This window comes from Burkholderia sp. MSMB1459WGS (genome assembly GCF_001534535.1).
Classification (GTDB): Bacteria; Pseudomonadota; Gammaproteobacteria; order Burkholderiales; family Burkholderiaceae; genus Burkholderia.
The window spans coordinates 280,906-338,576 of sequence record NZ_LPMU01000037.1 but is presented as its reverse complement, the minus strand read 5'-3'; the positions used below and the strand labels follow the sequence as shown (position 1 = coordinate 338,576).

The window sequence follows — 57,671 nt, the reverse complement described above, 5'->3', positions numbered from 1 at the left end:
GGACGCAACGAGTGCTCGCGACGAAGTGCCCGCAGGCATAAACCTCCGCTGAGTCAGACGCGCGACGATGTCATGGCAGGACAGCCTATCGATACGGCGATGGCCAGGTACGGTCTCGCATCGACATGCGCCCACACCCAACGTCGCACAGCACCTCGCTCGACGATCAGGAGCTTTATGCGCATAAACCAACCGCCTTGCTCGCCATCATGCATGCCCTTCCGAAAAGGCAGCGCTCACGAAGCATTGGCTGGACTAACCGCGATTCCTCGTCCGCGGAACATGCCGTCCCGACTTTATGCGCATAAACAGAACCACTCTTTGAGACGTCTTCCCGGACCTGACGCACGCCCCTCTCCCGATCACCGCGCATCGCCAAACCGACCCGTCTCAGCGACCTGTCGAAAGGAAAGCCACCCTGATCTCGGTCGAACCACCCCACCGAGCTCCCCGATACAGACTGGCTACAATACAGGGCTCCACCATCCAGGCTTGAATGATGATCACGATCTACCACAACCCCCGATGCTCGAAGTCCCGCGAGACGCTGACGTTGGTCGAGTCGCTGAATACCGCCGACGCGCCGCTGAACGTCGTCGAGTACCTGAAGACGCCGCCGACGGTGGAGGAACTGGAAACGCTGCATCGGCAGCTCGGCCGTCCGGTTCGCGACATGCTGCGCGACGGCGAGGAGCCGTACAAGACGTTGAACCTGGCCCGCGCGGATTTGACCGACGCCGAAGCCTACGCGGCGATCGTCGCTCATCCGATTCTGCTGCAACGCCCCATCGTCGTGCATCGAGGCAAGGCGGCCATCGGTCGCCCTCCCGAGTCGGTGAAGGCGCTGTTCGAATAATTCTTGCCCGCCGTATTTTTCTTATTGCATCGACGTGGCCCGGCCCAACCCGGCACACGTAACGGCAGTCCAGGCCGACGCGATCGCCGGCCAACCTGCTCGCCGCCAGCGGGACGATATGTCGACACCGCGGCGCCTAGCCTCCACCGGGCGACCCATCATCGTCGTCCGGGCCCCGTCCCGCCGCCGCTTTCGCAGCCGTGCGCAGCAGCGCGATCTGTCCGCGATAGGCGCGGCATCCGCTGCAGGTCGGCAAATGCACGCGCACCTGCAGGCGCTCGTGCAGCGTCAGATGCCGGTCGAGCGCATCCGAAAGCAGTCGTGTCACGTCAGTACATTTCCCCGGCAGCATCTTCGGTCGTCAGTCCTTTTTCGCTCAGGCAGGTTCGCAAGCGCGTACGCGCCCGGTACAGCAGCACGCTGCAGTGATTCGTCGTCAACGTCAACTCGCTGCAGATGTCCGCGATCTCGACGTCGAGGAATTCGCGCATCATGAACACGCGTCCGATCTGCTCCGGCAGATGGTCGAGGCAGACCTGGAACAGCGTCCAGAACTGCTGTTGCTGCAACAGCGTTTCGGGCTTCGGCCACGGTCGCGGTTTCGCATGCGCGGCCCAGTGTCCGTTGTCCTTGAACAGTTCGCGATCGAGTACGGATTCGCCGTCGAGCTCCGCATCGAGCGCGCTCAGGCTCACCATCCGCTGCCGTGCGCGCAGCACGTCGATCAGCTTGTTGCGCAGGATGCCGAATACCCAGGTCTTGTGCGCCGACAGCCCGGCGAAATCGCCGGCATGCGACCACGCGGCGGCCAGCGCTTCCTGCACGGCGTCTTCGGCCGCGTCGGCATCGCGGAGCTGGAGTCGCGCGAAACGCAGCAGGTCGCGCCGCAGTTGCGCGAGATAGGCGGGGTCGTCGTGTGCGGACGGCATGTCTGGTCGGCAGTGTCTCGAAGCGAATCGCGCGAGCGTCGCGCAGCGGGCGCGTCGCGGTGCGAGCAGCTTACTGGGCGCGGTGCCGGCCTGCAACGCAATGTTCCGTCACGAATTCACGAAACCGGCCGCCGCGCTGCGCTATGCTTGCCGAACCTTGTCGCGCGTTGTCGCGCGCGTCGACGTCGGCGCGCGGCGGCAATCTGTAACGTCGGAACATAACGGTCGAGTTATCCACAATTTCTGTGGAAAACCTTGTGGAAAGTCGGCCGGACGGCCCCGTGGGACGGCTCGCGGGCTGGCTTGCCTATAAACAGACCTTTGTCGCCCGTTCGGAAGCAATCGATCCGATTCCTCACTCACCGGAAGGAGAATGCCATGTCCTATCGTATTGCAGTCGTCGTCGGCAGCCTGCGCAGCGCTTCGACGAACCGCGCGCTCGCGCACGCCGTGATCTCGCTCGCCCCCGCCGATTTTTCGTTCGAGTTCGTCGAGATCGGCGAACTGCCGCTGTACAGCCAGGACTACGACGCGGATTTCCCCGAAGTCGCGAAACGCTTCAAGCAATCGATCGAAGCCGCCGACGCGCTGCTGTTCGTCACGCCTGAATACAACCGGTCGATTCCGGGCGTGCTGAAGAATGCGCTCGACTGGGGCTCGCGCCCGTGGGGTTCCAACTCGTGGTCGGGCAAGCCGGGCGCGGTGCTCGGCACGTCGCCGGGTGCAGTCGGTACCGCGCTCGCGCAGCAGCACCTGCGCAACGTGCTCGCGTACCTCGACGTGAAGACGCTCGGTCAGCCCGAGATGTTCATCAAGCACGATCCGGCGCGCATCGACGACCAGGGGCAGATCGTCAGCGAGGACACCCGCAAGTTCCTGCAGGGCTTCGTCGATCGCTATGCGGGCTGGGTGCGCCTGCTGAAATCGGCCTGACGTCGTCGGGCCGATCGATGCGCCCGTTCACGCCGTCGCGTCGGCGTCGGCGCCGGCGCCGGCCGCACACGGCCGGTCACGCGCCGGTGTGTCGTGCGTCGCGCGCTTCGCGGATGCCCAGCAGGATCTCGTCGAGCAGCGCGATGTCGAACGGCTTCGACAGCACGCGGACGTTGACGGTGCGCGTACGGTCGAGCTCCTCCGCATAACCCGTGACGAGAATCACGGGCAGCTTCCCCGGCCGTTTTTCGACCGCTTCGGCGAGGTCGATACCGTTCAGGCGGCCCGGCATGTGGATGTCCGAAATCACGAGATCGAACGTGTCGTTCGCCGCGGCGCCTTCGATCAGGCGCAACGCGTCGTCGGCGGTGGGCGCATAGGTCACGCGATGACCGAGCAGCGACAGCAGCGCTTCCGTGCCGGCCGCGACTTCGCCGTTGTCCTCGACGAGCAGCACGTGCAAGCCCGCGAGTGCCCCGCTGCCCGCGTCGTGCGCGCCGGCCGCCGGCCGCGCGACGACGTCCTCGGCGCGCGCGCGCGGCAGGTACAGACGCACCGACGTACCCGCGCCGACCGCGCTGTCGATCGTCGCGAGGCCGCCCGAGCGTTCGCAGAACGCGAATACCTGCGGCAGGCCGAGCCCCGTCCCCATCCCCTGCGGCTTCGTCGTGAACAGCGGTTCGAATGCGCGGGCGAGCACGTCGGGCGCCATGCCCGAACCCGTGTCGTCGAGCGAGATCTGCACGAAATCGCCGGTCAGCGGAAAGCCGTCCTCGCGGCGCAGCGTGACGTTGCGCGCGCCGACCGTGAAGCGGCCGCCCGTCGCCATCGCATCGCGCGCGTTGACCGCGAGGTTGATCACCGCGAGCTCGAGCTCAGCGACATCGACGCGGATCGGCCAGACGCCCGGCTCGATCGCGACGACCAGCGACGACTTCGATCCGAGCGACGTCTTCAGCAGTTCGCGGCACGTGCCGAGCCATTGCCCGACGTCGATCGTCTCGTTGTGCAGCGGCTGCTTGCGTGCGACGCCGAGCAACTGGCGCGTGAGCGACTGCCCGTTCTTCAGTGCGCGTTCGATCGCGTCGAGCTCCTTGTCGAGATGCTGCACGCCGCGCCGCCGCGCGATCTGCACGTTGCTCGAGATGATCATCAGCAGATTGTTGAAGTCGTGCGCGACGCTGCCGACGAGATTGCCGAGCGCCTGCATCTTGCGCGACTGCCGGTAGGCCGATTCGATCGAGCGCCGCATCGATGCTTCGGCCTGCCAGCGATCCCATGCTTGCTCTTCGGCCTTCAGCCGCTTGAGCGATAGCCAGATCACGGACCACAGCGCGACCGACGGCGCGAACATCGAGATGAACAGCACGCTCAGGTGTTCGTACCATTCATGCCAGATCGCCGACGTGCGGTACGCGCAGCTCACGTAGACGGGATAGCTGCCGACCTGGCGATACGCGACGATCTCGCTGCTCGTGCCGTCGTGGCGCACGCGCACGACACCCGCGCGCGGATCGTTGTGCGGATTGCCGAACGTGACCGAGCGATCGGTGTGCGCAAGCGACGGCGGCGGCGGATACGATGCGATCACAGCGCCGTCGGAGCGCGCGAGCGCCATCGTCATCGGCGTGCTCGCGCCGCCGAGCAGGTCGCGGTAGAACGCGTTGAAATACGACGACTTCAGCGCGATCGACACCATGCCGGCGAACGAGCCGTCGCTATGGCGTCGCGCGACGCCCGTGTTGAACACGGGAATGTTCTCGAGCTTGAGCGGCCCCATCATCAGCCGCGAGATGTGTTCGATGACCTTGCCGTCGCGGATGCCGGCGAAGTCGTCGCGATTCACGATCGACGCATACGGCGCCGGATAGTAGAGGCTGTTGGCGAGCAGCATTCCGCTCGCGCCGAAGATCGACACGGCCGCCACCTGCGGATAGCCGCCGCCGATCGTGTTCAGCGCTTCGTGGATGTCGGATTCCTTGCTGCGCACGGTCGCGTCGTCCATGTCCTGCACGAGGTCGACGATGCGCGCATCGAGCGTTTCGCTCAGGTCGAACACCTTGAGCGCATGCTCCTCGGCGACGCGCACCGTGCGCATCGTCACGTCGCTCGCGGCGGCCTCGCGCGCCTTCAGGTCGTTGTACGCCATCACCACCACGTAGATGCACGGCAGCACGATGGCCGCGACGAGCAGCACGATCAGCGTCACGCGGCGCACCGCGAAATCGTGCTCGGGGGCGCCGGACGCGTAGCTGCCGTCGTCCTGCCAGTCGTCGGCGGGCGGGGGGGCGGAAGCTTGGGAGGCGGCAGGCCGTTCGGACGTCATCGAGGAAAGGGGGTGAAGCAGAGGTGCCTGCCATCATAAACGAGTTGCGGTGGCCCGCCGTGCGGCGCCGTACGCACGCGATCCGTCGAATCCACCCGCCGGAAACCGTCAGATTGAAAACGCGACGAATCCGGCAGCGCAAACGTACACAAGGAAAAATTTTGCGTGCTTATCTCGAAAATGGTCGCAGCTGTTTTCGGAATGGCGCGCGATCGGATCGATTCTGTTCGAAATGGTGAAAATGGCGAGTTGCATCGCCTCCGGTTTACTCCGAGAATCGCGCCTTGCTTTCCCCTATGACAGATATATGCGCCCGCCGGCGATTGCCGCGCGGTGCGTCGCGCGCACCTGCGTCGCGGCGCCCGTGCGCGGCTGCGAGGCGGTTGCCCCGCGCCCGAAACGCATGGCACTCAAGAAATGCGCCGCGCGGTCGTTAACGCGAGAGAGACCATTCCGTATACCGCATCGCCCCATGCCTTTGCCGATTGTAATTGCCGACGATTCGCTGCTCGCTCGCAAACTTCTGACAAAGGCGCTGCCGGGAGATTGGGACGTTGACGTCGCGTATGCAGCGAATGGTCGCGAGGCCTTGGCGCTCTATCGTGACGGCAAAGCTTCCGTGATGTTTCTGGACCTGACGATGCCCGACATGAGCGGATATCAGGTCCTGGAAACACTGCGCCACGAAGATCTGAACACGTTCGTGATCGTGGTATCCGCCGATATCCAGCCGCAGGCGCAAGCACGCGTGCGTGAATTGGGCGCGATCGCATTCGTTGCCAAACCCGTGACGTCGGAGGCATTGCTGCCCATTCTCAAGGAGTATGGGTTGTATGCCTGAATCGGTGTTCACGGCGGAGCAACGCGACGCGTTGCAGGAAATCGCCAACCTTGCAATGGGCCGCGCCGCCGCGCGGCTTGCGTTGCTGCTCGGGCACTTCATCGAGCTGTCGGTGCCGCGCGTGCGCGTCGTGAAAGCGGCCGACGCGGGCGCCGCGCTGCGCGAGATGACGGGCATCCACGACAACGTGACCGCGGTGCGCCAGGGCTTCCGTTCCGACATCAAGGGCGAGGCGATCGTGCTGTGCCGCACGGCGGGCGTCGCGCGGCTCATGTCGGTCGTCGACCGCACGTTCGGCGACGGCGTGTACGGCGGGATGGCGACGCCGGACGAGCTCGTGTTCGACGTCGCCAACGTGCTGATGGGCGCCTGCGTCGCGTCGATCCTCGACGAACTCGGCCGCAAGCCGGTGTTCTTTCCGCCGGGGCTGCTCGGCGCGAACGTGTCGTTCGACGACGTCTTCCAGCCGAACGAGCTGGGGTGGAGCGTCGCGCTGCTGCTCGAGGTGAACTTCGGGCTCGAGGATCACACGTTCCGCGCGCATTTCGTGATGTTGATGGCCGAGGATTCGATCCGGCTGATGGGCGACGCGCTCGACGCGTTGCTGTCCGCGCTATGACGGCCGCCGCCCCGTCGCTGAGCGACCTCGTGATCGAGCGGGTCGGCTTCGGCCTGTTCGTGCTCGACCGTTCGATGACCGTCCTGATGTGGAATCGCTTCATGCAGGACCACAGCGGCATCCCGGCCGCCGACGTGATCGGCCGCAACCTGTTCGACTGCTTTCCCGACCTGCCGCGCGCGTGGCTGTCGCGCAAGCTCGAGAGCGTGTTTCAGCTCGGCAGCTTCGCCTTCAGCTCGTGGGAGCAGCGGCCCTACCTGTTCCGCTTCGAGCACGACCGGCCGATCACGGGCGGCGTCGACTACATGCAGCAGGACTGCACGTTCATGCCGCTCACGCGCGGCCGTGACGTCGAAGCCGTGTGCGTGACGATCTCGGACGTCACGCACGTGAGCGTGATGCAAAGAGAGCGCGAGGAAGCGGTCGCGAAGCTGCGCGAACACGCGAATCGCGACGGGCTGACCGGCATCGCGAACCGGCGCTTCTTCGAGGCGCGGCTCGGCGACGAATTCTTGCGCTGGCAGCGCTACGGCGGCGACCTGTCGGTGCTGCTGTTCGACCTCGACCACTTCAAGACGATCAACGACCGCTTCGGGCATGCGGCGGGCGACGCCGTGCTGCGCGAGACGGCGCGCCGGGTCGCGTCGATCGTACGCGCGCAGGATACGTTCGGCCGTTTCGGCGGCGAGGAATTCGCGCTGCTGCTGCCGTGCACGAATCTCGACGAGGCGATGCGGGTGGCCGACAAGGTGCGCGAGGCGATCGGCAGCATGCCGGTCGATGCCGAGGGCGTCGGCGTGCCGGTCACGGCGAGCGTCGGCGCCGCGTGCGCGAAAGCCGGCGCGCTGAGCTGCGACGTGCTCGTCAACGAGGCAGACGCCGCGCTCTATCGTGCGAAGCGGCTCGGGCGCGATCGGTCGGTCGCGTACGCCTGACCGACCGCGCCCGTTCCGCTCAGCTTTTCGCGATGTCGGCGAGCACGCCGGCCAGCACGGCCGGCTGCGACACGAACGGCGAATGACTGCTGTCGAGCTGGTGCACGTGGGTCGGGTTGCCGGGCGCGAACGCGTCGGCTTCGTCGATGAAGCGCTGCTGCAGCGCGGGCAGGATCACGCGATCCTGCAGGCACTTGATGTAGTGACGGTCGATCGCGCCCCAGCGTGCGGCGGTGGTCGGGATCGCGGTTGCGAACGGCGTGGCCGGCACGTCGCAGCTCATCAGGTTCGTGACCGCGTCGAAGTCGGCCTGCGGCGCGTCGTCGTACAGCGCGCGCTGCATCGATTCGCGATACGCGGCGTCGCCGCTGTGCGGATCGATGCGCAGTGCACCGGCCACGCGCGGGCTCGCGAGCATCAGCGGGCCGAGCAACTCGCCCTTGTTTTCCGGCGCGCGCACGTAGTCGAGGCCCGGCACGCCCGACGCGGGCATGAAGGCCGCGAGATAGACGAGCTTCGCGATCTTCTCCGGCGCGCGTTCGGCGGCCGCCGTGATCGCGAGGCCGCCCATGCTGTGCCCGACCAGCACGACCTTGCCGCGGCCGAGCGCGTACGCGTCGTCGACGGCCTGCATCACCTGCGTCGCGTAGTCGTCGAGCGTCGTGTTCGCGACCGGCGACGGCTCGGCGCCGAACGCGTCCTTGTCGAGCGGCCGTGGGAAATACGACGCGGGAAAGCGGGCATGGATGCCGTGCGCGGGCAGGTCACGCGCGATCGACAGGTAGCCGCGCGCGGCGAGCGCGGCCGCCACGTGGGCGTAGCACCACGCGCCATGCCACGCGCCGTGCACGAGCACGAAAACGGGGGGATCGGACTGCGGGGTGGCGGTGTCGTTCGTCTCCATGGTGTCCGTATTTTTTCGAGAAAGGTGTCATCTTAGACGAACCCGCCGGCATCGAGACGCGATCGCGCGCCGCGTTTCCTGACCGGCAACGAACCCTTCCTTTGTGTCGCGCAGGCCACATTTCGTCCGGATCCGATTTGAATTTGTGCCGAAGCGCGCTAATTTGTTGCTTTACCTGCGATTGCGCCCCATGAACGTCGACTATCTCTTCTACCGGAAGCCGAACAAACCCGGCCCCTATTCGCTCGACGATCTGGGCGACGTCGCGCCGCCGATCGGCCCGGGCGACCTGGTGCGCGCGGGCATCGCGCGCGTGTTCGAACAGATCGACTGGCAGGAATCGCCCGACGTGCCGGGCGCGTGGTTCGGTACGGGCGGCGCGGTTTTCCAGTTCACCGTCGAGCCCGACGGGCGCGTGACGAGCTTCATGGGCTCGCGCCTCGAGCGCCGCTCGATGCTCCAGCTCACGCGCGAAATGGGGCTCATCGCGCTCGATCTGCAGCGCGACATCGTTTACGGCTGACGCGCCGCGCGGCGTCGATTCGCCGAAGCGGGCCGCACGGGCGCCCAGACGGCGCCCGACACCCCGCCCCACATGGCGCGCGTCCGCCATCGAACTTCAAAGATTGCTATACTTTCGGCCAATTCCGGCTTCCGGCCGGTAATTTGTGCCTGTCTGCGTCGATCGTTCGCATATCTCGCACGCATTTGACGCCCTGACCATCCCAGCCGGGCATGGCTTCTTCAATCGCCCCGCGTGGGTGTCTCCGTGGAGCTCGTCTTGGCCGTTTCCCATTCCGTCGTGGACGAACAAGAAACCGACGCCGCTGCCGTCACATCGGGCAGCTCCTTCTATCTGGCGATGCGCATCCTGCCGGCCGTGCAGCGCGATGCGATGTTCCAGGTCTACGCGTTTTGCCGCGCGGTCGACGACATCGCCGACAGCGACCTGCCGCGCGCCGAGCGCAACGCGGGCCTCGATCGCTGGCGCGCGGACATCGACGCATGCTTCGCCGGCCGCCCGCCGCGCCACCTGGCCGCGCTCGATCGCGAGATCCGCGCGTTCAACCTGCAGCGCGCCGATTTCCACGCGATGATCGACGGAATGGCGATGGACGCGGAGCAAGACATCTGCGCGCCCGACGAGCCGACGCTCGACCTCTTCTGCGATCGCGTGGCGAGCGCGGCCGGCCGGCTGTCGGTGCGCATTTTCGGGATGCCGGAAGCCGAAGGGATCGCGCTGTCGCACCACCTCGGCCGCGCGCTGCAACTGACGAACATCCTGCGCGACATTGACGACGACGCGGCGATCAACCGGTGCTACCTGCCGCGCGAACTGCTCGCGCGCGAAGGCATCGCGATCACGGATCCGGCGACGATCGTGCGCGATCCGGCGCTGCCGCGGGTGTGCGCGACGCTCGTCGAGCGTGCGCTCGAGCACTTCCGTCAGGCCGACGCGGTGATGGACACCTGCCCGCGTGCGCAGGTGAAGGCGCCGCGCATCATGTCGGGTGCCTATCGCTGCATTCTCGACGCCGCGATCGCACGCAGCTTTGCCGCGCCGCGCGCGCCGCTGCGCAAGCCGAAGGCGCGCATGCTGATGATCGCCGCGCGCTACGCGCTGTTCTGAGTCGACCGACGCGATGCCCAGAACCGTCCACGTGATCGGCGCAGGACTCGCGGGCCTGTCGGCCGCGGTCGAGCTGCAACGTCGCGGGCGGCGCATCGTGCTGCACGACGCGCACGCACACGCGGGCGGCCGCTGCCGCTCGTGGTTCGACGGGACGCTGAACACGACGCTCGACAGCGGGCTGCACACGGTTTTCGCGGGACAGCCCGCGACGCAGCGCTACCTGCGCGCGATCGGCGCGGCCGATCAGCTCGCGGGGCCCGCGCTGGCTGAATTCCCGGTCATGGACATCGCGTCGCAGCAGCGCTGGACGCTGCGTTTCGGCAACGGCCGCTGGCCGTCGTGGCTGTTCGATGCCGCGTCGCGCGCGCCGGGCACGACGCCGCTCGACTACCTCGCGCTCGCCCCGCTCGCGTTCGCGCGCACGGGCCGCTCGCTCGCGCAGACGATGCGATGCGACGGCGTGCTGTGGGATCGCTGGCTGCGGCCGTTTTTCGTCGGGGTGCTGAATATCGAGCCGCGCCACGCGAGCGCCGAGCTCGCGCGCGCCGCGCTGTGCGGCACGTTTGCGGCGGGCGGGCCCGGCTGCCGTCCGCTCGTCGCGCGTCGCGGGCTCGGCAGCGCGTTCGTCGAACCGGCGCTGCGGATGCTGCAGCACGGCGGTGCACAGATTCGCCTGAATTCGCGGCTCGACGCGTTCGAATTCGGCGCGTACGGCAATGCGGTGGATGCGGTGTCGGTCGGCGGCGAGCGCATCGATCTCGCGCCGGGCGACGCGGTCGTGCTGGCCGTGCCGCCCGAAGTCGCGCAGCCGCTCGTGCCCGAACTCACCGCGCCCGACACGTTCAGCGCGGTCGTGACCGCGTATTTCGCGGTCGAGAAGCCGGCCGGCGATCCGCTGCAGACGACCGTCGTCAACGGTGTCGTCGATGCGGTGCGGACCGGCGACGGCCTGCTCGCGGCGACGATCCGCGATGCGGGCCGCTGGCTCGACATGCCGCGCGACACACTCGCGCGGCGCATTTGGGAAGACGTCGCGCGCGTGAGCGGCGCGAACCCGGAAACCATCCCCGCGTGGCAGATTGTCGTCGAGCCGCGCGCGGGCTTTGCGGCGGTGCCGTCGCAGGAAATGAAACGTCCGGCCGTGCGTACGCGCTGGACCAATCTTGTACTCGCGGGCGACTGGATTGCCACCGGCTTGCCCGCCACGATCGAGGGCGCGATCCGCTCCGGCCAGCTGGCCGCGGACGTGCTCCAGACGCAATAAACAGAGGGACCGATGAACGATCTCACCGAAATGGCTACCTTGTCCGCCGGCGCCGTGCCGGCCGGCGTCGACGCGGCTGTCGCGCGTGCGACCGACGCGCTGCTGGCCGCGCAGCAACCGGACGGGCACTGGGTCTACGAACTCGAAGCCGATTCGACGATTCCCGCCGAATACGTGCTGCTCGTCCACTATCTTGGCGAGACGCCGAACCTCGAGCTCGAACGGAAGATCGGCAAATATCTGCGCCGCATCCAGCAGGCCGACGGCGGCTGGCCGCTGTTCACCGATGGCGCGCCGAACATCAGCGCGAGCGTGAAGGCGTATTTCGCGCTGAAGGTGATCGGCGACGACGAGAACGCCGAGCACATGCAGCGTGCGCGCAAGGCGATCCATGCGATGGGCGGCGCCGAGATGTCGAACGTGTTCACGCGCATCCAGCTCGCGCTGTACGGGGCGATTCCGTGGCGCGCGGTGCCGATGATGCCGGTCGAGATCATGCTACTGCCGCAGTGGTTCCCGTTCCACCTGTCGAAAGTGTCGTACTGGGCGCGCACCGTGATCGTGCCGCTGCTGGTGCTGAACGCGAAGCGTCCGCTCGCGAAGAACCCGCGCGGCGTGCGCATCGACGAGCTGTTCATCGATCCGCCCGTCAACGCCGGGCTGCTGCCGCGCCAGGGGCACCAGAGCGCCGGCTGGTTCGCGTTCTTCCGCGTGGTCGACCATGCGCTGCGCGCGGTCGACGGCCTGTTCCCGAGCTATACGCGCGAACGCGCGATCCGTCAGGCCGTGTCGTTCGTCGACGAGCGCCTGAACGGCGAGGATGGCCTCGGCGCGATCTATCCGGCGATGGCCAACGCGGTGATGATGTACGACGTGCTCGGCTATGCGGAAGACCATCCGAACCGCGCGCTCGCGCGCAAGTCGGTCGAGAAGCTGCTCGTCGTGCATGACGACGAAGCGTATTGCCAGCCGTGCCTGTCGCCGGTATGGGACACGTCGCTCGCCGCGCATGCGCTGCTCGAAACCGGCGATGCGCGTGCGCAGGAAGCCGTGCTGCGCGGCCTCGAATGGCTGCGCCCGCTGCAGATCCTCGACGTGCGCGGCGACTGGATCTCGCGCCGCCCGAACGTTCGGCCCGGCGGCTGGGCGTTCCAGTACGCGAACGCGTACTACCCGGACGTCGACGATACGGCCGTGGTGGTGATGGCGATGGATCGCGCGCAGAAGCTCACGCAGTCGGACACGTATCGCGAATCGATGGCGCGTGCGCGCGAATGGGTCGTCGGCATGCAGAGCAGCGACGGCGGCTGGGGCGCGTTCGAACCGGAAAACACGCAGTACTACCTGAACAACATCCCGTTTTCCGATCACGGCGCGCTGCTCGATCCGCCGACGGCCGACGTATCGGGCCGCTGCCTGTCGATGCTGTCGCAGCTCGGCGAGACGCCGCTGAACAGCGAGCCGGCCCGCCGCGCGCTCGATTACATGCTGAAGGAACAGGAGCCGGACGGCAGCTGGTACGGCCGCTGGGGGATGAACTACGTGTACGGCACGTGGACCGCGCTGTGCTCGCTGAACGCGGCCGGCCTGACGCCGGACGATCCGCGCATGAAGCGCGCTGCGCAGTGGCTGCTGTCGATCCAGAACAAGGACGGCGGCTGGGGCGAGGACGGCGACAGCTACAAGCTGAACTACCGCGGATTCGAACAGGCACCGAGCACGGCGTCGCAGACGGCGTGGGCGCTGCTCGGCCTGATGGCGGCCGGCGAAGTGAACAATCCGGCCGTCGCGCGCGGCATCGACTACCTGGTCGCCCGGCAGAACGAAGAAGGCTTGTGGGACGAGACGCGCTTCACCGCGACCGGCTTCCCGCGCGTGTTCTACCTGCGCTACCACGGCTATCGCAAGTTCTTCCCGCTGTGGGCGCTCGCGCGCTACCGCAACCTGAAGCGCGCGAACGAGACGCGCGTCACGGTCGGGATGTAACGCGTGGGCATGTCACGGCACAACGGCGCATTGCCCGTCATCGCGGTGACGGGGATGGCGTTCGAGGCGCGCATCGCGCGCGGCCACGGCGTCGAGGCCGTGTTCGCCGCGCGGGCCGACCGGCTCGAGCGCGCATTGACCGATGCGACCGCGCACGGTTGCGCGGGCATCGTCAGCTTCGGCACGGCGGGCGGCCTCGCGCCGGATTTGGCGCCGGGCGCGCTCGTGATCGCGAGCGCGATCGACGGGCCGTTCGGCCGCGTGGAGACCGATGCGGGCTGGAGCACGCGGCTCGTCGCCGCGCTGCACGACACGCCGTTGTGGGCGCGGGTCGCGCGCGGCACGGTCGCGGCCGTCGGGGCACCGGTCGTCGGCGAACAGGACAAGGCGTCGCTGCATCGCGCGAAGGGAGCGCTGGCCGTCGACATGGAGTCGCACATCGCCGCCGCGTTCGCGGCCGCGCGCGGCGTGCCGTTCGCGGTGTGTCGCGCGATCGTCGATCCGGCGTGGCGCACGCTGCCGCGTGCGGCAACGGCCGGCCTGCGCGACGACGGCAGCACGGCGATCCTGCCGATCCTGCGCGAATTGCTGAAGCAGCCGTCGCAGCTCGGCCCGCTGCTGCAGGTCGCCAGCGACGCGCGCGCGGCGCGCACGACCCTGATCCAGGCGCGGCACGCGTTCGAGCGGGCGGGCGCGATGCGGATCGTCTGAGCGGCACGCACCGCCGCCGTCTTCCCCCCGCTTTCCGGTCCGCCGTTTCGCGCGGACAAAAAAAGAGCGCTGCACACATGCAGCGCTCTTTGCTTTTGCGCGGCCGCCGTTGTGGCGTTACTGCGCGGCCGGGCTGCTCGCGGGCAGCGTCGGCATCGCCGGCGCGATCGGCGCGCCGTTGGCGGCCGGCGTTGTCGTCGCACCGGCCGAAGCGGCCGCCGGTGCAGCCGCCGACGCGGCGACCGGCGCGGTAGCCGGTGCGCTTGCGGGCATCGCATTGTCCGCGCCCGGATCGTCGTATTGCGGCAATCCCGGCGCGGCCGGTGCGTTGTTCGGCGCGGCGCCCGATGCGCCGCCCGCATCGCCCGGATCCTCGTAGTTCGGCAGCCCCGGCACGCCCGGCGCGGCCGCCGGCACGGCACCCGATTCGCCCGGTTCGTTGTAGCTCGGCGGCGCGGCCGACGCCGACTGGCCCCGGTACGTCAACGACTTGCGCTGCTGCAGGTACGCGTCGCGCACGAACGAATACGGGTCGAGCGCGGCCTGCTTCAGCAGGTCGGTCGCGCCGAGCAGGTCCGAGCGCGCGCTGATGAACTGCGCGATGTACATCGGATTGCGCGCGGCCGGCTCGATGTAGTTCAGCAGGTTGAAGCGCACGTCCACCGCGCGGCCGACGCCGTCGCGGATCGTGCTCGGCCCGAACACGGGCAGCACGAGGTACGGGCCGGACGGCATGCCCCAGCGCGCCATCGTCAGTCCGAAATCCTGATGATGCTTCGGCAGCCCGGCCGGCGTCGCGATGTCGATCAGGCCGGCGACGCCGAACAGCGAGTTCATCGCCACGCGCATCAGATCCTGCGTCGCATCGGTGATGCGCAACTGCAGCAGGTTGTTCGCCATGTTGCCGAGATCGCCGAGGTTCGAGAAGAAGTTGCTGATCGCGGTGCGCACCGGCGTCGGCGTGATCTTCTGGTAACCCTTCGCGATCGGCACCGCGATGTTCGAATCGACCGTGTCGTTGAACTTGTACATCGCCCGGTTCATCGGCTCGAGCGGGTCGTTGGGATTGCGGTTCGGTCCCGTCGCGCAGCCGGTCAGCATCGCGCTGGCGGCGACGGTCGCCGCAATGATTCGCACCTTATTCATTGATTCCTTGCGATTGGTTCTTGGCGCGTTTGACGCGCGGTTTGCCCATCAGGACGGGCTGGAACACCACGGCGCCGATCAGCGTACAGGTCAGGGCCAGCGCGAGCAGCTTGCCCATGCTCGACGTGCCCGGATGGTGCGACAGCCACAGGCTGCCGAATGCGGTCGCCGTCGTCGCGGCGCTGAACAGCACGGCGTGCGTGAGGCTCGAATGCAGCAGCCCCGTCTGCCCTGCGCGCCACGCCATCACGAAATACACCTTGAACGCGACGCCGACGCCGAGCATCAGCGGCAGCGCGATGATGTTCGCGAAGTTCAGCGACATGCCGAGCACGACGCACATCTCGAGCGTCACGATGCCCGACACGAGCAGCGGCACCAGCGTGCGCAGCACGTCGCCGAAGCGGCGCAGCGTGACCCACAGCAGGATCGTGATCGAGATGATCGACCACAGCGCCGCGTGCAGGAACGCGTTGATGATCGTGTCGGCCGAATGCAGGATCGAGATCGGCCCGCCGGTCGCGCCGGGTTCCGCGGCCTTCACGGCCTTGGCGAAACGGCGCAGCATCGTGTCGTCGTTCGGGTCGACGCCCTTTGGCACCTTCGGCGAGATCTGCACGAGCGCGTGGCCGTCCGGCGCGACCCAGTCGCGCACGACCTGCGGCGGCAGCGATTCGCGCGTGATGTCCTGCGGCTGCAGCAGCGACGCGAGCTGGTTGAGCGCGATGCGCAGCGTATCGGAGAACGCACGTTCGGCACGGTCGCGCGTCGCGCTGTCGGCGGCGGCGAGCTTCGCGAGCGACGCGGACAGGTGCTGCGCGGCCGCGGCGCCCGGGCCCGGGTGATCTTCGGCCGCATAGCTCAGCAGGTCGGACACGCGCTTGAGTGCGGCCACGCGTTGCGCGTCGGTCGCGGGCGGCGCGGCCGGCTGCGTCAGCGCGGGCAGCAGCTCGCTCGCGGCTCCGGCGATCGCCGCGCGCTTGGCCGGCTGGTCGGCGGGGATGAAGGTCGACAGCGTTGTCGTGCGGCCGACTTCGGGCAACGCGTCGAGGCGCTTCGCGGCCGCATCGGCTTGCGCGAGCGACGGCGCGAGCAGCGTGACGTCGTTGACGGCGGCTTGCGGCGAATCCTTCAGCGCGAGCAGCGTCGCCATCGATTCGCTGTTCGGATCCTTCAGATGCAGCGGGTTGAAGTCGAAATGCAGGAACGCGAGTAGCGGCAGCGCGCCGATCACGACCGCGAGCGTGCCGATCAGGATCGGCTTGCGATGGCGATCGAGGTAATCGTCGACCGGCGCGAGCCACGGAAAACCCGGCGTCTTCGATTCGCCCGGCGGCGCGAACAGACGCAGCAACGCGGGCAGCAGCGTGAGCGTGGTCAGCAGTGCGACGAACATCCCGACGCCCGCGATCAGGCCGAGCTCGGATACGCCGCGATAGGCGGTGGGAATGAACGAGAAGAAGCTCGCCGCGACGGCCGCGGTGGCCAGCGCGAGCGGCATGCCCATCGAGTGGGCGGCGCCGATCAGCGCGTGATCGATGCGCGCGTCGCGGAAGCGTTCCTCGCGGTACTTCACGCCGTACTGAATCGAGAAGTCGACGCCGAGGCCGACGAACAGCACCATGAACGCGACCGAGATCATGTTCAGCGAGCCGACCATCGCGAGGCCGAGCGCGGCCGTCACGACGAGGCCGACGAACAGCGTGACGAGCACCGAGCCGATCATCCGCTTCGAGCGCAGCGCCAGCCACAGGATGACGAGCACGGCGAGCAGCGTGAGCGCGCCGTTGAGCGCGGCGCCGTCTTCGACCGATGCGAATTCGTCGTCGGCGAGCGGCTGTTCGCCGGTCAGGCGCACGGCCGCGCCATAGCGTTTTTCGAGGTCGAGCGAGCGGGCCGCGTCGCGGATCACCTGGCTCGTTGCCGCGCCGGCCTTCAGCGCGCCGTAGTTGACCACCGGCTGCACGGTGACGAACGCGCGCGCGGGCTGCCGCGCAGCATCGTTGTCGACCAGCGCGCGCCACGAGAACGCGGCCGGCTTGCCGGCCAGCACGTCGTCGACCGTCGCCGCGCTGCGCGCGAGCAGCTTCGCCATCGCGGGCAGTTTCACCTGGCCGGTCAGGAGCGGCTGGCCGAGCGTGGTGGACAGCGTGGTGGCGAGCCCGGCGAGGCTCGGGTTCTTCGCGAGTTCGTTGACGAGCGGGCGCGCGCTCGCGAGTTGCGCGGTCGTATCGGAGACGTCCTGCGGCGACAGGAACAGCAGCCCGTTGTGCTCGAAGAACGGCCCGCCGCCCGGTTCGGCGACGGGGCCGATGCGGCCGGCGGCGGCGTCCTTCTGCAGTGCTTCGGTCAGCGCATGCGCAGCGGCCGTCGCGAATTCGGGCGCGGGCGCCTCGACGACCGCGAGGATCGTGCCGTTGCGTTGCGGGAACGCTTTATCGACGGCCTTGCCGAGCGCGGCCCATTGCGGTTCCGCATCGACGAGCTTGCTGATGTCGGTGTTGATCTTGAAATGCTGCGCGACGTAGACGCCGCTGAAGGCGGCGATGACGAGCGACAGGACGACGACCCAGACGGGGCGGCGCACCGACCACGCAACGAGTCGGACGATGAGAGATGTCACCATGTGGCGGTGGGGAGCGGCTGGCTAGGGCAAAGTAGCCAAGTATACCGGCGCGGCGTGGCGACGGTCGTGACGTCGTGGAGATTCGGGGCGGGAAGGATATTTGCTCCAGACGTGGCAAACGGATCGCGCGACCGGCTCATTTGTATGGGGATATTTACATAATCGGCGCGGCGGTGCGTCGACACCTCGCTCGCTCGCCTGTGACAAACGGCGCTGAAAGGTAACAGTCGGTCACCGGGCGGCACCGCGGCGTCAGGCCCGGTATACTTTGCTCCACCGGTCGATGCAAAGCGCCGGCCGTTTTTTCCCATCGAGTGCGAAATTCGTATGAAACGTCATTTGTTTGCTTTCGTCGCGGCGGCCGCCGTGTCGGTTTCCGCTTTCGCGCAGAGCGCGCCGGTCGATGTCGTCCGCACCGCGGTCGAGGGCACCGTCAATGCGATGAAGGCCGATCCGGCCGCGCGCGGCGGTGACATGGCGAAAATCACCCAAGTCGTCGAGCAGCGTTTCCTGCCCGTGACGAACTTCGAGCGCACGACCCGCATTGCGGTCGGCGACGCGTGGAAGCAGGCCACGCCGCAACAGCAGCAGGAGCTGTACAAGCAGTTCCGGTTGCTGATGACGCGCACCTACGCCGCGTCGCTCGCGCAGCTCGGCAACCAGGACGCGAAGTTCTCGTTCAAGGCCGGCGGCGCGTCGGGCGCCGACGCGCTCGTGCAGTCGACGGTCACGACGCCGGGCGACAGCCAGTCGGTCGGCTATCGTCTGGGCAAGGTCGGCAACGACTGGAAGATCTACGACATCGACATGTCGGGTGCGTGGCTGATCCAGGTCTACCAGGGCCAGTTCAAGAGCCAGATCGCGACGGGCGGGATCGACGGGCTGATCGCGTATCTGCAGAAGCACAATTCGCGGACGAACTGACGGCTGCTGCGCGTCGTTCGGATGTATGGAAGGCGCCTTCGGGCGCCTTTTCTGTTCGTAGGTCGGTCGAGCGGTAGAGAGGGGATGGGTTACTGCGCGCTGCTGACTCAGCGAATTACCTACGAAGCGAGAAAAAACAGCATCGTAGCGGTAATCAATGTGGCCAAGGAGCACGGTACCTTTTGCGGTGTTGCCCGTCGCCGCCCTACTCTCCAGCTCGCGAAGGCAAACTCAAGCGATGGCCCAATCAGAAACCCGACTAGCAGAGCGACAAGCGGCCACGGCGGTGAGCACAGGTCGATCTCATGGCAACCGGCCCAGCCCGAAGGCAGGCGCAAGCCGATATGAATTCGCTAGTTGATCCGGCTTCCGATCCAGCATGCGAGCCAAGTCGCGATCAGGCCGGCGATCCAGTACAGGGGCGAGTATCCGACGCGTCTCATTTTGCATTGCCCGTAGGCCGGATGGTTAACGGGATTTCCTGCGAGTCACGACAACTGCGGCGGCCATTGCGAAAATTAAAAACAATCCGCCCCATGCGGCGAAAAACAGATTCGCGATCTCCGGGTTCGTGTCGAAGAGGCTTCCCTTGCCGCGCAGGACGAATGCCCCGTACACGTAGAGCGCTCCCCAACAGATCATTGTCGCGAGTGCCCCACCGACAAGTGCGCCTACTACCACAGTCACGAGTTTCATTGAACGGGAAAAAACAAGATAGTTTTCGAATTTCGGAAATCCGACCAGATGCCCGGTAAGACTATATTCTATGAAATCCGCACGCCCGAGCCGAAGCCGGTGAGTTTGCTCCCGTTCCAGAGGTCGATGTGACCGCCACTCAAGTTGTCTGGTGAGTCGCCATCCTGCAGCCAATAGCCGTCGAAGAATATGCTTCCGGTCCGCCCGGATACCTTACGCGCCCAATTCGGTCCCGTGATGTTCTCGGGAGCCAGTACGCCCGCGACCGGCCGCAGCTTCAACCACTCCGCGAACTCGTATGCGCGAGTCGCGGTCGGCTTGCCGTCGATTAGAAGTCGGCCCAGCGTCGGTTTGCCCGGCATCGGCCGAACCTGTTTCTGCGAAAACGACTTCATTGCGATGCCGACCTTGTGCAGCGTCACACTTATCCGGATCGCACACTGGTTCTTGTACTGTCCGTTCGGATCATCGTACGGGTTTCCGTGCGGGTAGTTGTTCCAGAGTTCGGAAAACGTCACGGACTTCAACTCGACTACCTTGTGCGATTTCGGCACGGCGGTCGTCTTCACGGCTGTCCTCGGGTTCGGCATTATGCGTCCCCGCTCAGTCACGCACTCGAATGCGCGGCTCATGAAGATGTCGTCCGCTGCGGCAAGCGAAAGGATTCCATCGCCCCAGGGTGAGGTCGATTGGACAAGTATGAAATTGGAAGGTGAATTGCGCGTCGCGCGAGCAATCCGGGCGCGCTTGGCCTACCGCCGCCGATGCTCGACCGCGAACTTGATCAACTCGGCCTGCCCTTCGATCTCCAGCTTGCGTTTCAGGTTGAGCCGGTGCGTCTCGACCGTGCGCACCGACAGCCCCGTCTGTTGCGCGATCTGCTTGCTCGACAGCCCTTCGGCCAGCGCGTCGAGGATGTCGCGTTCGCGCGGTGTCAATCGATCCAGCGGCGACGCGGTCGCGCTGGCCTGGATCATCCGCGCGGCCAGCCCTTCGCTGAAGAACGTCTGCCCGGCCAGCACCGCGCCGATCGCGCGGACGATCTCGCTCGCGGGCGAATCCTTCAGCAGATAGCCGCTCGCGCCGGCGCGCACCGCCTGCGTCACGTACTCGATGTTGTCGTGCATCGACAGCATCAGCACGCGAATGCCCGGAAAACGCTCGTGGAACACGCCGGCGAGCGTGATGCCGTTCATGCCGTTCATGCCGACGTCCATCAGCGCGAGATCGGGTTCGAGCGACGCGGCCAGCGCGAGCGCCTCGTCCGCGTTGCCGGCCTCGCCGACCACCGACAGGTCGGCCGCTTCGAGCCGCATCCGCAAGCCGTCGCGCACGAGCGGGTGATCGTCGACGAGCAGCAGTCGGGCGGCGGGACGGGCGGTATCGGGGGCGCTCATGGGCAAAGGTCTCCGGTTGGGGGGCGCGTGCTCAGGCGGCGGCGCGCTGCAGCGGCACACGTGCGGCCACGACGGTATGGCCGACCTGCGACGTGATCGACAGCGTGCCGCCGAGCGCGTCGAGGCGCTCGCGCATGTTGCGCAGGCCGATACCGCGGCGCGCGTCGGCCTGCGAGCGTTCGGCGTCGAAGCCGCAGCCGTTGTCGGCGATCGTCAGCGTGACGGTTTGCGCGCCGACGTCGAGCGTGACGGCCGCGCGCGACGCCCGCGCATGATGCACGATGTTGCTCAGCGCTTCCTGCGCGATCCGGAACAGCGCGGTGTTGACGGCTTCGGGCAGCGGCCGCGTGCCGCTGTGCGCGACCTGCGTATAGCCGATGTCGATGCCGCTTTCGGCGCCCAGCTCGCGCACGAGTTGCTCGAGCGCGGCCGCGAGGCCGAGATCGTCGAGCATCGACGGCCGCAGCGCATGCGAGATGCGCCGGACTTCGCGCAGCGTGTCGCCGAGCCGCCCGACGCCCGACGCGAGCGCCTGCTCGGCTTCGGGCATGCGCGACGTGCCGCGCTCGAAGCGCGCGAGCGCGGATTCGAGCATCAGCTTCGCGGACACCATCATCTGGCTGATCCCATCGTGCAGTTCGCGCGACAGCCGCGCCCGCTCCTGCTCCTGCGATTCGACGACGCGCTGCGCGAGCAGCTTGAGCTTCGCATCGGCGCTGCGCGACTCGCTGACGTTCAGCACCAGCGCGCACACGGCGATCGCCGCCGCGCCGGTGAGCGCGATTGCGGTGAGCCAGCTCATCGTGCGCTCGATGTTCGCGGACGCGCGCGCGTCGATGCGCTGCAGTGCGGTGTCGACGTCGTCGAGATAGATGCCGGTGCCGACCATCCAGCCCCAGCGCTCGAGCGCGACGACGTAGCCGAGCTTCGGCGCGACGCGGCCCGTCGACGGCCGCTGCCATGCGTAGCGCACGTAGCCGCCGCCCTGCGAGGCCGCGCCGATCAGCTTCTGGATGGTCAGCGCGCCTTGCGGATCGCGCATCGACCAGAAGTTATGGCCGACACGCTCGGGCTCGCGCGGATGCATCAGCGAATTGCCGTGCAGGTCGTAGACGAAGAAATAGCCGTCGGGGCCGAAATCCATCTTCTGCAGCATCGCGAGCGCCTGCGTGCGCAGCAGCGCGTCGTCGCGCGCGTTGCGGCCGCTCGCGTCGTAGAGCGGCATGATCGCGCTGGTCGCGAGCTCGACGTAGTGTTTCAGTTCGACTTCCTTGCTCGACAGGTACGCGGCCTGGATCGTCGCATGCTGGGTGCGCGCGAGCGACGTCGCCTGCTGGCGCACGCCGAAGCCGATGCCGGCGATCGCGAGCAGGAACGGCACGATGGCCAGAAGGAAGATCTTTGCCTTGAGTCTCATGGTGGTGCGAAGCGGCGCGGCCGGCCAGGCGCGGCCGGCTAGGCGCCGCGGGCCGGGTGCATCGGCCGCGCGGCGGCGCGGTGGCACGGTGGCGTATCGAGCCGGTATTGTCGACGATTTTGCAGGCGGACGGCGGCCGCCCCCGCTGCCTGGACGCTCAGGCCCGCCGCGATTCGAGATCGTCGGCCAGCGTGGCCGCCTGCACGACGACGCGATTGCGCCCGCCTTCCTTCGCCCGATACAGCGCATCGTCGGCACGCTTGAGCGCGGCCTGGATGTTGTCGTCGCGTTCGGGATAGCTGGTCGTCACGCCGATGCTCACCGTCAGCCGGCCGACCGTGCCGGCGTCGTGCCGGATGCCGAGATCGATGATGCCCCTGCGGATCGTTTCGGCGATCGTTACCGCGCCGGCCGTGTCGATGTCCGGCAGCACCACGACGAATTCCTCGCCGCCGTAGCGCGCCGCATGGTCGGCCGGGCGGCGCAGGCAGCCGGCGACGCAGTGGCCGACCGCGGCGAGCGCGTCGTCGCCGGCCTGGTGGCCCTGCGTGTCGTTGTAGCGCTTGAAGTCGTCGACGTCGATGAACAGCAGCGACAGCGCATGTTGCGAGCGCGCCGCGCGGCGCCATTCGCGCGCGAGCGTGACGTCGAGCATCCGGCGGTTGTCGAGGCCCGTCAGGCCGTCGGTGCGCGCGAGCGCCTGCAGCTCGGTTTCCGCGCGATGACGCTTGCGCAATTGCACGTCGAGCAGCAGCGACAGGCCGACGAAGCCGATCGCGAGCGCGGCCATCGCGGAGCCGATCGGGATCGCACGGTCGTACCATGCGGCGTAGGTGTCCGCTTCCGAGCGCGCGACCATGACGATGAGCGGCAGGTGTTCGAGGTGCCGGAAAACGTACAGGCGCCGCACGCCGTCGATCGACGCGGTATCGGCGAAGCTGCCTTCGCTGGCGGTCATGAAGTGCCGGAACGTGCTCGCGCGGCTGATGTCGCGGCCGACGATTTTGGGGTCGTACGGCTCGCGCGCGACCATCTTGCCGTCCGTGTTGATCAGCGCGACCGAGCCGCGATCGCCGAGCGACAGGCGCGAGAACAGGTTCTGGAAATATTCGAGCCGGATCGACATCACGGCGACGCCGCCGAACGAGCCGTCGGGCCGCGTAATGCGTCGGCTGAGTGCGATGCTCGGCGAGCCGCCGCGCAGCCGCGAATGATACGGATCGCTGACATACAGGCCGACGTCGGGCCGGTCGCGGTGCACGGTGAAGTACGGCTCGTTGCCGAAGTTGGCCTGGCGCGGCACGTCGCTCTTGCCGTCGACCGCGATGTCGCCTTTCGCGTCGAGCACGTAGATGCCGCCGAGGTACTTGGCCGTCGTCGCCCGGTCGAACAGCACTTGGCGGCGCAGCGGCATCGGCAAGGCGACGACCGCGGGGTCGTTCATGCCTTCGACGACGGCCTGCAGCGACAGCGAATAGATCTCGATGTTGCGTTCGATGTCCCACGACGCCATCAGCGCGAGGTTCTGTTGCATGCTGCGCGAGCGGTCGCGCGCGTCGATCCGGCCTTCGTACAGCACGATTCCGCACAGGAGCAGCAGGATCAGCGCGATCAGCAGCCCCGTATAGAAAATCAGGTGTGGCAGCAGGAACCGGCGCAGATGAGCGGCGACACGACTCGTCAGGCCGGATTCGCTGGGCATTGCGTAGTCGGTTTCTGCCATGGTCCGTGGATCGGGGGCATCGTCGCCGCGCGGCGGGCCGATGCGATTGTTCGTATGACTACCGGTGGCGATCCGGTGCGCAGCCCTTCCCGTGGATGCGTTGCGTTCAGCGGAGAAAACGGGTACCGATTATCGGCAATCGCGGCCGGATAAACCGATGAATCCTGTATTCACAGGTAACGTCTGCTGCAATTCGACGGTCCGACGAATCGCGCGATGCGAATGCCACGGAGTATAACGCGCGTGTTTGCGTGCGCGGAAAATGTCGCAAGCTGTTGATCAGGGTCAAATTACGGCGTAATCCGGCGCTTGCCGATATCGGGCGGAGCGTTGCGGCGCAAGGCTTTGCGGGGCGGCGGGACAGGTCGCGCGGCAAACGGTTGCGGATACCGGCGGATTAACGGCCGGCGGCATCGTCCGCGAAAGCGCGCGACAGGCGCCCATTATCGGTTTCAACGGTCGGGTGAACGCGAATATGAAAACGGGCAGCCGCGAGGCTGCCCGTTTCGCAAGACCGGCGTGCAGCCGGCGCCCGGCATGCGGGAGCGCCCGCATGCGCAGGATCATGCGCCGTGCTGTTGCGCCTTGAACGCGAGCCGGAACCGGTGCAGCAGCGGCTCGGTATAGCCGCTCGGCTGCGACGTGCCTTGCAGCGCGAGCGCGCACGCGGCCTGGAACGCGGTCGACTGGTCGTAGCCGGGCGCCATCGGGCGATAGTTCGGGTCGCCGGCGTTCTGCTGGTCGACGACGCGGGCCATCCGCTTGAACACGTCGAGCACGAACGCCTCGGTGATCACGCCGTGGCGCAGCCAGTTCGCGATGTGCTGGCTCGAAATGCGCAGCGTCGCGCGATCTTCCATCAGGCCGACGTCGTGGATATCCGGCACCTTCGAGCAGCCGACGCCCTGTTCGACCCAGCGCACGACGTAGCCGAGGATGCCCTGCGCGTTGTTCTCGACCTCGCTCAGGATCTCGGCCTCGCTCCACGCGGCGCGCTCGACGACCGGCACCGTCAGCAGCCCTTCGAGCAGCGCGTCGCGCTCGCTCGCGTACGGCGTCTTCTCGAGTTCCTGCTGGACGGCCTGCACGTCGACGAGGTGGTAGTGCAGCGCGTGCAGCGTCGCGGCGGTCGGCGACGGCACCCACGCGGTGTTCGCGCCGGCGCGCGGATGCGCGATCTTCTGCTCGAGCATCGCGTGCATCAGGTCCGGCATCGCCCACATGCCCTTGCCGATCTGCGCGCGGCCGCGCAGGCCGGCCGACAGGCCCGCGAGCACGTTGTTGCGCTCGTACGACTGGATCCACGCCGACGATTTCATGTCGCCCTTGCGGATCATCGGGCCCGCTTCCATCGCGGTGTGCATCTCGTCGCCGGTGCGGTCGAGGAAGCCGGTGTTGATGAACGCGACGCGCGCGGCGGCCGCGGCGATACACGCGGCGAGGTTCACGCTGGTGCGGCGCTCCTCGTCCATGATGCCCATCTTCAGCGTGTTGCGCGGCAGGCCGTACAGATCCTCGATGCGCGCGAACAGCGTGTCGGCGAACGCGACTTCGGCCGGGCCGTGCATTTTCGGCTTCACGATGTAGATCGAGCCCGTGCGCGAATTGCGCTTGGCCTTCAGGTCGTGCAGCGCGCACAGCGTCGTGACGACGCCGTCGAGGATCCCTTCCGGAATCTCGTTGCCGTCGCGGTCGAGCACCGCGCCGTTGGTCATCAGGTGGCCGACGTTGCGCACGAACAGCAGCGAGCGGCCGTGCAGCGACAGCGTGCCGCCGGCCGGCGTCGTGTACTCGCGATCGGCGTTCAGGCGGCGCGTGAAGATCTTGCCGCCCTTCGCGACTTCCTCGGCGAGCGTGCCCTGCATCAGGCCGAGCCAGTTGCGGTAGAGCTGGACCTTGTCGTCGGCGTCGACCGCCGCGACCGAATCCTCGCAGTCGATGATCGTGCTGACCGCGGCTTCGAGCACGACGTCCTTCACGTTCGCGAGATCGGCGCGACCGATCGGCGTCGACGCATCGATCTGGATCTCGAGGTGCAGGCCGTTGTGCTTCAGCAGGATCGCGGACGGCGCGTCGGCCGCACCCTGGTAGCCGACGAACTGCGCGGGCTGCGCGAGATGCACGACGCCCTTGCCGGTTTCGACCGCAAGCTGGCCGTCCTGCACGCGGTAGCGCAGTGCGTCGCGGTGCGAGCCGCTCGCGAGCGGCGCGGCGTTGTCGAGCACGCCGCGCGCGTAGTCGATCACGCGCTGGCCGCGCGTCGGGTTGTAGGCCGACGTGCGTTCGGCGCCGCCGTCTTCCGGCAACGCGTCGGTACCGTACAGCGCGTCGTACAGGCTGCCCCAGCGCGCGTTCGCGGCGTTCAGCGCATAGCGCGCGTTCGACAGCGGCACGACGAGCTGCGGGCCGGCCTGCGTGGCGATCTCGCTGTCGACGTTCGCGGTGGCTGCCGCGACGTTCGACGGGACCGGCACGAGATAGCCGATTCGTTCGAGGAATGCGCGATACGCGGCATGGTCGCGTACCGGGCCGGGGTGCGCGCGATGCCACGCGTCGAGTTCCTGCTGCAGGCGGTCGCGCTCGGCGAGCAGCTCGCGGTTGCGCGGCGCGAGATCGTGCACCAGGGCCGAGAAACCGCTCCAGAACGCGGCCTTGTCGATGCCGGTGCCCGGCAGCGCTTCGTTTTCAATGAACTGGCTCAGCGCTGGCGCGACTTGCAGTCCTGCTTGGTCGATCATCGTGAATCCTCCCGGGGAATGAAAAACGCGTGCGCGGCTTGGCTGGTTATTCCGCGACGCTGCGTGTGCCGGCGCGGGCGATCTGCGCGTCCTGTTCGGACTTTACGCCAGACACGCCGATCGCGCCCGTTATCCGGCCGCCGACCGTAACCGGCACGCCGCCTTCGAGCAATCCCGTCAGCGGCGCACTCAGAAACGCGGTGCGGCCACCGTTGATCATATCCTCATACGCCTTCGTGTCGCGACGGCCGAGCGCCGCCGCACGCGCCTTGTCCTGCGCAAGGTAGCTGCTGGCCGGCGATGCGCCGTTCAGCCGCGCGAACGCGAGCAGGTGCCCGCCATCGTCGACGACGGCGATCGACACGGCCCAGCCGTGGCGTTCCGCTTCCTCGCGGGCAGCGGCGAGCATGCGCTCGGCATCGGCCAGTTCGAGTTCGGGTTTCGTTTGCATGGCTTTCCTCCGGAATCGGCGGTCAGTCGACCAGCCGGTTGTCGGCGAGCTCGATCCAGTGACGCGCGGGCGTGCGGCCCGCGCCGTTCAGACGAGTCTGGCAGCCGACGTTGGCGATGACAATCAGGTCGGGCTGCGCGGCTTCCAGCGCATCGAGCTTGTTGTCGCGGAGTGTCGTCGCGAGTTCGGGTTGCGTCAGCGAATGGGGGCCGGCCGAGCCGCCCATATCCGCCAGGACGAGGCGCGCTGGTGCAGTGTGCTCGTCGACGCGATCCGGTCGCTCGACACGGTCCCGACGCGGGGCGGTGGACATGCGGTTGCGCGGCGGCGCGGGTGGGGCGCAACCGGGACGGTAACCGCTAGAATTGCGGTTTTCGCCCGGAATACGTCCATGTCTTTTGCCTCGCTTGGCCTGATCGAGCCGTTGCTGCGCAATGTGCAGAGCCTCAATTACCAGACACCCACGCCGGTGCAGGCCAAGGCGATTCCCGCCGTGCTCGGCGGCAAGGACGTCATGGCCGCCGCGCAGACCGGCACCGGCAAGACGGCCGGCTTTGCGCTGCCGCTGTTGCAACGGCTGGTGCAACACGGCCCGGCGGTGTCCAGCAACCGTGCGCGCGTGCTGGTGCTGGTGCCCACGCGAGAACTGGCCGAACAGGTGCTGCAGAGCTTCGTTGCGTACGGCAAAGGGCTCGATCTGCGATTTCTGGCCGCGTACGGCGGCGTGAGCATCAATCCTCAGATGATGAAGCTGCGCAAGGGCGTGGACGTGCTCGTTGCCACGCCGGGCCGCTTGCTCGACCTCCATCGCCAGAACGCCGTGCAGTTCGATCAGGTGCAGACGCTGGTGCTGGACGAAGCCGACCGCATGCTGGATCTCGGCTTCGCGCGCGAACTCGACGCGGTCTTCGCCGCGTTGCCCGCCAAGCGCCAGACGCTGCTGTTCTCGGCCACGTTCTCCGACGAGATCCGCACGATGGCGGCGGGCATTCTGCGCAGCCCGGTCGACATCAGCGTCAGCCCGCCCAACGCCACGGCGAGCAAGATCAAGCAATGGGTGGTGCCGGTCGACAAGCGGAACAAGCCGGATCTCTTCATGCACCTGGTGGCCCAAAACAAGTGGGAGCATGCGCTGGTATTCGTCAAGACCCGCAATGGCGTCGATTATCTGGCGCTCATGCTGGAGAAAGCGGGCTACGCGGTCGATACGATCCACGGCGACAAGCCGCAACCCGCACGTTTGCGCGCGCTGGAGCGTTTCAAGACGGGTGAAGTGCAGATGCTGGTCGCCACCGACGTGGCGGCGCGCGGGCTGGATATCGACGATCTGCCGCTGGTGATCAACGTCGATCTGCCGATCGTCGCGCAAGACTACGTGCACCGTATCGGCCGTACCGGCCGTGCGGGCGCCAGCGGTGTCGCGGTGTCGCTCGTGTGCGCCGATGAAGCGCCGCAATTGGCCGCGATCGAAGCGCTGATCCGGCAGACGCTGCGTCGGGAAGAAGAGCCGGGTTTCGAAGCCGAACACCGCGTGCCGGAAACCAGCGCGACGGGTCAGATCGTCAAGAAGCCGAAAAAGCCGAAGAAGCCCAAGGTGCAGCAAGCCGTGCCGGTCGCCAAACCGGGGCCGGGCAAGAAGCCGCATACGCAGGGCGGCGAAGGCAAGCGCAAGTCCGGGGCGCAGCATGCGACGGCCACGGGTGCCGGCAAGGGTCCCGACTACACCATCGGCAGCCCGTTCAGCGTGCAGAAGCCGCGCAGCAAACCGGCGGCCAAGCCGCCGGCGGGGAAGGCTGCGGGCAAATCTGCCGGCGGGCGTGGCAAACCTGGCAAACCGTCCAGGTAGACTGAACCCTTCCCTTTCAACGTGCCCGATACGATCGAACCGTCCGATGCAGTGAACGCATACGGGCGGTTCGGAACCGCGCTGCCGGTTTTCTCGCTCGCGACCTGAAACCGCGTGCGATAGCGGCTTCCCCGCGTGACCCATGATGGGCGATGACTGAAGTGAGAGATGGAATGACGACGACATTCGACGAGGCGACAACGGCGGCGATTGCCGCATTTGCCCAACTGGATTTCTACACGGCTGTGCAAGCGATGCGCGCCGAGGCCGATTACGACCACGAACGAGACCAGTGGATCTCGCGCTATATCGACGAGCACGGCGGCGGCGTGGACGATGCGGAATACGACGCCCTGCACGCGCAGGCGCAGGCAACGCCGGAATACGCGGAGTTCATCGAGGGGGTCCGGCGGGAAATTCTGGAGTACTTCGGCGTAACCGACGATCAACTGGACTGCATGGTCGTGCTGCGCGAAGACGACAGCGATGCGCTGTGGGCGGAAGTCAACCGGCAGCGTAGCGCGCTGGGAACCGGTGAAGTGCGCGGCGATCTCTGACCGGGCCCGTCATTCGTCGGCAGGTTGGGGGCGCCATTTGAAGATCGGCTCCGAGCCACGTATCGAATGCTCGCCTGTCAATCAATCTTCTCGCGCCAGTCGTAGCAGGATATCGGCGAGGGCTCGAATTTTCGGTTGTGCCGCCCGTTGGGGCGGATAGACGAGGAAGTAGGAAAGGCCGTCTTCAGCCACATCCTCGAACGGTGTCACGAGCGATCCGGCACGGAGTCGGTCTCGCGCCATTCGCGGGTCGCCGATTGCAATGCCGTGTCCTTCCGTCGATGCCGCGAGCGTCAATTCGAGGGTATCGAATACGAGCCCGCGTCCCGCATCGATCTGGCGTGCCCCCACGTGATCGAGCCAGCATCGCCACTCTGCGCGGCTGGGCCCGGGATGGAGCAAATCGACATGCGCAAGGTCGGCAACGGATCGCAGCGATGTCGCCAATGCGGGCGCGCACATTGGCGTGAGCCGCTCGGGAAACAGCGGTACCGCGTCCATACCGGTCCACTGCCCCGTGCCCCGCACGATGATGGCGTCGACGTCGGACGTGGCGAAATCCGGCGTGTCGTCCGCGGATGTCGAGAGACGCAGCTCCGTCCCGCTCATCGCGCGATGAATGTCCGGCAGCCGTGGGAGCAACCAGCGAACGGCGAACGTGGACGGCAACTTCAACGTGAGCACCGAGGTCGCCCGTGCATAGGCATCCGCATGCCTGACCAATCGCGCGAGCACGTCGACCGCGACCGTCAGCAGTGCATTGCCTTCCGGCGTCAACGTCAGCCCCGATACATGGCGCACGAACAGTGCGCATCGGTAATGCGTTTCCAGCTGCTGTATCTGGCGGCTCACTGCGCCTTGCGTGCGGCATAGATGATCCGCGGCCTTGCTGACGCTGCCCAGCTGCGCCGCGGCGACGAACGACTGAATCGCCGCCAGCGGCGGGAGCGGGCGCGTCAGATCGGCCAGCGGATATGCATGCGCCGCATACCCGGGTTGCAAATTTTTCGATTGTTCGGTCATCGGTGCGTCGCTATCGTGCGTCTACCGGATGCCCTGTTCTCGCGAATGAACGGGGTCGTCGACGAATGATCGGAGGATAATTTTGGGCTCAACGTCGGAATCACTCTACACGGAACAGGTTCGCGCTTACCTTCGGGAACTGGAGCGAGGCGACGTCTGCGCCATTTGCGCGCTATTTACGCCGGACGCGCGGATTTTCTCGCCATTTCTCGGCTGGATGCATCCCGAGCCCTTCTTTTCGAAGGTCGCTGCCGCATCGGGAGAAAGCAGGATTACACCGATCGATATCTGCGTCAGCACGAGCGGGGCTCGACGTGCGACAGGTTACTTCATCTACGACTGGGGCCTGAAAGACGGTTCGGTGGCGCGCTTCGAGTGCGTCGACGTGTTCGAGTTCGACACGGCGGGGCTCATCGAACGGATGATCATCGTGTACGACACCTATCCGATTCGCAGTACGGTCGGCGACAAGTATGCCTAGTTGAATCGATGTCGGGCAAAGTCGCGCCCTGACGCCCACGCGCGTCGAAGCCGAGCGACGAGTGTAATCGGTCGATGGCGTTGAAGCCTGGACGGCGGGCCAGGTTCGCCAGGGGACCCTACCCGAATCCGCAACAGAATCCGCAAAAAAAAAGCCCGCCGAAGCGGGCAACCTCACGATGCGGAGGGGGAGATACGAAGACGCAGCCGGCGCGCGTTCAGCCTTTCGTCGCGCCGAACGTGAGCCCCGCGACGAAATGCCTCTGCATCGCGAAGAACATCGCGACCGACGGCAGCGCGGCGAGAATCGACCCGGCCGATACGAGATTCCACGACGTCGTCCATTGCCCCTTCAGCGCCGCGACACCCGCCGTGATCGGCGCCGCCTCGTCGCCTTGCGTGAGGCACAGCGCCCAGAAGTAATCGTTCCACACGAACGTGAACACGAGAATCGCGAGTGCGGCCAGCGCCGGCCGGATCAACGGCAGCACGATTCGCCAGAACACCGTCCATTCGCCCGCGCCTTCGATGCGCGCCGCCTCGATCAGCTCGAACGGCAACTGCTTGATGAAGTTGCGCAGGAACAGCGTGCAGAAGCCCGTCTGGAACGCGACGTGAAACAGGATCAGCGCTTCGACGGTATTGAACACGCCGAGCCGCAGCGACAGGTCGCGCACCGGAATCATCAACACCTGCACCGGCACGAAATTGCCGGCGACGAACGTGCCGAACAGCGCGGTATTGCCGCGAAACCGATAGGTGGCGAGCGCGAAGCCGGCCATCGCCGCGAGCGCGATCGAGCCGATGACCGACGGCACGGTGATCTGCACGCTGTTCCAGAAGTAATGCAGCATCGGCGACGTGGTCAGCGCGTCGCGATAGTTCTCGATCATCGCGAAGCGGCGCGGCCAGCCCCAGTAATGACCTTCGACGAGTTCCTCGGTCGAGCGCACCGACGTGACGAACACCGCGATCATCGGCAGCAGCCAGACGAGCAGCGCGACGGGCAGCGACAGCTTGTACAGCCGGCGCGATACCGGCTTCCAGTGGGCAACGGGTGTCGGAAACATGATGAGCGCACTCCCGAAAGGTCACTGCTCGTTGCGCAGCATGCGGCGCAACTGGAACACGATGTAGACGAGCATGATCGCGAACAGCACGACCGCGATCGACGCGGAATAGCCGAGCCGGTAGTACTTGATCGCCTGGTCGTACATGTAATACGCGAGCACGGTCGAGCTTTCGAACGGGCCGCCGCCCGTCATCACCGAGATCAGGTCGAAGCTGCGCAGCGCGCCGATCACCGTGACGACGATCGCCATGAAGGTGGTCGGCCGCAGTTGCGGCAGCACGACGTGCCATAGCAGCGCGAATCCGCGCGCGCCTTCCATCCGCGCGGCCTCGATCTGTTCCGGGTTGACCGACGTGAGCCCGGTCAGGTACAGGATCATGCAGTACGCCGTTTGCGGCCACAGCGCGGCGAACACGATCCCGAACGTCGCATAGCGCGCGTCGCCGAGTACCGGGATGCCATGCCCGGCGAGCAGCGCGAGCAGCCCGAAGGTCGGATCGTAGAACCACGAGAAGATCAGCCCGACGACCACGCCCGACAGCACGAACGGCGCGAAGAACAGCGATTTCACGAGCCGGATGCCACCGACCGCCTGGTTCAGGTACAGCGCGAGGGCGAGGCCGAGCGGCGGCGCGAGCATGAACAGCGCGAGCCAGATCACGTTGTTGCGCAGCGCCGTGTAGAACGTCGGCGCGTGCAGCAGCTCCGCATAGTTCGCGAGACCGACGAAGGTGCGTTCGGTCATCCCGTCCCAGTTGTACAGGCTCAGCCACAGCGTCGACAGGATCGGCCAGATCACATAGACGGCTACCATCGCGCAGGCCGGCGCGAGAAAGAGCCACGCGGCGCGCCGTTGCCGCCGCACGGCGGGCGACGGGCGGCGCGCGGGCAGCGTGGTGGCGGATGGGCCGCGCGGCGGCGCGGTGCCGGCGGGCGGGGGGGACGCGATCGGACTGGACACGGCAAGCCTCCTGAACGGACACGGCGGCGCGCGGCCGCCGGTTGGGTCACGCGGTCACTTCTTGTAGATCCGCTTGCGGGTCTGTTCGAGCTGTGCGAGCACCGTATCGAGCTGCGCGGGATTCGCGAGGAACTGCTGCATGCCCTTCATCCCTTCGTCGGCCATTTCCTTGGTCATGTCGCGATCGTAGAACTGCGCGACGCCGCCCTTCGTGTCGGCGAGGATCCGGAAGCCGATGCGCGAGATCGGATCGGCCGGCTCCGGCGACTTGCTGTTGGCCGACAGCGAGCCGAGCCCTTCGGCCAGCTTCGCGCCGATCTCCGGCGTTTCGACGAACGCGAGGAACGTGTGCGCGTCGGCCTTGTTCTTCGCCTTGGTCGGGATGTGCAGCGATTCGACCGGGCCGTCCTCCGCGGTCGGCACCTTCGGGTCGATGATCGGGAAGCGGTAGTAGCCCATTTCCTGCTTGACGTTCGGCGGGAAACCCGCCGCGATGAAGGTGCCCATCAGCATCATCGCGGCCTTGCCCTGGAACAGGAACGGCTGCGCGCCGTCGAGATCGTAGGACAGCGCGTTGTCGATGAAGTAACCGGCATCGATCAGCGATTTCCACGTCGTGTAGACCTTCTTCACGCGCGGGTCGGTGTACGGCACGTCGCCGGCCATCAGTTGCTGGTGGAACGCGTTGCCGTTCAGCCGCAGGTCGAGATAATCGAACCAGCCGGCGAGCGTCCACGCATCGCGGCCGCCGATCGCCACCGGCGTGATGCCCGCGGCCTTGAGCTTCTTGCACGCATCGAGAAACTGGTCCCACGTCTTCGGTTCGTCGGCGATGCCGACCTTGCGGAACAGATCCTTGCGGTAGAACAGCCCCCACGAGTAATAGACGGTCGGCGCCGCGTACTGCTTGCCGTTGTACGACGATGCGCTGCGCGTCGACGCGTACATCGCATCCCAGCCGTTCTTCGTCCAGTCGCCGCTCAGATCCTCGAACAGCCCGCGCTTCGCGTAGTACGCCATCCGTTCGCCCGCGTGCCAGTTCACGACGTCCGGCGCGACGGTCGTGAGCCACGCGGGGAGCTGTACCTTGTACGCTTCCTCGTCGACGAAGGTCGGCTTCACGTCGATGTCGGGATGCGCCTTGTGGAACGCTTCGATCGTCGACTGCCACACGGCGCGCTGGCTCGCGCCCTTGAACGCGATGTTGATCGTCAGCGTGCCGGCATCGGCGGGCGCCGTCGTGCCGAGCGACGCGAAGGCGACGGCGGCGGTCGTGGCGAGCCGGGCGGCGGCGCGAAGGGGGCGATGTGTCATGGTGTCTCCAGTCCTGTGTGTCGTTGTGCGTGACCGGCGCGTTGCGGCGCCGGGGGAGGTTACGAACGGCTTCGATACACGGCGACGCCTTGCGGCTCGACCTGTGCGGCGCCGACCACGAACGCGGACGGCGGCACCGCGTCGATCGTGTGCGGTGTGCTCGCGTAATTGAACACGTAAGTCAGCCCGCCGCGCCGGCTCACGCGTACGGCGTCGCCGAGCGGCGTCGGCGCGAGGCCGGCTTCTGCCGCGACATCGGCGAACAGTCGCGTGGTGGTTGCATCGTCGAACGGTGCGGCCCAGTAGTGCAGCGTACCGTGCGTGATGCACGCCGGATGGCCGTCGGCGAAGCGCGCGTGCACGACGCTGCGCGTGTCGTCGTGCAGCTCGACGAGGTCGCGCCAGTGACGCGCGTCGCCCGCGAACGGCGCGCCGTCGCGCAACGTGCCGTCGATCCGTTCGGTCACGTTCGGCCGCAGCGATTCGACGCGCCATACCCGCACGGGCAGGATCGACGCGAGTGGGCCGGGCGGCAGCGCCGGCGGAACCTGCAGGTCGGCGGTCTTCGAGCCGGTGCGCGGCCCGAACACCGCATGCGCGCCCGACGCGGCGAGCCGCGACGCGAAATCGTCCGGTACGATCGGCAGCGGCGGCACGACGACGAGGCGGTAGCCGTCGAGCGGCGCGTGCGCCGACACGATGTCGACGTCGAGGCCGAGCGAGCGCAGCGCCGAGTAGTACTCGAACGCGAAACGCGGATAGTGGAAATCGGCGCCCTGCGGCTGCACTTCGAACAGCCACTTCGCCTCGTAGTCGAAGACCAGCGCGACCGGTGCGCGCACCGGGCCGTCCGCGTCCGCGCCGGCGTCGTGCACGGCCACGATCTCGCGCGCGACGCGCTGCGCTTCGCGGCCGCCTTCGTCGAGCTGGTCGTCGGGGGTGTGCAGTCCCGCGTGCATCTGTTCCTGCGCGAACGGCGCCTGCCGCCAGCGGAAGTACGACACGCAGCCGGCGCCGTGCGCGAACGCTTCCCAGCTCCACAGCCGCACCATGCCCGGCAGCGGCGCGGGGTTCCAGTGCGCCCAGTTCACGGGGCCCGGCTGCTGTTCCATCACCCAGAACGGCAGTTTCGACATGCCGCGGTACAGGTCGTGATTGAACGACGCGAAATCGGGATGGCCGGTGCGCAGCCAGCGCGCCTTCACGTCGGGCGCGAACCACAGCTCCTCGAGCGCGCCGAGCGGGTAGCTGTCCCACGTCGCGACGTCGAGGTCGCGCGCGACTTCGTAGTGATCGAACTCGGTGAACAGCTGCATGAAGTTGTGCGCGACCGGGCGGCCCGGCGAGTGTGCGCGGATCACGTCGACCTGCATTCGGTGATAGCGCGCGAGTTCGTCGGACGCGAAGCGCCGGTAGTCGAGGCGATGCGACGGATGGGCTTCGGTCACGGTGCCCACGGGCGCATCCACTTCGTCGAAATGGCGATACTCCATGCTCCAGAACACGGTGCCCCACGCACGGTTGAGCGCGTCGATCGTGCCGTAGCGCGCCTGCAGCCATTCGCGGAAGCGCACGAGCGCGGCCGGCGAGTAGCTGACGACGGTCTGGTGGCAACCCAGCTCGTTGTCGGTCTGCCAGTAGCGCACGGCCGGGTGGCGGCCATAGCGTTCGGCGACCGCCGTGCAGATCTGGCGCGACGCTTCGAGATAGGTCGGCGACGAGAAATCGTAGTGGCGGCGCGAGCCGAACGCGCGCGGCCGGCCGTCGGCGCCGATCGCGAGGATGTCGGGATGGCGGTCGACCAGCCATTTCGGCGGCGTGGCGGTCGGCGTGCACATCACGATCTCGAGGCCGGCCGCCCCGAGCACGTCGACCGCACGGTCGAGCCAGCCCCAGTCGTATTCGCCCGGCGACGGCTCGATACGGCTCCACGCGAATTCGGCGATCCGCACCTGCGCGATGCCGAGCGTTTTCATCCGGCGGGCGTCGTCGGCCCACATCGATTCCGGCCAGTGTTCCGGGTAGTAGCAGACTCCGAGGCGCATGCCGATCCTTATGCGTAGTGGTGAACGTGGACGTCGGCGCACACGGGCACCGCGCGGCCGTCTTCGGTGAACAGATGGCAGGCCGCGGCCGGCGCGTGCACGTGCACGCGTTCGCCGGTGTGCACCTGCGCGTCGCCCGGCACCTTCGCGATCAGCGGCGTCGCACTGGGCTGGCCGCACGGATCGAGGTGCACGTAGGTCTGTTCGCCCAGGCGCTCGACGAGCGCGACGTCGCGCGCGAGCGTCGTCGCATCGGGCGCGGCGCCGAGCGTCAGGTGCTCGGGGCGGATGCCGAGCGTCACGGCGGCGCCGGCGCCGAGCGCCGAGCCGTCGCGCGGCAGCACGAAGATTTCGCCGGACGGCACGAGCGAGACGGTCGTGCGATGCGCGTCGCACGCGGTCACGACGGCCGGCAGGAAGTTCATGCGCGGCGAGCCGATGAAGCCCGCGACGAAGCGGCTGGCCGGGTGATGGTAGAGGTCGAGCGGCGCGCCGACCTGCGCGATGCTGCCGTGCCGCGCGGTATCCGCGCCGGCGTGCAGCAGCACGATCTTGTCGGCGAGCGTCATCGCCTCGGTCTGGTCGTGCGTCACGTAGACGACGCTCGCGCGTTCGAACTGCCGATGCAGCCGCGCGATCTCGATGCGGGTCTGGCCGCGCAACGCCGCGTCGAGATTCGACAGCGGTTCGTCGAACAGGAACACGCCGGGCTCGCGCACGATCGCGCGGCCGATCGCGACGCGCTGCCGCTGGCCGCCCGACAGCGCCTTCGGCTTGCGTTCGAGCAGCGTGTCGAGCTGCAGGATCCGTGCGGCGTCGCGCACCTTCCGGTCGATCTCGGCCTTCGGCACGCGCGCGAGCTTCAGCCCGAACGCCATGTTCTCGTACACCGTCATGTGCGGAAACAGCGCGTAGCTCTGGAACACCATCGCCACGCCGCGCTCGGCCGCCGGCACGTCGTCGACGCGGCGGCCGTCGATCGACAGCTCGCCCGCGCTCAGATCCTCCAGCCCGGCGATCATGCGCAGCAGCGTCGATTTCCCGCATCCGGACGGCCCGAGAAACACGCAGAACTCGTGCGCGCCGATCTCCAGATCGACGTCGCGAATGACCGGCGCATGCTCGCCATAGGCTTTCTGCACGCGCCGCATCGAGATGCTCGCCATTGTCTCCGCTCCATGTTCTAATGCGCCATACTGCGTGATTAAGCGCTTAATCATCGCGATCAAAAAAAGAGGCGATGTGATCGCGGCCGAGTCGCGCCCGTCGGTCGGGCGGCAAGGTGTGCGGCGATAGTGCGCCGCTTCGCTGAGCGAAGCAAATACTGGATCGACGTCTCATATAGTGGGCAAACGATGGCAACTCTGGATGAAGTGGCGCGCCGCGCCGGCGTGACGGCCGCGACGGTGTCGAACGTGCTGCGCGACCGCGGCCGGGTCGGCGACGCGACGCGGGCGCGGGTGCTCGAAGCAGTCGACGCGCTCGGGTATCGGCCGCACCTCGCCGCGCGGGCGCTGGCGGAAGGGCGTGCGCCGACGGTCGCGTTGATGGTATCGAGCATCGCGAACCCGTTCTACCCGGAGTTCGCGCTCGCGGTCGAGCGTGCGGTGCGGCGCAACGGGCAGTTCCTGATCGTCTGCAATACGAACGAAGATCCGTTGCAGGGGCGCGCGTATCTCGACCAGATCGCCGGCACGATCTCCGAAGGCATTCTCGTGACCAATGCGAACCTGCACCTGCCGGATCTGCTCGACGTCGCGCGGCGCGGCGTGCCGGTCGTGCTGTGCCTGTGGGAGCGGCCCGAGGCGCCGCCCGACGGGCTGCCGTGCGTGGCCATCGATTTCCGCGAGGCGGGACGGATCGCGACGCGGCATCTGCTCGAACTCGGTCACGAGAAAATCGGCGTGATCGTCGGCGGCGCGGCGAGCGGCGTGCAGGCGGCGCGCTATGACGGCTTCGTCGACGTGATGCGCGACGCGGGGCTCGACGCGTCGATCGTCGCGGCCGAGCACGATTCGATCGAAGGCGGCCTGCGTGCGGCGGGCTGGCTGCTCGATGCGCACCCGCGGTTGACCGCGCTGGTCGCGACCAACGACCTGCCGGCGATCGGCGCGCTGCACGCGGCGGCCGATCGCGGCCTGCGCGTGCCGGAGGATCTGTCGATCGTCGGCATCACCGACATCCATCTCGCCCGCGACACGCGGCCCACGCTGACGACCGTCGCGATCCCCACCGCCGAAGCGGCCGGCATCGCGGTCGAATTGCTCAATACGTTGCGCGAGGCGGGCGGGCAGGGCGACGACGCGTCGCGCGTGCGGGTCGCGTCGCTGCCGACGCTGACGGTGCGCGGCACGACCGGGCCGGTGCCGCACGCGGCATAGCGAAGCGCGGGCGGTCGTGAGCCGGCCTCAGTTGCCTTCGACGAGCCGCAGCACGATGCGTCGGGCCGACTCGAGATGCGCGACGGTCATCGCGCGGGCGCCGCGTGCGTTGCGTTCGCGGCACGCCTGAAGGATATCGTCGTGCTCGACCTGGAACGACGGCGTATCCACGAGCAGCGTCGCCTGCAGGCGTTCGTAACGCTCGACCTGGCCGCGCAGCTCGGCGATCGACTTCAACTGCCGCGCGTTGCCGCAGCATGAATACAGCAACGCGTGGAATTCGCGGTTCAGCTCGCCTTGCCGGCGCGGCACGGTTGCGTCGCCGAGCAGCCGATGCACGAGTTCGGCGCGCGCGAGCGTTTCGTCGTCGAGGTGCTTCACGCTGCGGTAGATCGCATCGCCTTCGAGCAGCACGCGCAAGTCGTAGATTTCCTGCACGTCCGACGCGCTCAGCATGCGCACGACGGCGCCGCGATTCCTGAAGATGTCGAGCAGACCTTCGCGTTCCAGCCGCTGGATCGCCTCGCGCATCGGAATCCGGCTGATGCCGAACCGTTCGGCCAGATCGCGCTCGACGAGCCGCTCGCCGGCCGCCAGCTCGCCGTTGACGATCATGTCGCGCAGCGACGCGGCGATCGCATCCGCCGTGGAGTCGAGTCTGGTTTCCATGCCTGCGTGTTTCGTTAATTTGGAATAATGGTATACCAACCGACGATCCGGTGCCAGAATAGCGACCACCGGCGGGCCTCACGCAACGGCGTCCGGGCCGGTCGAAACAGCGAATTCAATGGAGAGCGAGATGGCATCGAGCGAACACACGTATCGCGTCGCGGTGGAGTGGACGGGCAATCGGGGCACCGGCACGTCGGGGTATCGCGAGTACAGCCGCGATCACGTGATCCGGGCCGGTTCCAAGCCGGATATCCCCGGTTCGTCGGACCCGGCGTTCCGCGGCGACGCGGCGCGCTGGAACCCCGAAGACCTGTTGCTCGCGTCGGCGTCGGCATGCCACAAGCTCTGGTATCTGCACCTGTGTTCCGAAGCCGGCATTCGCGTGCTGGCCTACGTCGACCACGCGGAAGGCACGATGCTCGACGGCGCCGAAGCGGGGCGCTTCACCGAAATCGTGCTGCGTCCGCAGGTGACGATCCGGGCCGGCGACGATCGTGAACGGGCGGCGCATCTGCATCACGACGCGCATGCGAAGTGCTATATCGCGAATTCGGTGAACTTTCCGATTCGCTGCGAACCGGTGATCGTGTGTGCAGCGGAATAGGAAACCGCGGCGCCCGCGTCACAGCGCGACGTCGTACACCTCCCGCGCCGCCGCCCGGATCGCATCGACCATCACCGTCACCGCCGGCGAATGCAGCCGGTCGGTGCGCGTGATGATCCCGAAATCGTCCATCCGGCAATCCATTTCCAGCGGCAGCACCGTGACGATGCCGTGCCGCGCGTAGTACCGCGCGACGTCCTCGGCGAGCACCGCGATCATGTCGCTCTGCTCGATCAATTGCGTGATGAACAGCAGCGCGGCCGTTTCGACGACGTTCGCCGGCGGCGCGAGGCTCGCGCGCTGGAACACGAGATCGAAGCGGTGGCGCAGCACGCTGCCGGCCGGCGGCACGACCCAGGCGGCGCGCTGCACGTCCGCGAGCGACAGCGGCGCGTGCGCGAGCAGCGGATGGCCGGGGCGCACCACGGCCGCCACCGACTCGCCGGTCAGCGGCTCGTAGCGCAGGCGCAGCTTGTCGTGTTCGGCCGACAGCCGGCCGAGCACGATGTCGATCTTTTCCTGTGCGAGGTGTTCGAGCAGCACGTTGCTGGTGTCGATCTCGACCGACACGTGCAAGCCGGCATGCGTGCCTTTTACGGCGGCGACGGCCGGCGGCACGAGGCGCAGGCCCGGCGACGTGATCGCACCGACCGCCACGTGGCCGAGATGGCCGGCCTTCAGCGCGGCCAGCTCCTCGTGCGCCTGGTCGAGGCTGCCGAGCGCCGCGCGCGCGTGGCGGATCAGCGCGTCGCCGTACAGCGTCGGCCGCATCCCGCGCGGCAGGCGCTCGAACAGTACCGCGCCGATCGATTCCTCGAGTTCGCGCAGCAGCTTCGACGCAGCCGGCTGCGTCATGTTCAGCGCCGCCGCCGCGCGGTGAATGCTGCCTTCGTCGGCGAGCGCGACGAGCAGCAGCAACTGGCGCGTCTTCAGGCGGGCGCGGTTTCCCCATGGGCTGGCTTCGGGCATCGTACGGGTTTATATCGATATCGGAATCGATATCGTAATCGCCTAAATCGTCATTAGCCAGTTATCAAAATTCTGCCTAGACTGCGCCGGTATCCCGTCACCACAGGACTGACGATGTCGGCAACAAAACCCAGGCTGCGCTCCGCTCAATGGTTCGGCACGAACGACAAGAACGGCTTCATGTATCGGAGCTGGATGAAGAACCAGGGCATTCCCGATCACGAATTCGACGGCCGGCCGATCATCGGCATCTGCAACACATGGTCGGAACTGACGCCGTGCAACGCGCACTTTCGCAAGCTCGCCGAGCACGTGAAGCGCGGGATCTTCGAGGCGGGCGGCTTCCCGGTCGAGTTCCCGGTGTTCTCGAACGGCGAATCGAACCTGCGGCCGTCGGCGATGCTCACGCGCAACCTCGCGTCGATGGACGTCGAGGAAGCGATCCGCGGCAACCCGATCGACGCGGTCGTGCTGCTCGCCGGCTGCGACAAGACGACGCCCGCTCTGCTGATGGGCGCGGCCAGCTGCGACGTGCCGGCGATCGTCGTGTCGGGCGGCCCGATGCTGAACGGCAAGCTCGAAGGCAAGAACATCGGTTCGGGCACGGCCGTGTGGCAGTTGCACGAAGCGCTGAAGGCGGGCGAGATCGACGTGCATCACTTCCTGTCGGCCGAGGCCGGCATGTCGCGCTCGGCCGGCACCTGCAACACGATGGGCACAGCGTCGACGATGGCGTGCATGGCCGAGGCGCTCGGCGTCGCGCTGCCGCACAACGCGGCGATTCCGGCCGTCGATTCGCGCCGCTACGTGCTCGCGCACATGTCGGGCATCCGGATCGTCGAGATGGCGCTCGAAGGGCTCGTGCTGTCGAAGATCCTGACGCGCGCGGCGTTCGAGAACGCGATCCGCGCGAACGCGGCGATCGGCGGCTCGACGAATGCGGTGATTCACCTGAAGGCGATCGCCGGCCGCATCGGCGTGCCGCTCGAACTGGAAGACTGGATGCGCATCGGTCGCGACACGCCGACGATCGTCGACCTGATGCCGTCGGGGCGTTTCCTGATGGAGGAGTTCTATTACGCGGGCGGGCTGCCGGCCGTGCTGCGCCGGCTCGGCGAAGGCGGGCTGCTGCCGCATCCGGATGCGCTGACGGTCAACGGCAAGTCGCTGTGGGACAACGTGCGCGAAGCGCCGAACTACGACGAAGAGGTGATCCGTCCGCTCGACCGGCCGCTGATCGCGGACGGCGGGATCTGCATCCTGCGCGGCAATCTCGCGCCGCGCGGCGCGGTGCTGAAACCGTCGGCGGCGAGCCCCGAGCTGCTGAAGCATCGCGGTCGCGCGGTGGTGTTCGAGAACCTCGAGCACTACAAGGCGACGATCAACGACGAAGCGCTCGACGTCGATGCCAGCTCCGTGATGGTGCTGAAGAACTGCGGGCCGCGCGGCTATCCGGGCATGGCCGAGGTCGGCAACATGGGGCTGCCGCCGAAGCTGCTGCGCCAGGGCGTGAAGGACATGGTGCGGATTTCCGACGCGCGGATGAGCGGCACCGCGTACGGCACGGTCGTGCTGCACGTCGCGCCGGAAGCCGCGGCCGGCGGGCCGCTCGCGGCCGTGCGCAACGGCGACTGGATCGAGCTCGACTGCGAGGCCGGCACGCTGCATCTGGACATCACGGACGAAGAACTGCAGCGCCGCCTGTCGGACGTCGATCCGACCGCGGCGCCGGGCGTGGCCGGCCAGCTCGGCAAGGGCGGTTATGCACGGCTGTACATCGATCACGTGCTGCAGGCCGACGAGGGGTGCGACCTCGACTTCCTGGTCGGCACGCGCGGCGCGGACGTGCCGAGCCATTCGCATTGAGCGGCGGGAACGAGCATTCCGGGAACGGACCGAGATGGGGCACGAGGGAAACACGGTGACGCGCCGGATGCGGCCGAGCGCGAAGCAAGAGCTGCGTAAGCGTTCGCGCACAAACGACGGCCGACCGTGAAGTACGGGGTATCAGCGCAGACGCGCCAACGGGGATCAGCCGCGAAGCATGCGGTATGCGCAAGCACCCGAGCGCAAATGCATACCGGCCGCGAAGCATGGGACGCACGTAAGCGCGAAAGCACTCACGTGCGTCGACCGCGAAGCATGGGGTCTGCGTAAGCGCCAAAGCGCCAACGTGGATCGACCGCAAAGCATGGGGCCCACGTAAGCGCTGAAGCGCTAACGTACGTCGACCGCGAAGCATGCGGTCGCCGTAAGCGCTAAAGCGCTAACGGCGACCGACAGGAGACAAGATGACGACGCAGTACACGAGCGCGCAGGACGCGGCGGAACAGTCCGATTCGACGGCAGCCGTCGACGAACGGCACCTGACCCGCCTGCTCACGCGCAAGCTGGTGCCGTTCCTCGCGCTGATCTACGTGGTCGCCTACGTCGACCGTACCGTCGTCGGCTTCGCGAAGCTCCACATGAACGCGGCGATCGGTCTCGGCGACGCCGCGTATGGGCTCGGCGCAGGACTGTTCTTCATCGGCTACTTCCTGTGCGAGGTGCCGAGCAACCTCGCACTCGGCCGCTTCGGCGCACGCGTATGGTTCGCGCGCATCCTCGCGACCTGGGGCGCGATCACGATGGCCATGGCGCTCGTGCAGGGGCCGACCAGCTTCTACGTGCTGCGCTTCCTGCTCGGCGCGGCCGAAGCCGGCCTCTATCCCGGCATCCTGTACTTCCTCACGCAATGGTTCCCGATGCGCGATCGCGCGCGGGTGATCGGCCTGCTCGTGCTCGCGCAACCGCTCGCCGGTATCGTGACTGGGCCGCTCGCCGGCTGGCTGCTGTCGACGCACGGGTGGCTCGGCCTGTCGGACTGGCAGACGCTGTTCGTCGTCAGCGGCCTGCCGGCCGTGCTGCTCGCGTGGCCGACGCTGCGGCTGTTGCCCGAGTCGCCCGCGCATGCGCGCTGGCTGAACGACGGCCAACGCCGCTGGATCGCGCGGCAACTCGCCGCCGACCGCGACACCTATCGCCCCGATTCGCACGGCAATCCGCTCGCTGCGTTGCGCGACCGCCGCGTGCTGCTGCTTGCCGCGCTGTTCCTGCCGTTTCCGCTGTGCATCTACGGATTGTCGCTGTGGCTGCCGACGATCATTCACGCGTTCGGCACCGGCGATGCGACGACCGGCCTGCTGTCCGCCGTGCCGTACCTGTTCGCGGTGGTCGGCCTGCTCGTCGTGCCGCGCCATTCGGACCGCAAGCGCGAGCGCTACTGGCACATCGTCGTCGTGTCGGCCGCCGCCGCCGTGACGATGGCCGCGAGCGCGTGGGTGCGGCAACCGGCGCTGCAGTTCCTGTTCATCTGCCTGACCGCGTTTTCGCTCTATTCGATCCAGGCCGTCGTGTGGGCTCTGCCCGGCGAATTCCTGACCGGCACGAGCGCCGCGGTCGGCATCGCCGCGATCAACTCGCTCGCGAATCTCGGCGGCTACCTCGGGCCGTACGGGATCGGGCTGATCAAGGCATCGACCGGCAGCCTCGCGGCCGGCCTGTACTTCCTCGCGGCGACGCTGCTGTTCGCGGTGCTGATGACGTTCGTGGTCCGCGCCGCGCTGCGCACGCCCGAACCGGCCGCGGGCGCATTCGCCCGCGAATCGTGAACGCTTTGTTTTCCGGCTGAACGCCCATTCGACTGATGCAGGACCAACCATGACATCGAGCAGCACGCCGCGCTATCGCGGCATCTTCCCCGTCGTCCCGACGACGTTTACCGACACCGGCGAGCTCGACCTCGCGAGCCAGAAGCGTGCGGTCGATTTCATGATCGACGCCGGCTCGGACGGGCTGTGCATCCTCGCGAACTTCTCCGAGCAGTTCGCGGTCACCGACGACGAGCGCGACGTGCTCACGCGCACGATCCTCGAACACGTCGCCGGCCGCGTGCCGGTGATCGTCACGACGTCGCACTACAGCACGCAGGTGTGCGCGGCGCGCAGCCTGCGCGCGCAGCAGCTCGGCGCGGCGATGGTGATGGCGATGCCGCCGTATCACGGCGCGACGTTCCGCGTGCCGGAAGCGCAGATCTTCGATTTCTTCGCGTGCGTGTCGGATGCGATCGACATCCCGATCATGATCCAGGACGCGCCCGCGAGCGGCACCGCGCTGTCTGCGCCGTTCCTCGCACGGATGGCGCGCGAGATCGAGCAGGTCGCGTACTTCAAGATCGAGACGCCGGGCGCCGCGAACAAGCTGCGCGAGCTGATCCGGCTCGGCGGCGACGCGATCGAGGGGCCGTGGGACGGCGAGGAGGCGATCACGCTGCTCGCGGATCTTCATGCGGGCGCGACCGGCGCGATGACGGGCGGCGGGTTTCCGGACGGCATCCGGCCGATCCTCGAAGCGTTCCGCGAAGGGCGGCACGACGATGCGTTCGCGCATTACCAGACGTGGCTGCCGCTGATCAACCACGAGAACCGCCAGTCCGGGATCCTGACCGCGAAGGCGCTGATGCGCGAAGGCGGCGTGATCGCGTGCGAGCGGCCGCGGCATCCGATGCCGGAACTGCATCCGGACACGCGCGCGGAGCTGATCGCGATCGCGCGCCGGCTCGATCCGCTCGTGCTGCGCTGGGCGCACTGAGCGAGTGGCGAAGGAGGAAAGCACGATGAGCGATGTGATTTCGTTGGGCGTCGTCGGGATCGGCAAGATCGCGCGCGACCAGCATCTGCCGGCGATCGCCGCCGAACCGGGCTTCGCGTTGACGGCCTGCGCGAGCCGTCACGCGGAAGTCAACGGCGTGCGCAATTATCCGGATCTGCATGCGCTGCTGGCTGCCGAGCGCGAGCTCGACGCGGTGTCGCTGTGCGCGCCGCCGCAAGTGCGTTACGCTCAGGCCCGCGCGGCGCTCGAAGCCGGCAAGCACGTGATGCTCGAGAAGCCGCCGGGCGCGACGCTCGGCGAAGTGGCCGCGCTGGACGCGCTCGCGCGCGAGCGCGGCCTCACGCTGTTCGCGACCTGGCATTCGCGCTGCGCGAGCGCGGTCGAACCGGCGCGCGCGTGGCTCGCGCAGCGCACGATCCGCGCGGTGCAGGTGCGCTGGAAGGAAGACGTGCGGCGCTGGCATCCAGGGCAGCAGTGGATCTGGGAGCCGGGCGGCCTCGGCGTGTTCGATCCGGGCATCAACGCGCTGTCGATCGTCACGCGGATCCTGCCGCGCGAGCTCGTGCTGCGCGAAGCGACGCTCTACGTGCCGAGCGACGCGCAGATGCCGATCGCGGCCGAGCTCGATTGCGCGGATACGAACGGCGTGCCGGTGCACGCGGAATTCGACTGGCGCCACGGCCCCGTCGAACAGTGGGAGATCGCGGTCGACACGTCGGACGGCGTGCTCGCGATCAGCCGCGGCGGCGCGCAGTTGTCGATCGACGGCGCGCCGGTCGAGATCGGGCCGGAGCGCGAGTATCCGGCGCTGTATGCGCATTTCCGCACGCTGATCGCGCGCGGCGAAAGCGACGTCGACGTACGGCCGTTGCGGCTCGTCGCCGACGCGTTCCTGTTCGGGCGGCGCGTCGGGACCGACGCGTTCGGCCGCTAACACTGTGCCGGCGCGCGCCAACGCGAGCGATGAGCACGACGGATGTTGAAGACCCAAGCCATTACAAGGAGACACGCATGAACCGCACGAACCAAACGATTCGCCGACATACCCTGCGCGCGCTGCTGGCCGCGCTTTGCATCGCACCGCTCGGGATGCAGGGCGCCGCACACGCCGACGCGCCGCTGAAGATCGGCTTCCTCGTGAAGATGCCGGAGCAGGCGTGGTTCATCAACGAGCAGAACGCGGCGTCCGCGCTCGGCCAGAAGGAGAACTTCTCGGTCGTGAAGATTGGCACGCCGGACGGCGAGAAGGTGCTGGCCGCGATCGACAACCTCGGCTCGCAGGGCGCGCAGGGCTTCGTGATCTGCGCGCCGGACGTGCGCCTCGGGCCGGCGATCGCGTCGCGCGCGAAGCGCTACAACATGAAGTTCGTGACGGTCGACGACCAGCTCGTCGATTCGAGCGGCAAGCCGCTGCCGAACGTGCCGCACCTCGGGATGTCGGCGACCAAGATCGGCAACCAGGTCGGCCAGGCGATCGCCGACGAGATGAAACGCCGCGGCTGGAAGCCCGAGGAAGTCGGTGCGCTGCGCGTCACCAACTACGAGCTGCCGACCGCGAAGCTGCGCACCGACGGCGCGACGCAGGCGCTGCTCGCGAACGGCTTCCGCAAGGAGAACATCTTCGACGCGCCGCAGAAGACGACCGACGACGAAGGCGGCTTCAGTGCGGCAGCGCCCGTGCTCGCCCGCCATCCGAACGTGAAGAAATGGGTGATCTACGCGCTGAACGAGGAAACGGTGCTCGGCGCGGTACGCGCGACCGAGCAGCTGCACATTCCGGCGGCGGACGTGATCGGTGTCGGCATCAACGGCGCGGGCGAGGCGTTTGCCGAGTTCCAGAAGAAGGAGCCGACCGGCTTCTACGGGACGATCGCGGTCAGCTCGACGAACCACGGCAAGGACAGCACGCAGAATCTCGTCGACTGGATCCGCACCGGCAAGACGCCGCCGGCCGACACGCAGACGAGCGGCAAGCTGATGACGCGCGCGAACTGGCAGGCCGTGCGCGCCGAACTCGGTATCTGAGCGGGGCGAGGCGAGAACGCGATGACGATGCAGACGATGACGGCCGCGTCCGGCCACGACGCAGAAGCGGCCGCGCCGCCGGAAGGCCCGCTGCTCGCGCTCGACGGCATCACCGTGACGTTTCCGGGCGTGCGTGCGCTCGACGCGGTGTCGCTGTCGGTGCGCGCGGGCGAAGTGCACGGGCTGATGGGCGAGAACGGCGCCGGGAAATCGACGCTGCTGAAGGTGCTGTCCGGCGTGAACCAGCCGCAGGCCGGCACGCTGACGCTGAACGGCACGGTGCAGCGCTTCGCGTCGACGCGCGCGGCGCTCGAGGCCGGCATCGCGATCATCTACCAGGAGCTGCATCTGGTGCCCGAGTTGACGGTCGCGGAAAACCTGATGCTCGGGCAATTGCCGAGCCGGCTCGGCGTGGTCGACGAGCGTGCGCTCGCCGCGCGCGCGCTCGATGCGCTGGAGCGGCTCGGCGAGCACATCGATCCGGGCATCCCGGTGAAGTATCTGTCGATCGGCCAGCGCCAGATGATCGAGATCGGCAAGGCGCTGATGCGCGACGCGCGCGTGATCGCGTTCGACGAACCGACGAGTTCGCTGTCCGCGCGCGAAACCACGCAACTGTTCCGGATCATCCGCGCGCTGCGCGCGCAAGGCCGCGCGATCATCTACGTCACGCACCGGATGGAGGAAGTCTACGAACTGTGCGACCGCGTGACGGTGTTTCGCGACGGCCGCCGCATCGACACGTTCGAATCCGTCGCCGATCTCGACCGCGACCGGCTGATCGGCTGCATGGTCGGCCGTTCGATCGAGGACGTGTACGGCTATCGGCCGCGCCCCGCCGGCGACGTGCTGATCGAAGCGAAGGGACTGACGGGGCCGGGGTTGGCCGAGCCCGTGTCGTTCACCGCGCGGCGCGGCGAGATCGTCGGCTTCTTCGGGCTCGTCGGCGCGGGCCGCTCGGAGCTGATGAAGCTGCTGTACGGCGCGGTGCGGCCGAGCGCCGGGTACGTCGAGCTGAACGGCAAGCGGGTGGCGTTCGGCAGCCCGCGCGACGCGGTGCGCGCCGGCATCGCGCTGTGCCCGGAAGACCGCAAGCAGGAAGGCATCGTCGCGATCGCGTCGGTGGCCGACAACCTGAACATCAGCGCGCGCCGTCATTTCAGCCCGGCGCGCGTGCTGCTCGACGGGCGGCGCGAACGCGAGCTCGCGCAGCAATACATCGAGCGGCTCGCGATCAAGACCCGCGACGGCGAAACGCCGATCGGCGCGCTGTCGGGCGGCAACCAGCAGAAGGTCGTGCTCGCGCGCTGGCTGGCCGAGCGCATCGACGTGTTCCTGATGGACGAGCCGACGCGCGGCATCGACGTCGGCGCGCGCGCGGAAATCTACAACCTGTTCTACGAACTCGCGGAAGCGGGCCGCACGGTGATCCTCGTGTCGAGCGATCTGGCCGAGGTGATCGGCGTGTCGGACCGCATCGTCGTGATGAAGGAAGGGCGGATCGCGGGCGAGGTCGCGAAGGCGCACGCGACGCCCGACGCGCTGATCAAGCTCGCGCTGCCGCGCTAGCGGCCCGCAGTCAACCGGAAAGCAAACGTTATGAGCCAGGCAATGCAACCCCAACGTACCACCCCATCCCCGGATGCTCCCGCCGTGCCCGCGCGTGCGCGCGGCGGCGTGTGGCAGCTGATCAACCGCTCCGGCATCGTGATGGTGTTTCTCGTGCTGTTCGCGACGCTGTCGCTGACGGTGCCGGACTTCCTCACGCCGCGCAACATCCAGGGCCTGCTGCTGTCGGTCACGCTGATCGGCTCGATCGCGGTGACGATGATGTTCGTGCTCGCGCTCGGCGAGGTCGACCTGTCGGTCGCGTCGATCGTCGCGTTCGCGGGCGTCGTCGCGTCGACGCTGATCACCGCGACGCACAGCGTCGTGCTCGGCATCGCGGCCGGCGTGCTCGCGGGCGGTGCGGTCGGGCTCGTGAACGGCGTGCTGATCGCGCGCTACCGGATCAACTCGCTGATCGTCACGCTCGCGATGATGGAAGTCGTGCGCGGGCTCGCGTTCATCACGTCAAACGGCGACGCGGTGATGATCTCCGAGGAGCGCTTCTTCGATCTCGGCGGCGGGTCGTTCCTCGGCATCTCGTATCCGATCTGGAGCAACATCGTCGGCTTCGTCGTGTTCGGCTTCCTGCTGCGCAAGACGGTGTTCGGCAAGAACGTGCTGGCCGTCGGCGGCAACGGCGAGGCCGCGCTGCTCGCCGGGCTGCCGGTGATGCGCATCAAGATCGCCGTGTTCGTGCTGCAGGGGCTCGTGACGGGCTTTGCCGGCGTGATGCTCGCGTCGCGGATGAGCCTCGGCGATCCGAAGACGTCGGTCGGCCTCGAGCTCGGCGTGATTTCCGCGTGCGTGCTCGGCGGCGTGTCGCTGACGGGCGGCGTCGCGACGATCTCCGGCGTGCTGGTCGGCGTGCTGATCATGGGCTCCGTGCAGGACGCGATGAGCTTGCTGAACGTGCCGACCTTTTACCAATATCTGATACGCGGCGGAATTCTGTTGCTCGCGGTGCTGTTCGACCAGTATCGTCGCAACCAGCGGCGCGCAATGAAGATCTGACTTCGACTCACGCGCGGCCGCCTGCACTTACGACGAATATCGGGAGACGGCATGCAACAGACTCAACCGGGCACGGCGGCGGCGCTGCTGGTCGACAGCCGCAACACGCTCGGCGAAGGCGCGACGTGGTGCGACAGGACGCACGCGCTGTACTGGGTGGACATCGAGGGCGCGCAGCTGTGGCGCTGCCGCGCGGACGGTTCAGACCTCGCGCAATGGGCGATGCCCGAACGGCTCGCGTGCTTCGCGCTGACCGACGACCCGGACGTGCTGCTCGTCGGGCTCGCGACGCATCTCGCGTTCTTCGACCTGCGCCGCGGCGCGTTCACGCGGATCGTCGACGTCGAGCCCGATCTGCCCACGCGGCTGAACGACGGGCGCTGCGACCCGTTCGGCGCATTCGTGTTCGGGATGAAGGACGAGGGCGCCGAGCCGCCGCGCGCGGTCGGCGGGTTCTACCGGCTCAATCCCGATCTCACGCTCGAACGGCTTGCATTGCCGGCGGCAGCGATCGCGAACAGCATCGCGTTCTCGCCGGACGGCACGAAGCTGTATTTCTGCGATTCGCTGGTGCGCGAGATTCTCGTGTGCGATTACCGGGCAGGCGGCGACGTCGCGAACGTGCGGCCGTTCGCGCGGCTGACGGATGCGCACGGCGACCCGGACGGCTCGATCGTCGATCGCGACGGCGGGCTGTGGAACGCGCAGTGGGGCGGCCGGCGGGTGGTGCGTTACGGGCCGGACGGGATCGAGACGGACCGCGTCGAGGTGCCGACCGCGCAGCCGAGTTGTGTCGCGATCGACGGTGACGGCCGGTTGTACGTGACGAGTGCGCGTGTCGGGCTGAGCGACGACGCGCTGGCCGGCGACGCGCACGCGGGCGGCGTGTTCGTCGCGCAGGCGCGGCATGCGGGGCTGCCGACCGCGCGGTTCGCGGGCACGCCGCGCGGTTGATCGCGTCGTCGCATACGGGTTCCCGTCCATGGGATCGGGCCGACGCGACGGTCTTCGCGGTCTGGCCCGCGATCCGCTGCACATGCGCGCGCGCCCGGCGGCCGACCGCCATCCCCGAACATCCGTTCATCTCCCCACCTGCTGGTAAGATGGCCCGCAATTCCATCCTGCCCGCACCATGAGTTCCGCACCGACCAAGCCCGCGAATCCGAAGAACGCCGCGAAGAACGCCCGCGCGACGGGCGACAAGCCGAAAGCGCGCGTGCAACAACGCCTGACCTACGTGATCGGCGGCCTCGACCGGCTGCTGCGGCGTCACATGACCGACGCGCTCGCGCCGCTCGGCATCACGCTCGCGCAATACACGGCGCTGTCGGTGCTCGAGGCGCGCGGCGCATCGTCGAATGCGCAGTTGGCCGAGCGCTCGTGGATCACGCCGCAATCGGCGAACGAGGTGATGAGCGTGATGGCCGCGCGCGGTTTCGTCACGCGCGAAGCCGACCCGTCGCACGGCCGCATCATCCTGCTGACGCTGACCGACGCAGGCGCGGCGATGCTGCGCGAATGCGAAGCCGTGCTGCGCCCGCTCGAGGCACGCATGCTCGGCGACATCTCGGCCGACGACGCCGCGCACGTGCAGCGCGCGCTCGAACTGTTCTCGCGCAACCTGCGCGGCTGACCGCTTCCCCGATTTTTACGACGCGGGCCTGCCGGTCCGCTCGCTTCGTGCGCGCCAGCGGCACTCGCCCGACCGCTCCCCGATTTCCCGACGCTTTCTCCGCCTTCCGCTCCGGGTTTACACCGGCACTCGTGCCGCTTGCAATATCAGGTAGCCTGATATTAAATGAAATCGTCCGCAGCAGGGATGCTGCGCACCGAATCGCACAGGAACGAACGACAGGAACAGACATGAGCAAGTACGACAACCGCTGGCAGACCGTTGAAGTGAAAGTGGAGGCCGGCATCGCGTGGGTGACGCTGAATCGCCCCGAGAAGCGCAACGCAATGAGCCCGACGCTGAACCGGGAGATGCTGGAAGTCCTCGACGCGATCGAGTTCGACGACGAGGCGAAGGTGCTGGTGCTGACCGGCGCGGGCGCCGCGTGGACGGCCGGCATGGATCTGAAGGAATATTTCCGCGAGATCGACGGCGGCCCCGACGCGCTGCAGGAAAAGGTGCGCCGCGACGCATCGGAATGGCAGTGGCGCCGCCTGCGGATGTACAACAAGCCGACCATCGCGATGGTGAACGGCTGGTGCTTCGGCGGCGGGTTCTCGCCGCTCGTCGCGTGCGACCTCGCGATCGCGGCGGACGACGCGGTGTTCGGGCTGTCGGAAATCAACTGGGGCATCCCGCCGGGCAACCTCGTCAGCAAGGCGATGGCGGACACGGTCGGGCATCGCCGCGCGCTGCACTTCATCATGACCGGCGATACGTTCACCGGCGCGGAAGCGGCGGAAATGGGCCTCGTGAACAGCAGCGTGCCGCTCGCCGGGCTGCGCGATGCGACGATCGCGCTCGCCGCGCGGCTGATGGACAAGAACCCGGTCGTGCTGCGCGCGGCGAAGCACGGCTTCAAGCGTTCGCGCGAGCTCACGTGGGAACAGTGCGAGGATTACCTGTACGCGAAGCTCGACCAGGCGCAGCTGCGCGACCCGGAGCGCGGCCGCGAGCAGGGGCTGAAGCAGTTCCTCGACGACAAGACGATCAAGCCGGGCCTGCAGGCATACAAGCGCTGATACAAGCGCCGACGCAGCCGCCGGCGTCACCGCCGGCGTAATCGCAAGAGACAGGCAAGGCAGGAGACGACATGACCGACAGACGGATGCTGATCGGCGGCGAGTGGTGCGCCGCCCGCGACGGGCGGACCTTCGACCGCCTCAACCCCGCGACGGGCGCGCTCGCGTCGCGCGCGCCGGCGGCCGGCAACGCCGACGCCGACGCGGCGATCGACGCCGCGCACCGCGCGTTCCCCGCGTGGGCGGCGCTCGCGCCGACCGAGCGGCGGCGCCGGCTGCTGAAGGCGGCCGACCTGATGGATGCGCGCATCGACGCGTTCATCGAAACCGGCGTCGCCGAAACCGGCGCGACGCCCGGTTGGCTCGGCTTCAACGTGACGCTCGCGGCGAACATGCTGCGCGAGGCCGCGTCGATGACGACGCAGATCGCCGGCGACGTGATCCCGTCCGACGTGCCGGGCAATCTCGCGCTCGCGATGCGCGTGCCGTGCGGCGTGGTGCTCGGCATCGCGCCGTGGAACGCGCCGGTGATTCTCGGCACGCGTGCGCTGGCGATGCCGCTCGCGTGCGGCAACACGGTCGTGCTGAAGGCGTCCGAGGCGTGCCCGGGCGTGCATGCGCTGATCGGCGCGGTGCTGGACGAAGCGGGGCTCGGTGCGGGCGTGGTGAACGTGATCACGCACGCGGCGGCCGACGCACCCGAACTCGTCGAGCGGATGATCGCGCATCCGCACGTGAAGCGGATCAACTTCACCGGGTCGACGCACGTTGGCCGCATCGTCGCGCGCCACGCGGCCGCGCACCTGAAGCCCGTGCTGCTCGAACTCGGCGGCAAGGCGCCGGTGCTGGTGCTCGACGACGCCGATCTCGACGCGGCCGTCGATGCGATCGCGTTCGGCGCATTCTTCAACCAGGGGCAGATCTGCATGTCGACCGAGCGCGTGATCGCCGCGCGGCCGATCGCCGATGCGCTCGTCGAGCGGCTCGCCGCGAAGGCGCGCACGCTGGTCGCGGGCGATCCGCTGGCCGGCCATCCGCTCGGCACGATGGTCGATGCGCGGGCCGCCGCGCGCGCGGCGGCGCTGGTCGAGGATGCGCGTGCGCACGGCGCGCAACTGCCGCTCGGTTGCCGTGTGGATGGCGCGACGATGCAGCCCGCGATCGTCGACGGCGTCACCCGCGACATGCGGCTCTATCGCGAGGAGTCGTTCGCGCCGGTCGTCGCCGTCCTGCGTGCGGATAGCGACGACGAAGCGGTTGCGCTCGCGAACGACAGCGAGTTCGGGCTGTCGGCGAGCGTGTTCAGCCGCGACGTCGCACGTGCGATGGCGGTCGCCCGGCAGATCGAATCGGGGATTTGCCACATCAACGGGCCGACCGTGCACGACGAAGCGCAGATGCCGTTCGGCGGCACGAAGGCGAGCGGCTACGGCCGCTTCGGCAGCCGCGCGTCGATCGCCGAATTCACCGAGCTGCGCTGGATCACCGTGCAGACCACGCCGCGGCACTACCCGATATGAGCGAGGTCACGATGAACGTCTCGCACCCCGCCGGCGGGCCGGCGGCCGACACGGGCGGCGTGCGCTATCGCGCGGCGGCCGTCGCGGTCGGCGCGGCCGAGATTCGCCGCGACGACGACGGCACCTGGTACCTGCGCTCGCGCGAGCCGCTCGGCGCTTATCCGACGCGCATCACCGACTGCCTCGTGCGCGGCGCGCAAGTGCACCCCGATCGCGTGCTGGCCGCGCGGCGCGGTGCAGACGGGCGCTGGATCGAGATCACCTACGCGCGGATGCTCGAACGCGCGCGCGCGCTCGGCCAGGGGCTCGTCGATCTCGGGCTGTCGGCCGACCGTCCGCTCGCGGTGCTGTCCGGCAACGATCTCGAACATCTGCAGCTGATGTTCGCGGCGATGCTGGCCGGCGTGCCGTACTCGCCGATCTCGCCCGCGTATTCGCTGGTGTCGACCGACTACGGCAAGCTGCGTCACACGCTCGGCGTGCTGCGGCCGGGTGCGGTGTTCGTCGCGGAGCGCGCACCGTTCGCGCGCGCGCTCGACGCGACGCTGCCGGCCGATGCGGCGCTGATCGTCGCGCGCGATGCCGACGTCGATGCCGACGGCCGCGCGGTGCCGCTGTCGCGCCTCGTCGCCACCGTCCCGCGCACGATCGACGCGATCCACGATGCGGTCGGCCCCGACCATCTCGCGAAGATCCTGTTCACGTCCGGTTCGACGAAGCTGCCGAAGGCCGTGCCGACCACGCACCGGATGCTGTGCAGCAACCAGCAGATGCTGCGCCAGACCATGCCCGAACTCACGCGCGAGCCGCCGGTGCTGGTGGACTGGCTGCCGTGGAATCACACGTTCGGCGGCAGTCACAACCTCGGCATCGCGCTGTACAACGGCGGCACGCTGTATATCGACGACGGCCGCCCGATGCCCGGCCGTTTCGACGAAACCGTGCGCAACCTGCGCGAGATCGCGCCGACGATCTACTTCAACGTGCCGAAGGGCTGGGAGGAGCTGACCGCCGCGCTCGAACGCGATGCCGAGCTGCGCGACACGTTCTTCTCGCGCGTGAAGCTGTATTTCTTCGGCGGCGCGGGGCTGTCGCAAGCCGCGTGGGACCGGCTCGACCGCGTGACCGAAGCGCATTGCGGCGAGCGCATCCGGATCATGGCCGGCCTCGGGATGACGGAGGCGTCGCCGTCGTGCCTGTTCACCACGGGGCCGCTGATGCGCGCCGGCTATATCGGGCTGCCCGCGCCCGGCTGCGACGCGAAGCTCGTGCCGTGCGGCGGCAAGCACGAACTGCGCTTCAAGGGGCCGAACGTGATGCGCGGCTACTGGCATGCCGACGTCGATCCGCGCGACGTGTTCGACGAAGAAGGCTATTACCGCAGCGGCGACGCGGGCGTGTTTGCCGATCCGGCGCGGCCGGAACTCGGGCTGCTGTTCGACGGGCGGCTCACCGAGGACTTCAAGCTGAGCAGCGGCACGTTCGTCAGCGTCGGGCCGTTGCGCGCGAATGCCGTGTCGACGGGTGCCCCGTACGTGCAGGACGTGGTCGTGACCGGGATCGATCGCGACGACATCGGCTTGCTGGTGTTCCCGCGCGTCGATGCATGCCGTGCGCTCGCGGGGCTTGCCGCCGATGCGTCCGTGGCCGACGTGCTGCGCGCGCCGGCCGTGCGGGCGGCGTTCGCGGCGTGGCTCGCCGAGCTGAACCGGAACGCGAGCGGCGGCTCGACGTTCGTCGCGCGGATCCGGCTGATCGACACGCCGCCGTCGCTCGATCTCGGCGAAGTGACCGACAAGGGTTCGCTGAACCAGGCGGCCGTGCAGAAGCATCGCGCGGCGACGATCGACGCGCTGTACGACCCGGCGCGGCGCGATCCCGGCGTGATTTACGCGTAAGCAGTACGCAGAAGCAGTCAGCAGCAACGAGCACACACAACGACCGGCCGGCCACGACACCGGCGGGCATGCTTGCGGCCAGTGAATCAGGTTGCCTGATAAAGGCGGCCGTTCATGCGGCACCTCGCGCGCCGAACCGCCACTGGCCGGCGGCGGCGCGCGGCGGTCGTTGCACGGCCGACCGACTACAAGACATGGGACTGGAGACACAATGAATACCTACGTTGCCGAAAAACCCACGGTCGCGACCACGCTCGCGCTGTGTTTCGCGATCGCACTCCTCGAAGGGCTCGACCTGCAGTCGGTCGGCGTCGCCGCGCCGCGCATGGCGCGCGAATTCGGGCTGTCCGTGTCGCAGATGGGCATCGCGTTCAGCGCGGGCACCTTCGGGCTGCTGCCGGGCGCGATGCTCGGCGGGCGGCTCGCCGACCGGATCGGCCGCAAGCGCGTGCTGATCGCGTCGACCGTGCTGTTCGGGCTGCTGTCGATCGCGACCGCGCAGGTCTCGAGCTTCGCGATGCTCGTCGTCGTGCGCGTGCTGACCGGCATCGGCCTCGGCGGCGCGATGCCGAACCTGATCGCGCTGTCGTCCGAAGCGGTCGAGCCGCGTTCGCGCAGTAGCGCGGTCGCGACGATGTACTGCGGGATCCCGTTCGGCGGCGTGATCGCGTCGCTGATCGGCGTGCTGCTCGCCGGCGACACCGAATGGCGGCACATCTTCTACGTCGGCGGCGTGGGGCCGCTGCTGCTCGTGCCGCTGCTCGTGTGGTTCCTGCCGGAATCGCGCGCGTATCTCGACGTCGCGGGCACGCCGGCCGCGCGCGCCAGCGTCGCACGCACGCTGTTCGGCGACGGCCGCACGACGTCGACGGTCGCGCTGTGGGTCAGCTACTTCTGCACGCTGATCGTCCTCTACTTCCTGCTGAACTGGCTGCCGTCGCTGATGGCCGCGCGCGGGCTCGATCGCGCGCACGTCGGCCTCGTGCAGATCGCATTCAACGTCGGCGCGGGACTCGGCGCGCTCGGCATCGGTGCGGCGCTCGACCGGATGCGCGCGTCGCGCGTGGTCGGCGGCATGTATGTCGGGATCGTGCTGTCGCTCGCCGCGCTCGCGGCCGCGCCCGGTTTCGCGTCGCTCGCGGCGGCCGCGTTCGCGGCGGGGATGTTCGTGGTCGGCGGGCAGTCGGTGCTGTATGCGCTCGCGGCAATCTACTACCCGACCGCGATGCGCGGTACCGGCGTCGGCGCGGCGGTGGCGGTCGGCCGGCTCGGCTCCGTCGTCGGGC

Annotated in this window: 49 protein-coding genes and 1 pseudogene (1 of these 50 running past the window's edge); 29 read left to right on the top strand and 21 right to left on the bottom strand. The window is 67.9% G+C overall.

Annotation, left to right across the window (positions count from 1 at the left end):
• Window positions 1–499: 499 nt before the first annotated feature.
• Complete coding sequence (gene arsC / locus WT97_RS15855; RefSeq protein WP_060353777.1) at window positions 500–856, top strand: arsenate reductase (glutaredoxin); 357 nt, start codon at window positions 500–502, stop codon at window positions 854–856.
• A 136-nt stretch (window positions 857–992) separates the two neighbouring features.
• Here the strand turns inward: arsC and WT97_RS32840 are convergent, their stop codons facing one another.
• Window positions 993–1,208, bottom strand: a complete 216-nt coding sequence (locus WT97_RS32840; protein WP_082751392.1) for a zf-HC2 domain-containing protein — start codon at window positions 1,206–1,208, stop codon at window positions 993–995.
• Window positions 1,186–1,785, bottom strand: coding sequence for an RNA polymerase factor sigma-70 (locus WT97_RS15850; RefSeq protein WP_060353757.1), 600 nt, complete (start codon window positions 1,783–1,785; stop codon window positions 1,186–1,188). The genes WT97_RS32840 and WT97_RS15850 overlap by 23 nt, the downstream gene beginning before the upstream one ends.
• 378 nt (window positions 1,786–2,163) lie before the next feature.
• On the opposite strand from WT97_RS15850, the gene WT97_RS15845 reads away from it, so the two are divergent.
• Window positions 2,164–2,718, top strand: a complete 555-nt coding sequence (locus tag WT97_RS15845; RefSeq protein WP_059499604.1) for an NADPH-dependent FMN reductase — start codon at window positions 2,164–2,166, stop codon at window positions 2,716–2,718.
• A 76-nt stretch (window positions 2,719–2,794) separates the two neighbouring features.
• Here WT97_RS15845 and WT97_RS15840 read toward each other — a convergent pair whose 3' ends face one another.
• The gene (locus WT97_RS15840) at window positions 2,795–5,044 is read right to left on the bottom strand and encodes a hybrid sensor histidine kinase/response regulator (RefSeq protein ID WP_059499603.1); all 2,250 of its coding nucleotides are present in this window, start codon (window positions 5,042–5,044) and stop codon (window positions 2,795–2,797) included.
• A 472-nt stretch (window positions 5,045–5,516) separates the two neighbouring features.
• Between WT97_RS15840 and WT97_RS15835 the strand changes: the two genes are divergently transcribed.
• The 3 genes from WT97_RS15835 to WT97_RS15825 are packed head-to-tail and all read left to right on the top strand — an operon-like array spanning window position 5,517 to window position 7,439.
• Complete coding sequence (locus tag WT97_RS15835; RefSeq protein ID WP_011548759.1) at window positions 5,517–5,885, top strand: response regulator; 369 nt, start codon at window positions 5,517–5,519, stop codon at window positions 5,883–5,885.
• On the top strand, window positions 5,878–6,504 hold the full coding sequence (locus WT97_RS15830; RefSeq protein WP_034205817.1) for a chemotaxis protein CheC: 627 nt from the start codon (window positions 5,878–5,880) through the stop codon (window positions 6,502–6,504). The genes WT97_RS15835 and WT97_RS15830 overlap by 8 nt, the downstream gene beginning before the upstream one ends.
• Complete coding sequence (locus WT97_RS15825; RefSeq protein WP_059499602.1) at window positions 6,501–7,439, top strand: GGDEF domain-containing protein; 939 nt, start codon at window positions 6,501–6,503, stop codon at window positions 7,437–7,439. The genes WT97_RS15830 and WT97_RS15825 overlap by 4 nt, the downstream gene beginning before the upstream one ends.
• Before the next feature lie 19 nt (window positions 7,440–7,458).
• Here the strand turns inward: WT97_RS15825 and WT97_RS15820 are convergent, their stop codons facing one another.
• On the bottom strand, window positions 7,459–8,343 hold the full coding sequence (locus tag WT97_RS15820; protein ID WP_060032777.1) for an alpha/beta fold hydrolase: 885 nt from the start codon (window positions 8,341–8,343) through the stop codon (window positions 7,459–7,461).
• 190 nt (window positions 8,344–8,533) lie between these two features.
• Between WT97_RS15820 and WT97_RS15815 the strand changes: the two genes are divergently transcribed.
• The 5 genes from WT97_RS15815 to WT97_RS15795 all read left to right on the top strand — a co-directional run bounded on the left by WT97_RS15815 (window position 8,534) and on the right by WT97_RS15795 (window position 13,937).
• Window positions 8,534–8,866, top strand: coding sequence for a hypothetical protein (locus WT97_RS15815; protein ID WP_059499600.1), 333 nt, complete (start codon window positions 8,534–8,536; stop codon window positions 8,864–8,866).
• 258 nt (window positions 8,867–9,124) lie between these two features.
• A complete protein-coding gene (gene hpnD / locus WT97_RS15810) occupies window positions 9,125–9,973 on the top strand; it encodes a presqualene diphosphate synthase HpnD (protein ID WP_060353776.1) in 849 nt (282 codons plus the stop codon).
• Window positions 9,974–9,986: 13 nt separating this feature from the next.
• A complete protein-coding gene (gene hpnE, locus WT97_RS15805) occupies window positions 9,987–11,240 on the top strand; it encodes a hydroxysqualene dehydroxylase HpnE (RefSeq protein ID WP_060353756.1) in 1,254 nt (417 codons plus the stop codon).
• Between the two features lie 12 nt (window positions 11,241–11,252).
• Window positions 11,253–13,226 carry a squalene--hopene cyclase gene (gene shc, locus WT97_RS15800; RefSeq protein WP_059499598.1) on the top strand — a complete coding sequence of 658 codons (1,974 nt, stop codon included), beginning with the start codon at window positions 11,253–11,255 and terminating at the stop codon, window positions 13,224–13,226.
• Between the two features lie 9 nt (window positions 13,227–13,235).
• Window positions 13,236–13,937 carry a phosphorylase gene (locus WT97_RS15795; protein WP_059499597.1) on the top strand — a complete coding sequence of 234 codons (702 nt, stop codon included), beginning with the start codon at window positions 13,236–13,238 and terminating at the stop codon, window positions 13,935–13,937.
• Between the two features lie 117 nt (window positions 13,938–14,054).
• On the opposite strand, the gene WT97_RS15790 is transcribed toward WT97_RS15795, so the two are convergent.
• Together WT97_RS15790 and WT97_RS15785 are read right to left on the bottom strand one after the other, a co-directional pair.
• Complete coding sequence (locus WT97_RS15790) at window positions 14,055–15,083, bottom strand: VacJ family lipoprotein (protein ID WP_059499596.1); 1,029 nt, start codon at window positions 15,081–15,083, stop codon at window positions 14,055–14,057.
• Complete coding sequence (locus tag WT97_RS15785) at window positions 15,076–17,709, bottom strand: MMPL family transporter (protein ID WP_060353755.1); 2,634 nt, start codon at window positions 17,707–17,709, stop codon at window positions 15,076–15,078. The genes WT97_RS15790 and WT97_RS15785 overlap by 8 nt, the downstream gene beginning before the upstream one ends.
• 327 nt (window positions 17,710–18,036) lie before the next feature.
• On the opposite strand from WT97_RS15785, the gene WT97_RS15780 reads away from it, so the two are divergent.
• The gene (locus WT97_RS15780; RefSeq protein ID WP_034205827.1) at window positions 18,037–18,633 is read left to right on the top strand and encodes a phospholipid-binding protein MlaC; all 597 of its coding nucleotides are present in this window, start codon (window positions 18,037–18,039) and stop codon (window positions 18,631–18,633) included.
• A gap of 764 nt (window positions 18,634–19,397) precedes the next feature.
• On the opposite strand, the gene WT97_RS15770 is transcribed toward WT97_RS15780, so the two are convergent.
• From WT97_RS15770 to glcF, 7 genes and pseudogenes are all read right to left on the bottom strand, one after another.
• On the bottom strand, window positions 19,398–19,898 hold the full coding sequence (locus WT97_RS15770; RefSeq protein ID WP_306640665.1) for a type VI secretion system amidase effector protein Tae4: 501 nt from the start codon (window positions 19,896–19,898) through the stop codon (window positions 19,398–19,400).
• Between the two features lie 183 nt (window positions 19,899–20,081).
• Window positions 20,082–20,726, bottom strand: a complete 645-nt coding sequence (locus WT97_RS15765; protein WP_006485936.1) for a response regulator transcription factor — start codon at window positions 20,724–20,726, stop codon at window positions 20,082–20,084.
• 31 nt (window positions 20,727–20,757) lie between these two features.
• Window positions 20,758–22,143 (bottom strand): cache domain-containing protein, encoded by a 1,386-nt coding sequence (locus tag WT97_RS15760; RefSeq protein ID WP_059499594.1) that lies wholly within the window; start codon window positions 22,141–22,143, stop codon window positions 20,758–20,760.
• A gap of 157 nt (window positions 22,144–22,300) precedes the next feature.
• A complete protein-coding gene (locus WT97_RS15755; RefSeq protein WP_060353753.1) occupies window positions 22,301–23,866 on the bottom strand; it encodes a diguanylate cyclase in 1,566 nt (521 codons plus the stop codon).
• A 563-nt stretch (window positions 23,867–24,429) separates the two neighbouring features.
• Window positions 24,430–26,604, bottom strand: coding sequence for a malate synthase G (locus WT97_RS15750; protein ID WP_060032796.1), 2,175 nt, complete (start codon window positions 26,602–26,604; stop codon window positions 24,430–24,432).
• 46 nt (window positions 26,605–26,650) lie between these two features.
• Window positions 26,651–27,055, bottom strand: coding sequence for a heme-binding protein (locus WT97_RS15745; protein ID WP_059499591.1), 405 nt, complete (start codon window positions 27,053–27,055; stop codon window positions 26,651–26,653).
• Window positions 27,056–27,077: 22 nt separating this feature from the next.
• A pseudogene (gene glcF / locus WT97_RS15740) lies at window positions 27,078–27,275 on the bottom strand (glycolate oxidase subunit GlcF); the annotation flags it as partial.
• Window positions 27,276–27,446: 171 nt separating this feature from the next.
• Here glcF and WT97_RS15735 point away from each other — a divergent pair.
• Both WT97_RS15735 and WT97_RS15730 read left to right on the top strand, forming a co-directional pair.
• Window positions 27,447–28,901: a DEAD/DEAH box helicase gene (locus WT97_RS15735; RefSeq protein WP_059792658.1), complete on the top strand. Its 1,455-nt coding sequence runs from the start codon at window positions 27,447–27,449 to the stop codon at window positions 28,899–28,901.
• A gap of 173 nt (window positions 28,902–29,074) precedes the next feature.
• The gene (locus tag WT97_RS15730) at window positions 29,075–29,458 is read left to right on the top strand and encodes a hypothetical protein (RefSeq protein ID WP_060032799.1); all 384 of its coding nucleotides are present in this window, start codon (window positions 29,075–29,077) and stop codon (window positions 29,456–29,458) included.
• A gap of 81 nt (window positions 29,459–29,539) precedes the next feature.
• Here the strand turns inward: WT97_RS15730 and WT97_RS15725 are convergent, their stop codons facing one another.
• Complete coding sequence (locus tag WT97_RS15725) at window positions 29,540–30,481, bottom strand: LysR substrate-binding domain-containing protein (protein ID WP_060032802.1); 942 nt, start codon at window positions 30,479–30,481, stop codon at window positions 29,540–29,542.
• 82 nt (window positions 30,482–30,563) lie between these two features.
• On the opposite strand from WT97_RS15725, the gene WT97_RS15720 reads away from it, so the two are divergent.
• Window positions 30,564–30,962, top strand: coding sequence for a nuclear transport factor 2 family protein (locus tag WT97_RS15720; protein ID WP_179949778.1), 399 nt, complete (start codon window positions 30,564–30,566; stop codon window positions 30,960–30,962).
• A 217-nt stretch (window positions 30,963–31,179) separates the two neighbouring features.
• Here WT97_RS15720 and WT97_RS15715 read toward each other — a convergent pair whose 3' ends face one another.
• From WT97_RS15715 to WT97_RS15695, 5 genes are read right to left on the bottom strand one after another with little or no spacing between them, the layout of a single operon-like run.
• The gene (locus WT97_RS15715; RefSeq protein ID WP_060353751.1) at window positions 31,180–32,031 is read right to left on the bottom strand and encodes a carbohydrate ABC transporter permease; all 852 of its coding nucleotides are present in this window, start codon (window positions 32,029–32,031) and stop codon (window positions 31,180–31,182) included.
• A gap of 21 nt (window positions 32,032–32,052) precedes the next feature.
• A complete protein-coding gene (locus WT97_RS15710; protein WP_059499585.1) occupies window positions 32,053–32,994 on the bottom strand; it encodes a carbohydrate ABC transporter permease in 942 nt (313 codons plus the stop codon).
• Between the two features lie 54 nt (window positions 32,995–33,048).
• Entirely contained in the window at window positions 33,049–34,308 is a 1,260-nt protein-coding gene (locus tag WT97_RS15705) for an ABC transporter substrate-binding protein (RefSeq protein ID WP_060353750.1), read from the bottom strand.
• Between the two features lie 59 nt (window positions 34,309–34,367).
• Window positions 34,368–36,353, bottom strand: a complete 1,986-nt coding sequence (locus tag WT97_RS15700) for a beta-galactosidase (RefSeq protein WP_059499583.1) — start codon at window positions 36,351–36,353, stop codon at window positions 34,368–34,370.
• An 8-nt stretch (window positions 36,354–36,361) separates the two neighbouring features.
• Window positions 36,362–37,519 carry an ABC transporter ATP-binding protein gene (locus WT97_RS15695; protein ID WP_059499582.1) on the bottom strand — a complete coding sequence of 386 codons (1,158 nt, stop codon included), beginning with the start codon at window positions 37,517–37,519 and terminating at the stop codon, window positions 36,362–36,364.
• Between the two features lie 189 nt (window positions 37,520–37,708).
• Here WT97_RS15695 and WT97_RS15690 point away from each other — a divergent pair, with 189 nt between their 5' ends.
• A complete protein-coding gene (locus WT97_RS15690; RefSeq protein WP_060353749.1) occupies window positions 37,709–38,734 on the top strand; it encodes a LacI family DNA-binding transcriptional regulator in 1,026 nt (341 codons plus the stop codon).
• Between the two features lie 27 nt (window positions 38,735–38,761).
• Here WT97_RS15690 and WT97_RS15685 read toward each other — a convergent pair whose 3' ends face one another.
• The gene (locus tag WT97_RS15685; RefSeq protein ID WP_060353748.1) at window positions 38,762–39,403 is read right to left on the bottom strand and encodes a GntR family transcriptional regulator; all 642 of its coding nucleotides are present in this window, start codon (window positions 39,401–39,403) and stop codon (window positions 38,762–38,764) included.
• Window positions 39,404–39,533: 130 nt separating this feature from the next.
• On the opposite strand from WT97_RS15685, the gene WT97_RS15680 reads away from it, so the two are divergent.
• Window positions 39,534–40,010 (top strand): OsmC family protein, encoded by a 477-nt coding sequence (locus WT97_RS15680; RefSeq protein ID WP_060353747.1) that lies wholly within the window; start codon window positions 39,534–39,536, stop codon window positions 40,008–40,010.
• Window positions 40,011–40,028: 18 nt separating this feature from the next.
• On the opposite strand, the gene WT97_RS15675 is transcribed toward WT97_RS15680, so the two are convergent.
• Window positions 40,029–40,979, bottom strand: a complete 951-nt coding sequence (locus WT97_RS15675) for a LysR family transcriptional regulator (protein ID WP_059499577.1) — start codon at window positions 40,977–40,979, stop codon at window positions 40,029–40,031.
• A 114-nt stretch (window positions 40,980–41,093) separates the two neighbouring features.
• Here WT97_RS15675 and WT97_RS15670 point away from each other — a divergent pair, with 114 nt between their 5' ends.
• The 13 genes from WT97_RS15670 to mhpT form a co-directional block, all read left to right on the top strand.
• Window positions 41,094–42,845 (top strand): IlvD/Edd family dehydratase, encoded by a 1,752-nt coding sequence (locus WT97_RS15670; protein ID WP_060353746.1) that lies wholly within the window; start codon window positions 41,094–41,096, stop codon window positions 42,843–42,845.
• A 425-nt stretch (window positions 42,846–43,270) separates the two neighbouring features.
• Entirely contained in the window at window positions 43,271–44,629 is a 1,359-nt protein-coding gene (locus WT97_RS15665) for an MFS transporter (protein WP_060353745.1), read from the top strand.
• A gap of 49 nt (window positions 44,630–44,678) precedes the next feature.
• Entirely contained in the window at window positions 44,679–45,608 is a 930-nt protein-coding gene (locus WT97_RS15660; RefSeq protein WP_060353744.1) for a dihydrodipicolinate synthase family protein, read from the top strand.
• A 25-nt stretch (window positions 45,609–45,633) separates the two neighbouring features.
• On the top strand, window positions 45,634–46,563 hold the full coding sequence (locus WT97_RS15655) for a Gfo/Idh/MocA family protein (RefSeq protein ID WP_060353775.1): 930 nt from the start codon (window positions 45,634–45,636) through the stop codon (window positions 46,561–46,563).
• Window positions 46,564–46,640: 77 nt separating this feature from the next.
• Window positions 46,641–47,654 carry an arabinose ABC transporter substrate-binding protein gene (locus tag WT97_RS15650; RefSeq protein ID WP_060353743.1) on the top strand — a complete coding sequence of 338 codons (1,014 nt, stop codon included), beginning with the start codon at window positions 46,641–46,643 and terminating at the stop codon, window positions 47,652–47,654.
• Between the two features lie 21 nt (window positions 47,655–47,675).
• Window positions 47,676–49,223: an L-arabinose ABC transporter ATP-binding protein AraG gene (gene araG / locus WT97_RS15645; protein ID WP_059499572.1), complete on the top strand. Its 1,548-nt coding sequence runs from the start codon at window positions 47,676–47,678 to the stop codon at window positions 49,221–49,223.
• 30 nt (window positions 49,224–49,253) lie between these two features.
• Complete coding sequence (gene araH / locus WT97_RS15640; RefSeq protein ID WP_059792694.1) at window positions 49,254–50,273, top strand: L-arabinose ABC transporter permease AraH; 1,020 nt, start codon at window positions 49,254–49,256, stop codon at window positions 50,271–50,273.
• A gap of 51 nt (window positions 50,274–50,324) precedes the next feature.
• On the top strand, window positions 50,325–51,227 hold the full coding sequence (locus WT97_RS15635) for an SMP-30/gluconolactonase/LRE family protein (RefSeq protein ID WP_060353742.1): 903 nt from the start codon (window positions 50,325–50,327) through the stop codon (window positions 51,225–51,227).
• Window positions 51,228–51,405: 178 nt separating this feature from the next.
• Window positions 51,406–51,906, top strand: coding sequence for a MarR family winged helix-turn-helix transcriptional regulator (locus WT97_RS15630; protein WP_059792698.1), 501 nt, complete (start codon window positions 51,406–51,408; stop codon window positions 51,904–51,906).
• 230 nt (window positions 51,907–52,136) lie between these two features.
• On the top strand, window positions 52,137–52,967 hold the full coding sequence (locus tag WT97_RS15625; RefSeq protein ID WP_059499568.1) for a p-hydroxycinnamoyl CoA hydratase/lyase: 831 nt from the start codon (window positions 52,137–52,139) through the stop codon (window positions 52,965–52,967).
• 71 nt (window positions 52,968–53,038) lie between these two features.
• Window positions 53,039–54,487 carry an aldehyde dehydrogenase gene (locus WT97_RS15620; protein WP_060353741.1) on the top strand — a complete coding sequence of 483 codons (1,449 nt, stop codon included), beginning with the start codon at window positions 53,039–53,041 and terminating at the stop codon, window positions 54,485–54,487.
• Window positions 54,484–56,385, top strand: a complete 1,902-nt coding sequence (locus WT97_RS15615; protein ID WP_060353740.1) for a feruloyl-CoA synthase — start codon at window positions 54,484–54,486, stop codon at window positions 56,383–56,385. The genes WT97_RS15620 and WT97_RS15615 overlap by 4 nt, the downstream gene beginning before the upstream one ends.
• A gap of 211 nt (window positions 56,386–56,596) precedes the next feature.
• Window positions 56,597–57,671 carry the 5' portion of a 3-(3-hydroxy-phenyl)propionate transporter MhpT gene (gene mhpT, locus WT97_RS15610; protein WP_059499565.1) on the top strand. The gene runs 131 nt beyond the window's last position, so the window shows 1,075 of its 1,206 coding nt (coding positions 1–1,075); its start codon is at window positions 56,597–56,599; its stop codon lies beyond the right edge, outside the window.

Coding starts and splice junctions, on each gene's coding strand:
- WT97_RS15650 (WP_060353743.1), top strand. CDS start 46,641: ATGAACCGCACGAACCAAACGATTCGCCGACATACCCTGCGCGCGCTG.
- shc (WP_059499598.1), top strand. CDS start 11,253: ATGAACGATCTCACCGAAATGGCTACCTTGTCCGCCGGCGCCGTGCCG.
- WT97_RS15685 (WP_060353748.1), bottom strand. CDS start 39,403: ATGGAAACCAGACTCGACTCCACGGCGGATGCGATCGCCGCGTCGCTG.
- hpnE (WP_060353756.1), top strand. CDS start 9,987: ATGCCCAGAACCGTCCACGTGATCGGCGCAGGACTCGCGGGCCTGTCG.
- WT97_RS15700 (WP_059499583.1), bottom strand. CDS start 36,353: ATGCGCCTCGGAGTCTGCTACTACCCGGAACACTGGCCGGAATCGATG.
- WT97_RS15715 (WP_060353751.1), bottom strand. CDS start 32,031: ATGTTTCCGACACCCGTTGCCCACTGGAAGCCGGTATCGCGCCGGCTG.
- WT97_RS15615 (WP_060353740.1), top strand. CDS start 54,484: ATGAGCGAGGTCACGATGAACGTCTCGCACCCCGCCGGCGGGCCGGCG.
- WT97_RS15660 (WP_060353744.1), top strand. CDS start 44,679: ATGACATCGAGCAGCACGCCGCGCTATCGCGGCATCTTCCCCGTCGTC.
- WT97_RS15705 (WP_060353750.1), bottom strand. CDS start 34,308: ATGACACATCGCCCCCTTCGCGCCGCCGCCCGGCTCGCCACGACCGCC.
- WT97_RS15845 (WP_059499604.1), top strand. CDS start 2,164: ATGTCCTATCGTATTGCAGTCGTCGTCGGCAGCCTGCGCAGCGCTTCG.
- WT97_RS15635 (WP_060353742.1), top strand. CDS start 50,325: ATGCAACAGACTCAACCGGGCACGGCGGCGGCGCTGCTGGTCGACAGC.
- WT97_RS15730 (WP_060032799.1), top strand. CDS start 29,075: ATGACGACGACATTCGACGAGGCGACAACGGCGGCGATTGCCGCATTT.
- arsC (WP_060353777.1), top strand. CDS start 500: ATGATCACGATCTACCACAACCCCCGATGCTCGAAGTCCCGCGAGACG.
- WT97_RS15825 (WP_059499602.1), top strand. CDS start 6,501: ATGACGGCCGCCGCCCCGTCGCTGAGCGACCTCGTGATCGAGCGGGTC.
- WT97_RS15670 (WP_060353746.1), top strand. CDS start 41,094: ATGTCGGCAACAAAACCCAGGCTGCGCTCCGCTCAATGGTTCGGCACG.
- WT97_RS15695 (WP_059499582.1), bottom strand. CDS start 37,519: ATGGCGAGCATCTCGATGCGGCGCGTGCAGAAAGCCTATGGCGAGCAT.
- WT97_RS15780 (WP_034205827.1), top strand. CDS start 18,037: ATGAAACGTCATTTGTTTGCTTTCGTCGCGGCGGCCGCCGTGTCGGTT.
- WT97_RS15850 (WP_060353757.1), bottom strand. CDS start 1,785: ATGCCGTCCGCACACGACGACCCCGCCTATCTCGCGCAACTGCGGCGC.
- WT97_RS15625 (WP_059499568.1), top strand. CDS start 52,137: ATGAGCAAGTACGACAACCGCTGGCAGACCGTTGAAGTGAAAGTGGAG.
- WT97_RS15690 (WP_060353749.1), top strand. CDS start 37,709: ATGGCAACTCTGGATGAAGTGGCGCGCCGCGCCGGCGTGACGGCCGCG.
- WT97_RS15680 (WP_060353747.1), top strand. CDS start 39,534: ATGGCATCGAGCGAACACACGTATCGCGTCGCGGTGGAGTGGACGGGC.
- WT97_RS15755 (WP_060353753.1), bottom strand. CDS start 23,866: ATGGCAGAAACCGACTACGCAATGCCCAGCGAATCCGGCCTGACGAGT.
- WT97_RS15835 (WP_011548759.1), top strand. CDS start 5,517: ATGCCTTTGCCGATTGTAATTGCCGACGATTCGCTGCTCGCTCGCAAA.
- WT97_RS15630 (WP_059792698.1), top strand. CDS start 51,406: ATGAGTTCCGCACCGACCAAGCCCGCGAATCCGAAGAACGCCGCGAAG.
- WT97_RS15840 (WP_059499603.1), bottom strand. CDS start 5,044: ATGACGTCCGAACGGCCTGCCGCCTCCCAAGCTTCCGCCCCCCCGCCC.
- WT97_RS15760 (WP_059499594.1), bottom strand. CDS start 22,143: ATGAGACTCAAGGCAAAGATCTTCCTTCTGGCCATCGTGCCGTTCCTG.
- WT97_RS15675 (WP_059499577.1), bottom strand. CDS start 40,979: ATGCCCGAAGCCAGCCCATGGGGAAACCGCGCCCGCCTGAAGACGCGC.
- WT97_RS15665 (WP_060353745.1), top strand. CDS start 43,271: ATGACGACGCAGTACACGAGCGCGCAGGACGCGGCGGAACAGTCCGAT.
- WT97_RS15620 (WP_060353741.1), top strand. CDS start 53,039: ATGACCGACAGACGGATGCTGATCGGCGGCGAGTGGTGCGCCGCCCGC.
- araG (WP_059499572.1), top strand. CDS start 47,676: ATGACGATGCAGACGATGACGGCCGCGTCCGGCCACGACGCAGAAGCG.
- araH (WP_059792694.1), top strand. CDS start 49,254: ATGAGCCAGGCAATGCAACCCCAACGTACCACCCCATCCCCGGATGCT.
- WT97_RS15750 (WP_060032796.1), bottom strand. CDS start 26,604: ATGATCGACCAAGCAGGACTGCAAGTCGCGCCAGCGCTGAGCCAGTTC.
- WT97_RS15820 (WP_060032777.1), bottom strand. CDS start 8,343: ATGGAGACGAACGACACCGCCACCCCGCAGTCCGATCCCCCCGTTTTC.
- WT97_RS15790 (WP_059499596.1), bottom strand. CDS start 15,083: ATGAATAAGGTGCGAATCATTGCGGCGACCGTCGCCGCCAGCGCGATG.
- WT97_RS15735 (WP_059792658.1), top strand. CDS start 27,447: ATGTCTTTTGCCTCGCTTGGCCTGATCGAGCCGTTGCTGCGCAATGTG.
- WT97_RS15830 (WP_034205817.1), top strand. CDS start 5,878: ATGCCTGAATCGGTGTTCACGGCGGAGCAACGCGACGCGTTGCAGGAA.
- WT97_RS15725 (WP_060032802.1), bottom strand. CDS start 30,481: ATGACCGAACAATCGAAAAATTTGCAACCCGGGTATGCGGCGCATGCA.
- WT97_RS15795 (WP_059499597.1), top strand. CDS start 13,236: ATGTCACGGCACAACGGCGCATTGCCCGTCATCGCGGTGACGGGGATG.
- WT97_RS15815 (WP_059499600.1), top strand. CDS start 8,534: ATGAACGTCGACTATCTCTTCTACCGGAAGCCGAACAAACCCGGCCCC.
- WT97_RS15655 (WP_060353775.1), top strand. CDS start 45,634: ATGAGCGATGTGATTTCGTTGGGCGTCGTCGGGATCGGCAAGATCGCG.
- WT97_RS15765 (WP_006485936.1), bottom strand. CDS start 20,726: ATGAGCGCCCCCGATACCGCCCGTCCCGCCGCCCGACTGCTGCTCGTC.
- WT97_RS15785 (WP_060353755.1), bottom strand. CDS start 17,709: ATGGTGACATCTCTCATCGTCCGACTCGTTGCGTGGTCGGTGCGCCGC.
- WT97_RS32840 (WP_082751392.1), bottom strand. CDS start 1,208: ATGCTGCCGGGGAAATGTACTGACGTGACACGACTGCTTTCGGATGCG.
- WT97_RS15745 (WP_059499591.1), bottom strand. CDS start 27,055: ATGCAAACGAAACCCGAACTCGAACTGGCCGATGCCGAGCGCATGCTC.